This window comes from Halorubrum sp. ARQ200, assembly GCF_005435115.1.
In the GTDB taxonomy this organism is placed as follows: Archaea; Halobacteriota; Halobacteria; order Halobacteriales; family Haloferacaceae; genus Halorubrum; species Halorubrum tropicale.
In genome coordinates this window covers 1-57,235 of record NZ_SGTZ01000005.1, presented here as the reverse complement: position 1 = coordinate 57,235, position 57,235 = coordinate 1, and the positions used below count along the sequence as shown (strand labels likewise).

At 57.3% G+C, this 57,235-nt stretch carries 54 protein-coding genes and 3 pseudogenes (1 of these 57 cut by a window edge); 28 read left to right on the top strand and 29 right to left on the bottom strand.

Features of this window, described 5'->3' with window-relative positions; all coding sequences use genetic code 11:
* Positions 1 to 3,083: the 3' portion of a UvrD-helicase domain-containing protein gene (locus EXE50_RS08790; protein ID WP_137704832.1), read on the top strand. It extends 460 nt beyond the left edge of the window; 3,083 of the gene's 3,543 nt are visible here — the last part of the coding sequence; the start codon falls outside the window, past its left edge; it ends in the stop codon at positions 3,081 to 3,083.
* A 75-nt stretch (positions 3,084 to 3,158) separates the two neighbouring features.
* Positions 3,159 to 3,566 (top strand): hypothetical protein, encoded by a 408-nt coding sequence (locus tag EXE50_RS08785; protein ID WP_053770043.1) that lies wholly within the window; start codon positions 3,159 to 3,161, stop codon positions 3,564 to 3,566.
* An 859-nt stretch (positions 3,567 to 4,425) separates the two neighbouring features.
* Here the strand turns inward: EXE50_RS08785 and EXE50_RS08780 are convergent.
* Positions 4,426 to 5,680, bottom strand: a pseudogene (locus EXE50_RS08780) (RNA-guided endonuclease InsQ/TnpB family protein).
* Between the two features lie 578 nt (positions 5,681 to 6,258).
* Between EXE50_RS08780 and EXE50_RS08775 the strand changes: the two are divergent.
* A complete protein-coding gene (locus EXE50_RS08775) occupies positions 6,259 to 7,059 on the top strand; it encodes a UbiA family prenyltransferase (RefSeq protein WP_240471156.1) in 801 nt (266 codons plus the stop codon).
* Between the two features lie 83 nt (positions 7,060 to 7,142).
* Positions 7,143 to 8,804 (top strand): histidine kinase N-terminal 7TM domain-containing protein, encoded by a 1,662-nt coding sequence (locus EXE50_RS08770; protein ID WP_240471155.1) that lies wholly within the window; start codon positions 7,143 to 7,145, stop codon positions 8,802 to 8,804.
* A gap of 52 nt (positions 8,805 to 8,856) precedes the next feature.
* Here EXE50_RS08770 and EXE50_RS08765 read toward each other — a convergent pair whose 3' ends face one another.
* A complete protein-coding gene (locus tag EXE50_RS08765) occupies positions 8,857 to 10,176 on the bottom strand; it encodes a methyl-accepting chemotaxis protein (RefSeq protein ID WP_053771996.1) in 1,320 nt (439 codons plus the stop codon).
* 144 nt (positions 10,177 to 10,320) lie between these two features.
* Positions 10,321 to 10,518, bottom strand: a complete 198-nt coding sequence (locus tag EXE50_RS08760; RefSeq protein ID WP_077152297.1) for a hypothetical protein — start codon at positions 10,516 to 10,518, stop codon at positions 10,321 to 10,323.
* Between the two features lie 228 nt (positions 10,519 to 10,746).
* Between EXE50_RS08760 and EXE50_RS08755 the strand changes: the two genes are divergently transcribed.
* Positions 10,747 to 11,178 (top strand): TRAM domain-containing protein, encoded by a 432-nt coding sequence (locus EXE50_RS08755; RefSeq protein WP_077152296.1) that lies wholly within the window; start codon positions 10,747 to 10,749, stop codon positions 11,176 to 11,178.
* A 38-nt stretch (positions 11,179 to 11,216) separates the two neighbouring features.
* On the opposite strand, the gene EXE50_RS08750 is transcribed toward EXE50_RS08755, so the two are convergent.
* The 14 genes from EXE50_RS08750 to EXE50_RS08675 form a co-directional block, all read right to left on the bottom strand.
* Positions 11,217 to 11,591, bottom strand: coding sequence for a DUF6788 family protein (locus tag EXE50_RS08750; protein WP_077152295.1), 375 nt, complete (start codon positions 11,589 to 11,591; stop codon positions 11,217 to 11,219).
* Positions 11,592 to 12,053: 462 nt separating this feature from the next.
* Entirely contained in the window at positions 12,054 to 13,235 is a 1,182-nt protein-coding gene (locus EXE50_RS08745) for an ABC transporter ATP-binding protein (RefSeq protein WP_053771994.1), read from the bottom strand.
* 2 nt (positions 13,236 to 13,237) lie between these two features.
* Positions 13,238 to 14,122 (bottom strand): carbohydrate ABC transporter permease, encoded by an 885-nt coding sequence (locus tag EXE50_RS08740; RefSeq protein ID WP_053771993.1) that lies wholly within the window; start codon positions 14,120 to 14,122, stop codon positions 13,238 to 13,240.
* A 1-nt stretch (position 14,123) separates the two neighbouring features.
* Entirely contained in the window at positions 14,124 to 15,008 is an 885-nt protein-coding gene (locus tag EXE50_RS08735) for a carbohydrate ABC transporter permease (RefSeq protein WP_053771992.1), read from the bottom strand.
* Positions 15,009 to 15,082: 74 nt separating this feature from the next.
* On the bottom strand, positions 15,083 to 16,270 hold the full coding sequence (locus EXE50_RS08730) for an ABC transporter substrate-binding protein (RefSeq protein WP_053772358.1): 1,188 nt from the start codon (positions 16,268 to 16,270) through the stop codon (positions 15,083 to 15,085).
* A gap of 322 nt (positions 16,271 to 16,592) precedes the next feature.
* Complete coding sequence (locus tag EXE50_RS08725) at positions 16,593 to 17,435, bottom strand: glycerophosphodiester phosphodiesterase (protein ID WP_241982646.1); 843 nt, start codon at positions 17,433 to 17,435, stop codon at positions 16,593 to 16,595.
* Between the two features lie 823 nt (positions 17,436 to 18,258).
* Complete coding sequence (locus EXE50_RS08715) at positions 18,259 to 18,606, bottom strand: winged helix-turn-helix domain-containing protein (protein ID WP_077152292.1); 348 nt, start codon at positions 18,604 to 18,606, stop codon at positions 18,259 to 18,261.
* Positions 18,607 to 18,728: 122 nt separating this feature from the next.
* A complete protein-coding gene (locus EXE50_RS08710) occupies positions 18,729 to 19,124 on the bottom strand; it encodes a hypothetical protein (protein ID WP_077152291.1) in 396 nt (131 codons plus the stop codon).
* Between the two features lie 119 nt (positions 19,125 to 19,243).
* Positions 19,244 to 19,840 carry a rod-determining factor RdfA gene (gene rdfA / locus EXE50_RS08705; protein ID WP_137704831.1) on the bottom strand — a complete coding sequence of 199 codons (597 nt, stop codon included), beginning with the start codon at positions 19,838 to 19,840 and terminating at the stop codon, positions 19,244 to 19,246.
* A gap of 162 nt (positions 19,841 to 20,002) precedes the next feature.
* On the bottom strand, positions 20,003 to 22,942 hold the full coding sequence (locus tag EXE50_RS17690; RefSeq protein ID WP_240471152.1) for a plasmid replication protein RepH: 2,940 nt from the start codon (positions 22,940 to 22,942) through the stop codon (positions 20,003 to 20,005).
* Positions 22,942 to 23,121 (bottom strand): hypothetical protein, encoded by a 180-nt coding sequence (locus EXE50_RS08690; RefSeq protein WP_053771988.1) that lies wholly within the window; start codon positions 23,119 to 23,121, stop codon positions 22,942 to 22,944. The genes EXE50_RS17690 and EXE50_RS08690 overlap by 1 nt, the downstream gene beginning before the upstream one ends.
* A 161-nt stretch (positions 23,122 to 23,282) precedes the next feature.
* Complete coding sequence (locus tag EXE50_RS08685; protein WP_053771987.1) at positions 23,283 to 23,786, bottom strand: hypothetical protein; 504 nt, start codon at positions 23,784 to 23,786, stop codon at positions 23,283 to 23,285.
* A gap of 219 nt (positions 23,787 to 24,005) precedes the next feature.
* Positions 24,006 to 24,311: a helix-turn-helix transcriptional regulator gene (locus tag EXE50_RS08680; RefSeq protein ID WP_053771986.1), complete on the bottom strand. Its 306-nt coding sequence runs from the start codon at positions 24,309 to 24,311 to the stop codon at positions 24,006 to 24,008.
* Positions 24,308 to 24,649 carry a hypothetical protein gene (locus tag EXE50_RS08675; RefSeq protein ID WP_077152290.1) on the bottom strand — a complete coding sequence of 114 codons (342 nt, stop codon included), beginning with the start codon at positions 24,647 to 24,649 and terminating at the stop codon, positions 24,308 to 24,310. The genes EXE50_RS08680 and EXE50_RS08675 overlap by 4 nt, the downstream gene beginning before the upstream one ends.
* 234 nt (positions 24,650 to 24,883) lie before the next feature.
* Here EXE50_RS08675 and EXE50_RS08670 point away from each other — a divergent pair, with 234 nt between their 5' ends.
* The 4 genes from EXE50_RS08670 (at position 24,884) to EXE50_RS08655 (ending at position 29,493) form a co-directional block, all read left to right on the top strand.
* Positions 24,884 to 25,141: a winged helix-turn-helix domain-containing protein gene (locus EXE50_RS08670; protein ID WP_077152289.1), complete on the top strand. Its 258-nt coding sequence runs from the start codon at positions 24,884 to 24,886 to the stop codon at positions 25,139 to 25,141.
* A 642-nt stretch (positions 25,142 to 25,783) separates the two neighbouring features.
* Positions 25,784 to 26,827, top strand: coding sequence for a three-Cys-motif partner protein TcmP (gene tcmP / locus EXE50_RS08665; RefSeq protein ID WP_053771985.1), 1,044 nt, complete (start codon positions 25,784 to 25,786; stop codon positions 26,825 to 26,827).
* 83 nt (positions 26,828 to 26,910) lie between these two features.
* Complete coding sequence (locus EXE50_RS08660) at positions 26,911 to 28,122, top strand: radical SAM protein (protein ID WP_240471151.1); 1,212 nt, start codon at positions 26,911 to 26,913, stop codon at positions 28,120 to 28,122.
* Positions 28,123 to 28,203: 81 nt separating this feature from the next.
* Positions 28,204 to 29,493 carry a radical SAM protein gene (locus tag EXE50_RS08655; protein WP_053771984.1) on the top strand — a complete coding sequence of 430 codons (1,290 nt, stop codon included), beginning with the start codon at positions 28,204 to 28,206 and terminating at the stop codon, positions 29,491 to 29,493.
* A gap of 39 nt (positions 29,494 to 29,532) precedes the next feature.
* On the opposite strand, the gene EXE50_RS08650 is transcribed toward EXE50_RS08655, so the two are convergent.
* Complete coding sequence (locus EXE50_RS08650; protein ID WP_137704830.1) at positions 29,533 to 30,477, bottom strand: hypothetical protein; 945 nt, start codon at positions 30,475 to 30,477, stop codon at positions 29,533 to 29,535.
* A 160-nt stretch (positions 30,478 to 30,637) separates the two neighbouring features.
* On the opposite strand from EXE50_RS08650, the gene EXE50_RS08645 reads away from it, so the two are divergent.
* The 6 genes from EXE50_RS08645 (at position 30,638) to EXE50_RS08620 (ending at position 36,654) form a co-directional block, all read left to right on the top strand.
* Entirely contained in the window at positions 30,638 to 30,907 is a 270-nt protein-coding gene (locus EXE50_RS08645) for a hypothetical protein (RefSeq protein ID WP_240471150.1), read from the top strand.
* A 430-nt stretch (positions 30,908 to 31,337) separates the two neighbouring features.
* Positions 31,338 to 32,036 (top strand): hypothetical protein, encoded by a 699-nt coding sequence (locus tag EXE50_RS08640; RefSeq protein ID WP_053771983.1) that lies wholly within the window; start codon positions 31,338 to 31,340, stop codon positions 32,034 to 32,036.
* Positions 32,036 to 32,293 (top strand): hypothetical protein, encoded by a 258-nt coding sequence (locus EXE50_RS08635; protein ID WP_053771982.1) that lies wholly within the window; start codon positions 32,036 to 32,038, stop codon positions 32,291 to 32,293. Before EXE50_RS08640 ends, EXE50_RS08635 begins: the two co-directional genes overlap by 1 nt.
* Before the next feature lies 1 nt (position 32,294).
* Positions 32,295 to 34,481, top strand: a complete 2,187-nt coding sequence (locus tag EXE50_RS08630; RefSeq protein ID WP_053771981.1) for a type B DNA-directed DNA polymerase — start codon at positions 32,295 to 32,297, stop codon at positions 34,479 to 34,481.
* A gap of 381 nt (positions 34,482 to 34,862) precedes the next feature.
* Positions 34,863 to 35,861, top strand: a complete 999-nt coding sequence (locus EXE50_RS08625; protein WP_053773194.1) for an IS110 family transposase — start codon at positions 34,863 to 34,865, stop codon at positions 35,859 to 35,861.
* A 481-nt stretch (positions 35,862 to 36,342) separates the two neighbouring features.
* On the top strand, positions 36,343 to 36,654 hold the full coding sequence (locus EXE50_RS08620; protein ID WP_137704829.1) for a hypothetical protein: 312 nt from the start codon (positions 36,343 to 36,345) through the stop codon (positions 36,652 to 36,654).
* Between the two features lie 215 nt (positions 36,655 to 36,869).
* Here EXE50_RS08620 and EXE50_RS08615 read toward each other — a convergent pair whose 3' ends face one another.
* Positions 36,870 to 38,231 carry a hypothetical protein gene (locus EXE50_RS08615; protein ID WP_053773139.1) on the bottom strand — a complete coding sequence of 454 codons (1,362 nt, stop codon included), beginning with the start codon at positions 38,229 to 38,231 and terminating at the stop codon, positions 36,870 to 36,872.
* Entirely contained in the window at positions 38,228 to 41,404 is a 3,177-nt protein-coding gene (locus tag EXE50_RS08610) for an AAA family ATPase (protein ID WP_053773138.1), read from the bottom strand. Before EXE50_RS08610 ends, EXE50_RS08615 begins: the two co-directional genes overlap by 4 nt.
* A gap of 202 nt (positions 41,405 to 41,606) precedes the next feature.
* On the opposite strand from EXE50_RS08610, the gene EXE50_RS08605 reads away from it, so the two are divergent.
* The 3 genes from EXE50_RS08605 to EXE50_RS08595 all read left to right on the top strand — a co-directional run bounded on the left by EXE50_RS08605 (position 41,607) and on the right by EXE50_RS08595 (position 46,722).
* On the top strand, positions 41,607 to 42,476 hold the full coding sequence (locus EXE50_RS08605; RefSeq protein ID WP_053773137.1) for a DNA adenine methylase: 870 nt from the start codon (positions 41,607 to 41,609) through the stop codon (positions 42,474 to 42,476).
* Positions 42,477 to 42,547: 71 nt separating this feature from the next.
* Positions 42,548 to 44,176: a ribonuclease H-like domain-containing protein gene (locus tag EXE50_RS08600; RefSeq protein WP_082356918.1), complete on the top strand. Its 1,629-nt coding sequence runs from the start codon at positions 42,548 to 42,550 to the stop codon at positions 44,174 to 44,176.
* A 35-nt stretch (positions 44,177 to 44,211) separates the two neighbouring features.
* Entirely contained in the window at positions 44,212 to 46,722 is a 2,511-nt protein-coding gene (locus EXE50_RS08595; protein ID WP_240471233.1) for a DEAD/DEAH box helicase, read from the top strand.
* 86 nt (positions 46,723 to 46,808) lie between these two features.
* Here EXE50_RS08595 and EXE50_RS08590 read toward each other — a convergent pair whose 3' ends face one another.
* Entirely contained in the window at positions 46,809 to 48,056 is a 1,248-nt protein-coding gene (locus EXE50_RS08590; protein ID WP_053773134.1) for a hypothetical protein, read from the bottom strand.
* Positions 48,057 to 48,252: 196 nt separating this feature from the next.
* Between EXE50_RS08590 and EXE50_RS08585 the strand changes: the two genes are divergently transcribed.
* The 3 genes from EXE50_RS08585 (at position 48,253) to queC (ending at position 50,274) form a co-directional block, all read left to right on the top strand.
* Complete coding sequence (locus EXE50_RS08585) at positions 48,253 to 48,714, top strand: 6-pyruvoyl tetrahydropterin synthase family protein (protein ID WP_053773133.1); 462 nt, start codon at positions 48,253 to 48,255, stop codon at positions 48,712 to 48,714.
* Positions 48,714 to 49,490 carry a 7-carboxy-7-deazaguanine synthase QueE gene (locus EXE50_RS08580; protein WP_053773132.1) on the top strand — a complete coding sequence of 259 codons (777 nt, stop codon included), beginning with the start codon at positions 48,714 to 48,716 and terminating at the stop codon, positions 49,488 to 49,490. The genes EXE50_RS08585 and EXE50_RS08580 overlap by 1 nt, the downstream gene beginning before the upstream one ends.
* A gap of 94 nt (positions 49,491 to 49,584) precedes the next feature.
* Positions 49,585 to 50,274: a 7-cyano-7-deazaguanine synthase QueC gene (gene queC, locus EXE50_RS08575; RefSeq protein ID WP_053773131.1), complete on the top strand. Its 690-nt coding sequence runs from the start codon at positions 49,585 to 49,587 to the stop codon at positions 50,272 to 50,274.
* Positions 50,275 to 50,317: 43 nt separating this feature from the next.
* On the opposite strand, the gene EXE50_RS17980 is transcribed toward queC, so the two are convergent.
* On the bottom strand, positions 50,318 to 50,758 hold the full coding sequence (locus tag EXE50_RS17980) for a hypothetical protein (protein ID WP_077152448.1): 441 nt from the start codon (positions 50,756 to 50,758) through the stop codon (positions 50,318 to 50,320).
* Between the two features lies 1 nt (position 50,759).
* A complete protein-coding gene (locus EXE50_RS08565; RefSeq protein ID WP_053773130.1) occupies positions 50,760 to 51,287 on the bottom strand; it encodes a sugar-specific transcriptional regulator TrmB in 528 nt (175 codons plus the stop codon).
* 278 nt (positions 51,288 to 51,565) lie between these two features.
* Here EXE50_RS08565 and EXE50_RS08560 point away from each other — a divergent pair, with 278 nt between their 5' ends.
* The 5 genes and pseudogenes from EXE50_RS08560 to EXE50_RS08535 form a co-directional block, all read left to right on the top strand.
* Positions 51,566 to 51,952: a hypothetical protein gene (locus tag EXE50_RS08560; RefSeq protein ID WP_053773129.1), complete on the top strand. Its 387-nt coding sequence runs from the start codon at positions 51,566 to 51,568 to the stop codon at positions 51,950 to 51,952.
* Positions 51,949 to 52,116, top strand: a complete 168-nt coding sequence (locus tag EXE50_RS08555) for a hypothetical protein (RefSeq protein WP_199241418.1) — start codon at positions 51,949 to 51,951, stop codon at positions 52,114 to 52,116. The genes EXE50_RS08560 and EXE50_RS08555 overlap by 4 nt, the downstream gene beginning before the upstream one ends.
* Positions 52,117 to 52,370: 254 nt before the next feature.
* Positions 52,371 to 52,631, top strand: a complete 261-nt coding sequence (locus EXE50_RS08545) for a type II toxin-antitoxin system HicB family antitoxin (protein WP_053773128.1) — start codon at positions 52,371 to 52,373, stop codon at positions 52,629 to 52,631.
* Complete coding sequence (locus EXE50_RS08540) at positions 52,632 to 52,880, top strand: type II toxin-antitoxin system HicA family toxin (protein ID WP_053773127.1); 249 nt, start codon at positions 52,632 to 52,634, stop codon at positions 52,878 to 52,880.
* 122 nt (positions 52,881 to 53,002) lie between these two features.
* Positions 53,003 to 53,110, top strand: a pseudogene (locus EXE50_RS08535) (7-cyano-7-deazaguanine synthase); the annotation flags it as partial.
* Positions 53,111 to 53,269: 159 nt separating this feature from the next.
* Here EXE50_RS08535 and EXE50_RS08530 read toward each other — a convergent pair.
* The 5 genes from EXE50_RS08530 to EXE50_RS08510 form a co-directional block, all read right to left on the bottom strand.
* The gene (locus tag EXE50_RS08530) at positions 53,270 to 53,656 is read right to left on the bottom strand and encodes a PIN domain-containing protein (RefSeq protein WP_053773126.1); all 387 of its coding nucleotides are present in this window, start codon (positions 53,654 to 53,656) and stop codon (positions 53,270 to 53,272) included.
* Entirely contained in the window at positions 53,653 to 53,928 is a 276-nt protein-coding gene (locus EXE50_RS08525) for a hypothetical protein (RefSeq protein ID WP_077152446.1), read from the bottom strand. Before EXE50_RS08525 ends, EXE50_RS08530 begins: the two co-directional genes overlap by 4 nt.
* Before the next feature lie 175 nt (positions 53,929 to 54,103).
* Positions 54,104 to 54,406, bottom strand: coding sequence for an AbrB/MazE/SpoVT family DNA-binding domain-containing protein (locus tag EXE50_RS08520; RefSeq protein ID WP_053773125.1), 303 nt, complete (start codon positions 54,404 to 54,406; stop codon positions 54,104 to 54,106).
* 156 nt (positions 54,407 to 54,562) lie between these two features.
* Positions 54,563 to 54,844, bottom strand: coding sequence for a helix-turn-helix transcriptional regulator (locus tag EXE50_RS08515; RefSeq protein ID WP_053773124.1), 282 nt, complete (start codon positions 54,842 to 54,844; stop codon positions 54,563 to 54,565).
* 169 nt (positions 54,845 to 55,013) lie between these two features.
* Entirely contained in the window at positions 55,014 to 55,793 is a 780-nt protein-coding gene (locus tag EXE50_RS08510) for a DUF5821 family protein (protein ID WP_053773123.1), read from the bottom strand.
* 232 nt (positions 55,794 to 56,025) lie between these two features.
* Here EXE50_RS08510 and EXE50_RS08505 point away from each other — a divergent pair, with 232 nt between their 5' ends.
* Positions 56,026 to 56,577: a type II toxin-antitoxin system death-on-curing family toxin gene (locus EXE50_RS08505; RefSeq protein WP_053773122.1), complete on the top strand. Its 552-nt coding sequence runs from the start codon at positions 56,026 to 56,028 to the stop codon at positions 56,575 to 56,577.
* Positions 56,578 to 56,579: 2 nt separating this feature from the next.
* Positions 56,580 to 56,717 carry a hypothetical protein gene (locus EXE50_RS17415; RefSeq protein ID WP_004043292.1) on the top strand — a complete coding sequence of 46 codons (138 nt, stop codon included), beginning with the start codon at positions 56,580 to 56,582 and terminating at the stop codon, positions 56,715 to 56,717.
* A gap of 120 nt (positions 56,718 to 56,837) precedes the next feature.
* On the opposite strand, the pseudogene EXE50_RS08500 reads toward EXE50_RS17415, so the two are convergent.
* Positions 56,838 to 57,071: pseudogene (locus tag EXE50_RS08500) on the bottom strand (hypothetical protein); the annotation flags it as partial.
* Positions 57,072 to 57,235: the final 164 nt, after the last annotated feature.

Genomic DNA, 57,235 nt, shown 5'->3' with positions numbered 1-57,235 from the left:
CGGTTCACAACGCGTGTTATGATGCTGTCGCTGCCGATCCGGCCCACGAAGACGCGATAGCCGAACTGGAAGCAGCATACCCGGATGGCCGTTGGGCAGCCACTCCTGCAGAGATGCTCGCTAACGCCGTCAAGTACTGTCGCGATCAGCGACTCACCACGACCGCTTTCGAACGCAAACTCCGTACCACACAGGAGGCAGTGTATCCCGAGGGACGAACCAGCAGTCGTGCGGATATCGTGGCGACGATCGCAGACATCGTCGACGCCGACGCCGCAGCTGACACCGACGCGGCTCTCTCAGCAGCGGCGTGGGACGACCTTGTGGCTGCTGACCAGCGTCTCTATGACGCGTGGGACACGACGTTGACAGCGTTTGGTGACGTGCTTGAAGCCTACCGCGAGCAGTACCGAGCCCTGATCCGCGAGTATGGCGTGGTCTCTCACACCGATGTCGCCTTCTTCATCACCAGTGTGTTCAAGCGTGACTGGCCAGTCGATGGCGATGGGCCAACCACCGACCAGCACACAGCCCTGCGTCAGCGGTACCACGCGCGGCTCGATAGCGTGATCATCGATGAAGCACAGGATATCTCCATTATCCAGCACGCAGCACTGTCACAGCTCGTCACTCCCTCGATGCGCGTCCTCGCGTGTGGCGATACGCTCCAAAGCATCTACCGCTGGCGACATGCCGATCCGTCGCTGTTCACGACCGCCTGTCGCGAGGGCCAGTATCTGGGTTTCGACTGGGACACCCATGCGACGGTGACAGCCGCAACAACTTATCGTGGAACCCCCGATATCGCCGCCGGCATCAACACCATCATGCGGCCCGTCTTTGACGATCCAACTCGCGGGGGGCTCAATGATTTTGCGGCGACTTACCCCGGCCTCGACGCATCTCGGGATCCAACCGCCGACCCGAGCATCCACGTCGCCGCGTTCACCGGTGGGGCAGCGCCCGACACGGAACGGTGGGTCAACCCCGACGGCCGCGCTGGCGAGGCGAACATCCTTGCGACGTACATCGCACAAGGCCTCGCTGATGGGACATTGACTGACGAGACCGGGTCGCCACAGTCGATAACCGTCGTCTTCAGAAAGCGAACGCGGATGGACGCGTACAAAGACGCGTTCAAGGCCGAAGGACTGACCGTTCAAAACGCGAGTTCGAGACTCTTTGCGTGTCCCGTGGTCAAGGCGGTCCTCGCCGTGTGTGACTGGCTCACTGCGCCGACCGATCGGGCCCAGACACGCGCATTGTTGACTGACTCGCCGTTCGATTTCACAGGCGCCCACGACTGCTTCGAGCGGGCTGGGTACGACCTTGACATTATCTGTGCGGCCGACGACTTCGACGCCGAAACCCGAGACATCCTCTGTGGCCTGCGCGATCTTCGCGGTCAGCTGGGCCGGTTCCATCGCGTTCCAGCGTCGGTGTATCTGGAAGACATCATCGAGCAACTCGCGCTTCGAGCCGACCCGGGCGACCAGTTCACCGACCTGCCGGCAGCACAACGAGTAGCCGCGCTCGACGCGCTCACGAGCACCGTCGCCGACTGGGAAGCGGACACGCAGTACCCACCAGCCGCCCTCGGTGACCTACTCGCGCCGTTTCGGGCGGCCCCGAGCGAGGGGCCCGATATCCCGAGTGTGACCACTGATGCTGACGTCGTCTTCAGCACAGTTCATCGGCTCAAAGGCGATCAAGACGATGTGATTGTGCTCGCAACGCCGGGGTTCAAGCTCTGGGACACTGGCCCGTTCTCTCAGCGGTTCATGACGCAGGGTGGCGTTGCGGCGTTAGCGCCGCCGACGAACGTCGAGACAGCACCCGATATCGAACTGCCACCATTCGATGGGGGACTCTACACGCCAAGCAGTGACAGTCGCGATAAACAGGGTGCTGCATCACGCGATATCGGGTTGCGGTGGGCGACCGAGCACTGGCTCGACGGCGCCGACGGTGGGGGCCCGCACCTGCTTGGTCCCGACCAGCTCCAGGCAGTCGCAGCCAACGAGCGTGCGGAGGCGTGGCGACTCCTGTATGTGGCACTCTCTCGGGCACGTGACCATCTCGTCATCCCGCTTCCGAAGACGTTACCCGGCACGGCACAGCCGCGTGATCGCTGGCTCGATACCCTGTTTGAGACACTCGAGTTTTCGCCTGGACGAACACCCACGTATGCGATCGACGAGCCGTCCAGTGCCGGTGATTTGACGATCGGTGTGAATGACGTCGACGGCAGTGAGACACGCGAGATGTACGCCACGCCGCTATCGGTGACGGGTGCCGTCCCGCCTCGACGCGATCAGTTGGAGTCGTGGGTCCCACGTTTTCTCGACCCGAGTACGGCCTATCCGTTGACTGACGATGTCGACGCTACCGTGGGTGCCCACCTCCTCGACGAGCCGATACACACCGACACTGAGGCGGTGGCCGACGACCTCCCAATCACGTTCGAGACGCTTGGGCCAGAGGCCGTCGGAACCTGTCTCCACGAGGCCTTACTCACCCTCATCGAGATGGACGTGCCGGCCACCGAGATTGATGCGTGGAGCAAGCCCGTCCGAAGCGCGCTTCAGCACGCGATGGAACAGATAACGCCGCAGTCGATCGAGATGCTTCCAGATACTGAACGTGGTGGCCTCGTCAGCTTCTTCCACGTGTCAGTCGTGGCGGACTTCCTCAAGTCCGATCTGTGGGCCCAGATCCAAGCAGCAGAAGCTGTCTATGTCGACCACGATTTGAGTGGACTCGTGACTGCTGGAGCGGTTGAGGTAGAAGTTCATGGTGAGGCCGATATCCTCATAGATCTGGGCGGAGGCGAGTGGCAACTGGCCGATCTCAAAATTGCGCTGAATGAGTCACACGACGCAACGCAACCGCGGTATGAACTCCAGATCGCCGCCTACGAGCACATCCTCCGCCAAGAGCTTGGCCCGGCAGCGACAATTCACGCCAGTGTCGAAACGTTCGGGTGTGTCCGAAGGTCAGTGTGCGGACAGTTCCCGCCCACGGTCCTTGCGCGCCGTGTTCGCACTCTCGTTGGGTCGGATAAGTCGATCTCCGGCACTTGAAATTGGTTAAACAGCCGATTCCCACGATTCTATATAGCAATGTTCCTTTTTATATGTTCAGCCAGTATTGTGCGTATGGGTACAAACCATACAACAAGGTCAGACAGTATGTTTCAGTGGCCGTCAGAACCGATCGGGTATGTGGCGGTTCTTTTGGCCCTCATTACGGGACTCATCCATCTCGTGGCGACGACACGAGCGATTGAAATGAGCGTTGTGCTGGCAGTGCTCTTCGTGCTCAACGGACTGGGTTTCCTCGGCGGAGCAGCAGTATATTTCACCCGGTTCTGGCGACGCTCATTTTTCCTTGTGGCTGCAGTATACTCGTTGGTGACGATTCTTGCGTTATTCCCGTTCCGAGGGTGGGGGATTGAAGCGTTCTACATGAATGGGGAGATTAACCCAATTGTCACCATTACGAAAATTGCGGAGGCCTTCCTCGCGATCGTGTCGGTTTATTTGTACAGCCGCACGAGCAATTGACACCTTCATTGCCCTGAAGGCGAGGATTCTCGACCGCACTGAGAAATTCTTTCTCGCGGTATCGAGCAAGTAGGAGCGGGACGCTCCGAATTAACGCCTGTGGAGACTGCGCTCCCTAGGGATATACTTGTATCTGGCTTTGTTAAAATATTCTCATTCAAATATATTCTAACTTGAAATAGTTCTATGATAGACGTGAATATAAGTCACTGTTCCGAATTAAAGGGTTTAGCTTAGTGATTGAGAGTCTGCTATTAGGCTCCGACTGATGCGCTACAAAAAAACATATTGGCGGGGGCACATACATTTAAGTATGCCCTCTAAGCGTGATCTTCTCGAAGAAGAAAATCCATCTAATGGGCCAGACCGGTCAGAGTTTCAGTGGATTCGTATTTTTGCTTTTATAATCGGGGTAAGTATTACTGTCCTCTATCTTTGGATAAATCTATTTCAGTATATCCCAGACTGGACTGCTGCGGCTATCGGAGCGGTTCCTGTTGTATTCCTCCTCTATAGCTTCAGTTCGCAGTCTTGGCAAACCTGTACGAAAATCGCCGTCGGTGTTGCAATCGGAAGTAGTCTTGGAACCTTTTTTTGAGTCGCTTGACACAATCTGTGCAGGTGAAGTACCTCGGGGACGAGCCCCGAGGCTTCACCGTTGTGTCTGTATCGTCCAGAAACGGACGGACAAACACAGGCGAATTCACTTGTGCGTTCTCCGCTTTGCGGAGCGGGTAATTGCCCAACCTGTTCATAGCGGAAACAGCACGGAAACCCACCTCTTCAGGGCTATCTTTTATATTGATCTCTCCAGGGGGCTACGAACCCCAACCACAATATATCAGTGAACTACCCTACCCTACTCACTCGCCGCCGACGCGGCTCGTTCCTTGAGGGTAGGGCTTCCTGCTTCCACGACGCGCTTTGCAGAAACCGTGGTGGTTCCCGTAGGGAGCGCAGTCTCCACAGGCGTTAATTCGGAGCGTCCCGCTCCTACTTGCTCGATACCGCGACAAAGAATGTTCCACGCCGCGTTCGCATCTCTATCCGTCTCGAAACCGGCAGGCAGGACAGGAATGTTCGCGGACCCACAACGGCTTCTCCGTCGAGACGCCGCACGCCGCGCACTCTCTTGTCGTCCCTCTCGGGTTGACCGCCACGAACTGCGTCCCCTCTCGCTTGCACTTATACTCGAGCATCCGAAAGAACGTTCGCCACGCGGCAGACGCCGTATTGCGGCTGTTCGACGGCGACTCCATCATCCTCTTCACGTTCAGGTCTTCGACCGCCACGAGGTCGTACTCCCGAGCGTAGTAGTTCGAGAGTTTATGGAGAAAATCACGGCGCTTCCGTCGGAGATCGGCGTGACACTCCGCGACGCGACGCCGTTGCTTCTCGTAGTTGTTCGACCCGTGTTGCTTCCGCGAGAGTTTCCGTTGCTCACGCTCCAAGCGTTCACGCTCGTCGGAGAGATCGAGCGACTCGATCGCCGTGCCGTCGGTGTCGTGGGCGTACTTGAGAATCCCTACATCAATTCCGACGCACTTCTCGGGATTTTCGGTGGGTTCGGGCGGTTCACGGTCGATTTGGACGCCGAACGTGGCGAACCACTCGCCCGTCGGTTTCTTCTTGACCGTGACCTGCTTGAGGCTGGCGTCGTCGGGGATGTTGCGGTGGAGTCGTATCGGAATGTCCGCGATTTTCGAGAGTGACAGCACAGTCTGACCGCCCTTCTTGTCGAGCTTGAAGCCAGACTGACTGTACGTGAAACTGCGGAACTCTCGTGGTGATTTCCAGTTGAGTTTCCCGACGCCGTAGCCGTTCTCCTTGAGTTTGGAGAGGCTGTTGAGGTTATCGAACAGCCGTTCTACGACGGTTTGGAGAACCTTTGAGTATACGTCTGAGAGACCGTCCCACCATTTCTTGAGGTCGGGGAGTTCCGACCGAAGCGTGGTCATGGACGGCAGTTCGCCGTGGGCGTCTTGGTACTCGTTGAGGCGGTAGCGCGTGTGGTTGTACAGTTGCTACAGTTGCCTACAAATATCGCGGTGGCGGTCCAACTCCTTGCGGTGGGCGTCGGACGGCTTGAGACGATACTTGTAGGCGTAGTACATGGCGCTACTTGCGCTCCTCGATGAGTTCGTCCAACTGCTCTCGGACGAATGATGAGAGGTTGAGGTGTTGGTCCTCAATCCACTCGTCTTGGTCCTCCCGAATCGTGATTGTCTTTCGTTTCACCGTAATGCACACTATACACGCTACACGCATAACAGCTTCGGTAGACGTGGGCCTGTGGGCCTGCAACAGAACAGTGTACGAACAGATGATGACGGCGCTGTATCCCCGCCCTACTGCGCTACTCGGGCTACGCCCTGCGTTGCTCGTTGAGGACGGGGGCTTAGCGCCTACATTCAGCTAATGGTATCATTTGAGAAACCCACAGACAGCCTGTTCATATGCCGAACGGTCTCTGTCTATCTTTATTGTCAGTTGGGAGTAATTTACAGCTGGCACCCAGGGAAACAACAGCGGGTTTTCTTGTGGTGTCCCTAACAGAATGTCAAACAAAAAACCAGAACAGATGGATTCCGGTAGACAACCTACCGGAACCAGTAGCGGTTTTCGTCCATCAGTGAAACTGTGGCATCGAATACGAAGAGTCTGTATTTTTCTCCAACTTGATATCGTAGGCATGGGGATCGCTGGAACGCTTGTCACGATGGTGATCCTGTCGCTCGAGCCATCCTTAGCACCCGTCGTCGTTGGATTGGTCGCTTACGGTGTCTACGTCGGCGATAGAATCAGCGATGTGCGATACGACCCACAAGCGACGTCCGAGCGAAGTGCGTTTATCGGGCGACACAGGCGTCTGCTTTCGATCACGTCTGCTGGAGCATACGGACTTGCAATTACTCTCTCGGCGCTTGGTGGCCCACTCGCGCTTGCGGTCACTCTCGTGCCAGGCGTAACGTGGATCTTGTATGTAGTAGATTTGTCTGAACGATCGCTTGTGCCGCTCAAGCGCCTGAAGACCATCTTTGTGCTTAATTCTACGCTTGTGGCACTGGCGTGGGCGACAGCAATGGTAATCCTGCCAATTGTGTTTGCCGACGCCGCAATCACGCCACTTGCCATTGTGTTGGCGGTTTACTTTTTTGCCGATATTTTCGTCAACACTGAAATTCCGAACGTCCGCGACATCGAAGATGATGTCAAAAATAATGTCTCAACGTTCCCGACTGTCGTCGGCGTCAAGCGGACACGGCATCTATTGTACATCATCAACATGCTCTCAATTCTCGTCGTCATTGGCGCGTTTCTTAGCGGATTCCTCCCAGCACTTTTTGCGTTGGTCCTTCTTGCTGGACGAGTGCTGGCGGTTTTCCTTAATAGTCGAATTGGGCGTAGTAACGACTACCGTCGCCTGGAGTTGCTCGGTGAGATGAACTACGTGTTCGTGGCGTGCGGACTGTTCATCGCTATCATCGGGTAATCCACGCCACTCTTTTTTATCAAGCGGGGATGGTTTGATTTCTCTGACATAAAGTTAGTATACATAGATGTCCTTGTGAGACTATGTCGACTACTACCTTTCTGCTGTCTGTGCTACACATCTCCGTCGTTCTTGGCTCAGCTTCGGCTATTTTAGCGTGGAGGGAGGGGCAATCTCCGGGGGCGAGACCTCTCGTACTGTTGCTGGCCGGGCAGGTGTTCTGGTCGCTTATGCTTATTTTTCGACTCCGAGCACCTGGCGTGGAGGCAAAGCTATTCTGGATGTACCTGATGTGGATAGGCGTCGTTGCAATCCCACTCGGCTGGATGCTGTTTGCGTTATCATACACCGGTCACGATCGCTTTTTGAAGTGGAGATATGTATCGGCACTTACGGTCGTTCCGGTGGTGACCGTGATTTTAGCCATTCTCGGGCCGGCTCAGGGACTGCTACAGATCAGTATCGCACAAACACCAGATCTCAGCGTTGTCCAGAACGACAGCGGAGGCGTCTGGTATTGGATTGTCGCCGGTTATACGTATCTACTGGGTGGCGTGGGTAGTGCTCTGTTAGTCCGGTTGGCCCTGAGCCAGATGGCTGCGTTTCGGAAGCAGGCGTATACGCTGATTGGAGCGTTGATCATTCCCTGGGGTATAAACCTATGCTACCTCACAGACGTGCTTAGCACGCCTATTGACCCGACACCAGTCGCATTTTCAGTTTCTGGCGTCATCTACCTGACCGCCATTCGACGGTACAGTTTACTGCGAACGAATCCGGCCCCGAACACTACCGCTCGAAGACTCGTATTTGATAGTACCCAAGAAGGGATACTTGTTCTTGATTTGAATGACAACGTGATTAACGTCAATGGTCCAGCACTGGAGATGCTTAATGTACAAAAAGACGAACTGCTCGGATCATCTGCGCCAGAGACGATTCCTAAGTACGAGGTATTTCCAGATTCTGGAGTATTTGAGGACTTCCTCACGATACAAACCCACTCAGGTAAGCGGGACTTCAAGATCAAAACTGTCGAGATTACTACCCAGCGAGGGCAGGTCATCGGGAGCATGGTGACGTTACAGGACGTGACTGAGTTCTTGCGCCAAGAACAGCGTCTACAGGTTCTCAATCGCGTGCTTCGCCACAACATCAAGACAGAAACTAACCTGATACTTGGGTATAGCGAGGACCTACCGACGAAAGCAGCCGAGCGCGTAAAACAAAGCGCCCTTCAAATTGATGAGCTAGGACAGAAAGGTCGCGAGGCAATCCGGCTTTTCAGTCGCGCTCGAGAAGAATCCGACGTCAGATCGATAGAGATGATACTTGAAGAGCGGCTGAGAGAGGTTAGCTCACGCTTTTCCGACGTTACATTCGAACTTCAGTGTCCTGACCAGGAGGTACCCGTCGATGTGCTTGTTCGTCCAGTGCTTTCGAACGCTATCGAAAACGCTGCTGAACACAATACCAGTGACAGTCCACATGTTGAGATTGTCGCCAGCGTAGGCGAGCAGGTACAGATCGAAATCCGCGATAACGGGCCGGGGATACCCGAGCACGAACTATCCGTACTTTCTGAAGGAACCGAATCTGTGCTTCACCATGGAAGTGGGCTCGGGCTCTGGATCATCAAGTGGGGAACCGATCTCCTCGGCGGTCGTGTCCAGTTTGGCGAAAATGAGGTGACCGGAACTGTCGTCAGCATCTCACTCCCACGGAAGGAACCGTCAACGAACTAGAGCGGAAACGTGGGATGAGACTGTTCGTCTGTCCCATCACGGGATGTCTACCTTAGACAGACGTGTTCATGACCTCAGCGAGTTCGCGGTCAATTTGTTCGACCTGCCGGGTTAGCCCCGCGACCATCTCTGTCTGATTGTCGTTTTCGTCCGCAATCTGTGTAATTTCTTCACTCACGAGGGTAGCCCGTTCAGAGACGTCGTCAACAGCACTCGATATCCCTTCAGCCACGCTCGCCTGCTCATCTGTTGCGTCTGCGATCTCGGTGATCCCGCTTTCGGTCTGCTCAACCGCAGTAAGGATTTGTTTCTGGTTTTCAAGGAGGCCTTGGATGTCGTCTCTCGCGGACTGGATCTCGGCGTTTCCTGCTCTTACCTCGGTAGTTGCCGTAGCAGCCTTCTCTTTGATCCTTGCGACGATTTCTTCGATCTCGTCAGCTTGATCTTGTGAACGATTAGCGAGATTCTTCACCTCGTCGGCGACGACCGCGAACCCATCACTGTCGCTGCGTGCCGCTTCGATGTTGGCGTTCAACGCGAGCATGTTTGTCTGTTCGGCAATATCGTTGATCACGCCAACAAGCTCCTCAACTTGCTCGATCTCGTCTTTCAACTCAGCGACATCGTCTGCGACGGTGTCCGACTTCTCGGCCGTATCGTCTACTTGATCGATAACGTCGGCTGCGGTCTCAACGGACTCCTCAGCGAGTTCCCTCGATTCCGCACTTTGATTGCTGACTTCTTCAGCGCTGGACGCAATCTCTTCGATAGTGGCGCTGAATCCGGAGATCTCACCTTGGGTACTCTTGAGCTCGGCTGCTTGCTCGTCGACGAGCGTGCTGATCTCATTCGATCGGTTCGCGACTTCGGTTGTCGACTCGCTTAGCTGCTCCATCGATGTCTCGACATTGTCCGAGAGCTCTTCTTGGAGGTCGGCGAGCGTCTCCCGCTGTTCGACGACGGTGGTGACATCGAAGAGCAACTCGACAGCACCAACGACCTCGCCGGTTGGTGTCTGAATTGGGGTTCCAATCGCGCGCGCATGTGCTTTCGTTCCATCTGGTCGTTCGGCGGATCGGAACTCGTTTTCACGTATGGGTGTTCCAGTGCGGACGACTTCTTCGGCGAGGGTCTCGTTTTTGCCCTCGGTGCCAAACACGTCGTATGCGTTCATCCCGACAGCTTTGCGCGCTGGGAGGCCAAGCAGATCGGCTGTAGCGGTGTTCCACTGCGTGATGTCTCCATCGGCGTCGACGACGAATGCTGGTTCAGGGAGGTCTGCGATGAACTGCTCGAACGAGTGCCGCCAGAAATCTCCGCCAGATCCGGAACCACTCTGTTGAAGCTGGTCGTTGTCTGTGGCCGTGGCCATATCGGGAGACACTTGGAAGGGGTGATTTGATTTTCGGTGAAATTATCGCCACTGATAGAGTCGTAAGCTGAAGGCTCTGTTAGAGCCCTCTTCTTCAGATATATTCTCACCTGAAACAGCCGGACGATGAGAGCTGCGTGTATATCACTCGTCGGACTGCGCGGAGCGGTCGTACAGCCACCACGGAATATCAAGCACCATTGCCAGTACGACTGCCGCTCCAAGTCCCATCAGGAACCCGTCAGTAACTCGAATTGCGAGGAAAACCGCAGCACCGCTCACGGCAGCTCTCGTCACTCGGTTCAGGTTCCAGTTGAGAAGGACAGACCGAAGTGTTGACATATCCGTTACTCATACAACTGTGAATGTATATCTATGGGAGGGCTGAGGATGCGACGAGAGCCAACTGACAGACCCACGCTCTGTTCTGACCAATCTGGCCTGCTAGCTTTTCGAGGAGTTTTTGTTCGGGATCTGCATGTTCTCTTCAGCATACACTAGATTACCATCTCCGCGTAGCGCAAAACGTGAGAGTTAGATACGTTGACTAGCTACAATCCGCGATAGCTGATGGTCGAAATTTCTGATTCGCTTCGCTCTGTGTTTAGTGCTCAAATCGAAGAACGTGACGGGTCATATATTGTGGATGTCCCCGCGAGTGAGGTTGAACACGACGCGCTTGCCGCCGACGAAACGTATCGCGTCGCGATCTTGAAATCAGAATCCTCGGCAAGCCAGAGGACTCAGGAAGAGCAACCTCAATCGGCTGGGCAAGAACCAACTCCGACGTCGGACGGTCCTCCCGTAGACGAAGGTGAAGTCCGCGACGTGACGATCGAGACGACTGGTGATCAAGGTGACGGCATTGCGAAGGTTGAACGCGGCTACGTCGTGATCGTTCCCGGCGGACAACCAGGTGATGAGCCAACAGTCGAGATCGAGCAAGTCAAAGAGAATGTCGCGTTTGCCAGCATCATCGAACCCGACTCACGGGCGCTGTAACGTCGTTTTACTGGAACCTATCAATTTGACTGGGATCGTTAGAACCCTGACTGTCCTGATCCACCCTCCTCGCTTCCTGGCTTCCCGATGTACTCCGATTTCATCGTCCCGTTTTCACGATAGTAACGATAGAGATACGGGCCGTGCATATCCGCGGGGTCTCCGCTGGCGCACTTACAGCTATCGTCGCCACAGGTGACTTTCTCTTTGACGACGGTCCCGCTTCCTGCGCCATCGGGATCGTCGATGGGCTCGGCAGCCTCGGGAAGCTCGTCAGTGTCGACCGACTGGTCGCGATACTCAATGAGCGCCTCAATATAGTTCTGTACCTCCTGGAGTGTCTCTGTATCCTGTTTGGGGAGCCCCTCAGCGAGATACTTTGGGAGCGGGGTGGGTGGTGACGGCTGCTCCATGCCTTATGTAACAATTGGTACTATGTTAGCGTTCAGGTGCTACATAAGGAAGTGAATTTTCTCTGCCGACCGTGAGCACCTCAGTAATTACTCAAGATCGTAGGCCGCAATCTCGTGAGAGCCACACTGTGGACATTCATCGACATCTTTCTCCACGCTGTACCCACAGTGACGGCACTCATAGTGTGTTGTCGATGGCAGCTTGAACCTCACCATCTGCTGGATGAACTGTTTACTGAGCATTATTGGGGTCAAGATTTCGCCACAGTTGGGGCATTCAGCCCACACGCCTGTGCCGCCGCCAGCGGTCTCATAGTGGGTGATTGCATGCCGACCCGTGACTGTTTCGCCGCAAAACGAGCAGTCGCCACGGACTGTCTCTGGGCCATTAGCACGGTTTCGATCATCATGCGGTCCTCACATCGAGGTGAGAGCTTGAGGTCGCCTGCCGCGACAAGTCGTCTACCGGGACTGCCATCCGTGATCCGCCGCTACAGCCGCGCCCTCGCTCGAAGTGTGCGACTCGGAGTGATAGAACGCGTCACCCGACTCCGGATCGAACAGGTGTAGTCGAGCCGGGTCGTACGCGATCGAAACCGTGTCGTCGGGGCGAATCTCGGACCGCGCCTTCGCTTGGATCTTACAGGGCGTCTCCCCAATCGAGCAGTGCAACAGCAGGCTATCGCCGAGCGGCTCGGTCACGTTCACGGTCGCGTTGAGCGTCTCGTCGCCCGCGTTGGGACGTTCACTCGCCAAGTACAAGTCCTCCGGACGCACGCCGAGCACGGCCCGCTGTCCGTCGCGAGTTGACGCGTCACCGCCCCCCTTCACTCCGTTCCGAACACCCCCGTCGGCGTTCGGAAGCTGGATTGTGAACGCGTCGTGGACGGCGGTCCCATTTTCGACGTCAATGGGGAGCATGTTCATCGCCGGGTCGCCAATAAACTCCGCGACGAACCGGTTTGCTGGGAAGTCGTACAGCGTCTGAGGCTCGTCGACCTGCATGATACGCCCGTCGTTCATCACGACGACACGCTCACCGAGCGTCATCGCCTCCGTCTGGTCGTGGGTCACGTACACGGTCGTCGTCCCGAGCGAGGTATGTAGCTGTGCGAGCTCTGCGCGCATCTGGATGCGAAGCTTCGCGTCGAGGTTCGAGAGCGGCTCGTCCATCAGGAACGCGTCGGGATCGCGAACGATGGCCCGCCCGAGGGCCACTCGCTGGCGTTCCCCGCCAGACATCGCCTGTGGCTTCCGGTCGAGCAGGTCGGCAATATCGAGCGTCTCCGCGGCCTCCTCGACGCGCCGGTCGATCTCCTCGTCAGTGAAGTCGCCGCTCGATTTCATGCCGAAGGTGATGTTTCGCCGCCCGGTCATGTGCGGGTACAGCGCGTAGTTTTGGAATACCATCGCGACGTTCCGGTCCTTCGGTTCGACAGCGGTGACGTCTCGACCGTCCATGACGATCTCGCCGTCGGTCGCGTCTTCGAGGCCGGCGAGCAGCCGGAGCGTCGTGCTCTTGCCGCAGCCGCTCGGGCCAACGATGACGAGGAACTCCCCGTCGACGATTTCGAGGTCGATCCCGTTGACTGCGACGACGTCGTCGAACTCCTTCCGGAGGTTGTGTAGTGTTATGGTTGTCATTGTCACTTCTGTTGGATACTGAACGTCTCTAACAGCGGCTTTCGGAACACAATCATCAGGAGCAGCGGGGGTAAAAGCGTCAGCGTGGAGCCGGCCATCACGAGCGACCACGAGAGCTGTCCGCCCTGTACGTCGCCCTGTAACAGCTGGAGGCCGACCTGCGCGACCTGGTTCGCCTCGGAGTCGATGATGATCAGCGGCCAGAGATACTGGTTCCACGCGTAGACGAACATGATGATCGAGACGCCAACGAGGACCCCCTTCGACATCGGTAGCAACACGAACAGCATGAACTTCAGCGGGCCGACACCGTCCAGCTTCGCCGTCTCGACGATAGACGTCGGGATCGACAGGAAGTGCTGGCGGAGAATGAAGACCGTCGTCGCGCTTGCGAGGTATGGGACCGTGATTGCGAGGATCGTGTTGCTCCACCCGAGGTCGTTCATCAGCTGGAACAGTGGGATGAACCGGACGGGAACCGGCAGAAGCAGTGTGAACAAGATAAACAGGAACACGAGGTCTTTGTACGGGACCCGGTAGTAGACGATCGCCATCGCTGCGAACACCGAGATGATGAGTTTCCCGACGACAATCACGACCGACATCGCCAATGAGTTCCACATGAAGCGGCCGAATTGATATTCCACGAGCACTTCGCGGTAGTTCTCAACGGCGTAACCTCCGGGAAGGAGGTCGACAACGCTGGTGACGACCCCGGACTGTTTCGTGCTGACGGCCAGCGCGACGGCAATTGGGAACACCACCGCCACGACGAGGAGCAGGAGCTGGAAGTGGGTACCGAGATCGTCTTCGTTGATCCGCTGTGTCTCGTAGTTGCCTCTCAGCGCGTCGACCCGCCGTTTCGCGTATTGGAGTACTCCGACCATCTTAGCCACCGTAATATGAGTATTTGTCCGTGATCTGGAACTGGACGAACATCAGCACGCCAACAATGACGAACAACACGACCGACTTCGCGGAGGCGATGCCGAAGTTGAAAAAGGAAAATCCTTCTTGGTACAGGTTGAATATCAGGATGTTAGTCGCGTTCGATGGTCCGCCGCTCGTGAGGAGGTCGACAAACGCGAACGTGCCGAAGAAGGCGTAGATAGTGTTGATGATGACGAGGAAGAATATCGTCGGCGTCATGATTGGGATGTACACAGACACGAGCCGGCGCAGCCCGCCGACTCCGTCCAGTTTGGCGGTCTCCGTGAGCGTGTCCGGCACGTTGTTCATCGCGGCAATCATGAAGATCACATTGTAGCCGATCTGTTTCCAAATGGCCGCCAACGCCACCACGATGAACGCCTGCGACCCGTTGTTGAACCAGTCGACCTCAACGCCGAGCGATTCGATGGGTCCCGTCAGCACGCCGAGCGTCGGGTGAGTGATAAAGAGGAACACGAGCGCGCCGACCGCCGGCGGAAGCGCGTATGGCCAGATCACGGAAATCAGGTAGAGCCCCTGGCCCGTGTCAACCTCATGGATGAGGAAGGTCAGATACAGCGACACGCCGACGACGCCGACGACGACGACGGCCGCGAAGACGACCGAGATGATAATGCTCTGATGGTACCCCGAACTGGTCAATAGCCCGGCGTAGTTTTCGAGCCCAACGAACACCTCGGCCCGTCCAAAGCTCGAGTCGAAAAAGCTGGTCCGAAACGCCATCGCCGTCGGGTAATAGAGGAATACCACTGTGACGAGGAGCGTCGGCAGCAACAGCAACCCCGACTCGATCCGACTGTCGAATATTTCGCGTGTGGACATTCGTGTGAGATAACGTTGTGTGAGTTGGATAGGGCGTGGGTTCGAATTGTTTACAGCTGGCGTCGTCGGCCTCGTCAGTTGTAGTAGCTGTCCAGCACGTCTTCGACCTCTGTTTTGAGCGCCTGAACCTCGGCGTCCATGTCGTCGGCGTTCAGGATGTCGACGGACTTGTCCTGGATCACCGTCTGAACGTTCCGCGCCGGCCCGAGGAGCGCGCGCTTCGTTGCCGGGTCGCTCGCATCCCCGCTCTGGAGCTGATCGAGGGCGACGCCGTACATCGGGTTCTCTTCGAACCAGCCCTCCTCACGAAGCGAGTCGACCGACGGTTGCGTGATCGGATAGTACCCCGACCCCTTGTGCCACTGCGTCTGGACCTCCGGTTCGGACATGTACTGTAAGAGCTGGCCGATGTCCTCGTACCGCGATTCGGGGAGCCCGTCAGGTACGTAAAACGAGGCACCACCAATCACGGGACCGACGCGCGTGTCGCTGATGCTCGGATACGGGGCAGCGCCGACCTCGAAACCGTCCGAGTTGGCGATGAGGCCGGCGACCGATGCAGTACTCGTCAGCAGCATTGCCGACTCCTGTTCAGTGAAGAGCGACGTGGCCTCACCCCACGCCTCAATCCCCGGATTCGTGTAAAGATCGTCTTCGGCCATCCCCCTCCACCACTCGAACATGTCGTAGGCCGCGTCCGGCGTTCGGAACTCGGAGGGCTCGCCGGCGTGGCCGTTCTCGGCGTCCGTCATCAGTTCGCCTTCGAACCCGTACCACGTCTCAACGAACCACACGTGGTTCGGCCAGGTGATCCCGAACTGCGTCACGCCTTCATCGACGAGCTGCTCCGATGCGCTCCTGACCTCAGCCAGTGTCTGCGGTGGGTCGTCGGGGTTGAGCCCGGCCTCTTCGAAGGCATCCCGGTTGATGTACATGATAGCGTTGGAGTTGTTGAACGGGAGCGAGGCGAGTTCGCCGTCAACGGTGAAGAAATCCGCGACGTTGTCGAGAAAAACGCCCGAATCGAAGTCGTCGGGGAGAATCTCCTCGACGGGACGGACTTGGTCCGTGTCCAGCACCTGCTGTGCGAACAGACTGTCGACTTGAAGCATGTCCGAAACGTTCCCAGAGTCGAACGCGGACAATGTGTTCGTCAAGACGTTCTCGTAGCTGTCCTGGAACTCCATGTTAACCGGTTTCCCTGTCTCGTCTTCGAAGTCAGCCCCGATCTGGTCAAGCGTCTCCCCGTTCGTCCCGCCCATAGCGTGCCAGACGGTGAGTTCCTCGGCGATCGGAGAGAACTCCGCTTCGCCGCTGCCGCTGCTGCCTCCGAGGCAACCGGCAAGGCCTGTCGCCGCGGCGAGCGCGACACCGGTGGTCGCGAGGGTGTTTCTCCGTGAGATGCTATGTGAACGCCCGTGAGTTGGTGCCATACGCCTCACTGATCCTGAACGAAGTGTATAACTGTTGATAATAGATCTCCTGTGGGGTACGGTTCAAGATATGTTAACATGTATTAATCAATAGGAATACATACTACCTCGTATTGTTCCAGCACACAGCCGATGGGTCGGCGGCCGACGCTCACGCCGACAGCAGCGTCGAATAGTCGGCGATGAGCCCGTCGACGCCGGCCTCGATGAGGCGTTCCGCCTGATACCACGTCTCGACCGTCCAAACGTTGACCGCGCGGCCGTCCGACCGAGCGGCTTCGACGATGTCGGTGCCGCTGAACCGCGAGTCGTCGAAGAAGGGAGTCCGTTGGACCATCTCCGCAGGCGGGTGAACCGCCGCAGTGTCGTACCGCTCGGCGATGGAAATCCCGTCCTCAACCGAGTCCCATAGGATCGGCGCGACCGGATATGTTGACCGCTCGGCCGCGACCGCGACCGCCGCCTCGTAGAATGACGAGAGCAAGACCTCGTGATCGGTCGCGTCCAACGCCGCGAGAACGCGGTCGACGAAGGGGCTCCAGATCGATTTCTGCGCTTCAAGATCTCCCTCGGAGAGCTTCTCCCCGAACCGGAGCGACCCGTTACCCGGGTTCTTCAACTCGACGTTGACGCCGACGTCCGTCGGGATCGCAGCGAGCATCTCGTTGAGCCGGGGCACTGTCTCTTCAGTCCCGAGCACCGCCGCGCTCGTGACCGTCTCCGTGTCCGTCTCCCACACGACGCCGTCGACATCCGTGACCCCCGACCCGTCCCCGTCGCGACCCGCGAGCTCGTCGTCGTGGAACACCACGACATCGCCCTCACTGGTGGCGACGACATCGAACTCGACAAAATCGGCGCGGCCGCCGGGTCCCTTCTCACGCGTTGCCGCCCGCGCGGCTGTGAGCGTGTTTTCAGGGTTTTCCCCCGCGAACCCCCGATGCGCGATGAGCGTCGGGTTGTCCGTTGGCTTGGGAGGTGGGTCGTCGGTCACCGCCTGAGTGTCCCCATCAGTCCCGCCATCAGTCAGTCGACGTGTGCCACGCGCGACGGCGAGGCCGCCGATCCCTGTCGCGCCTGCCGTCCCGACTAATACTGCTCGACGACGGTGAGAATTGGCATCCGCGCAGGCGTCTCCGCCGACGCTTTTCACGTCAGCCCCGGCGGCGACGCCTTCCTCTATCTCCTCGAAGCGAGACCGAGACGAGACCTCACACGCTGGACACGCAAAATGATCCATAAGTTGGTGACGAGATTACGGTAATTAACGGCTGCTATGAGTGGTATTGACCGATACGTAATCGGCGAGCGAACTTCCCGTCGACTCCCGGCCGGCCCACACTTCTCCCAGAACGGCCCCGTTTCCGCCTCTATCTTCACGGACCTCTCCCCGGCATGGCTCGGTTGAAATCCTCTTCTTCAGACATATCGCCTCTCGAAACAGCTGTTCGGTGATGGCTGCGTACTGAACACTCACTGAGATTTGCTAGGCGTGATAAGCAAGGAGTAGAGCAGAGTACAAATCCCAGTTATTTCGCTCACTCGTATCACTAATGGAAGATAAAATGTATACACGCGAGGAGCAAGCTCAATCATCTGCCCAAGTGAGTTAACCCCGATTGAGAGCGTCATAGGGACGGCAGTGATGAGACCGAGGCCACAGGCTAGGTACAGCATCCGGATGCTGCTGTTCCGCTGATATCCCCTATAGGCGTGGAACACAATGAACAGCGCTAATCCGAGGGCGATAAGCGATACAGATAGCAGTAAAAAATAATCTGACGGCAGTTGTGTATCGGCCGCTTGGACCACGGACATCATAACCCCTCCCACATATCAGTAAAGCGGTCAGCGAGATCACCAGTCGCCTTCTCTGAGACCGTTATCTCAAATCCATCGTCAGTGAGACGGACGGTAAGTTCATCTAACCGTGCTTCGTACAGACTATAGTGAGTTCCATCGGGTTGTGCGACGCGTCGTTCAGCGAGAAGTCCGCATTCGATCAGTCGTTCTGTCCGCCGGTAGACCGTTGAAATTGAGATATCACATGTCTCGCTAATCTCTTTGGCTGACATCACATTGTTCCGTGTCTGTTGGAGGATTACCTGCGCGTACTGATCGTCAAGGAGATCGAGTATTTCATCTACGTCCGCTTCATCGGTCACGCCTGTACTCTCCTTGGCTGTGATAACGCAAGTTTCCTTGTGTTGAGACGGCCAATTGGCTGCTGTGTGAAAAATCATTCTGTTCCTCTGACGCAATTCATCCATTAGTTACTATCTTTCACTTACGTATGCTGTCGGACTCGCATGAACAACGCTGCGATCCCATACTGAATTAGCACGGTTAGGACAAACGCAATTCCACCGGTGTACTCGCCGGGAACCACACTGAAAGCGAGTTGATATGTGCCGATGAACAAACCTGTCGTGATCAGCGCAGCTGAGATAGTCCACACAGCTGCTGCGCTTCTTGAATATGCGACAGGCCAGTAACGCTCGTATGCGTAAGGAATGAACACCCCGATATTGAGTGCAAGAAGTAATCCTCCCGTAGTTGGATCGCCTATCTGAGCGAACACAAACAAGGCTACGACAGCAAGGATCACGGAAACAACACTGACCGAGAGATTGCTTGTCAGATCCTCTTTGAGACGCGCCCTAAGCGACTGGTTGTCAGACATGTATCCACGTAGATGGCTGGATAATAAGGCGTTTACCCGCATTCGCTGACTCAGCGAATCAGCACTCTTCCGTGGATCCTGTTACAACCCATCTGCCGCCGAAACAGCCGGTCGACAGCTTATGTTGACCGGCTACAGGCAGGACAGCCGCCGTTTCGCAGATACACCGACATCTCGGTGTTGCTCCCGCATGTGTTACAGATACAATCCATCGTGACCTCTACTTCAGGCTCCACTCCGTGTACCTGATCGTGTGTCACAGAGTGTGAGATAATCCCAGTAGCAATCGTTTCTGCCTTTGTCTCGATCTGTTGTAAACTCGCAACTCGTGAGCGGATATCATCGACCTCACGCTCATACGTAATATCACGATACTCTGTCAGATACGTATATATCGATTGATACGACACCATGTCCCCACCGACTTCGTCGGTGTCTACTCCCCTGCGATCGAGATCATATCCTGTCATCGATTTAGTATCGTCTTTGATGATCGCGGCACACTCCTCCACAAGTGATCTCTCCCAGATGATACCCGCTTCGCGGAGTGCTGCATCGAGCACACGGATGTTGAAGAATTCCGCGAGTTCACGACAAGAGCGGCGGGTACTCTCGGGCTTTGTCCATTCGGTAACCATTTCGTCGCCAATGTCGTCGAGGTCGTACTTGTCGATTACTCGAACAACCTTCGGTCGCGTACTTGTGGCGTTACGCATCGTTAGTGGACACAGTGAGATACAGGCGCTGATTCTGCTGTTCGACGCTACACGTGAGTTGGGATGCGGCCTCTTCACAGCGGGCGACGCGGATGTGTGTCCCCTCTTCGGTGAACTGGCGCTCGCAGATGGCGTCGGTTGGACGATCGCTTCCTGAGTGTTTCATCGGGACACACCCCGTGGTAAGAGGAGACGTCGGTGGTCGAGAAGCGATGCGGTCGGTGCGTAGTATTGTGGTGTCATGCGTGGTTCATCGGTGATGGTTTCGAGCGCTGCGGCTGGTCGGTGGCTGTGATGAGTTGGTGCGTCGGTGATTGCGGTACAGTCCTCCCGGCGCGGTCCCCACTGGTTCACCGGAAGGGCGGTGTCAACGGCAGTGCCAGTCAGGGCGTGTTGATCCCACATGTGGATGCGATGTGGGTGTCGCCAGTCGACTCCGAGTGGAATCCACAGAGTGGGGGCGAGACGGACTGAATGTGTTCGTGAGCGATGCGTCAACAGCGGGAGCCAGGAATGAGGCTGATCAAGGTACGGCGACGGCTGCGGTGACGGGTGACTGGGTTCGTCGGTGGTGACCCAGCGTCGGTGGCCATCTATCTGGACGGCCTGTACTCGGTCAAGCGCTTGGACAGTGCCAATCCGGCGATCATAGCTACTAGCCGCAATGTCGGCCCGCTCGAGTAACGCTGAGCGGCCGAGCGGCTCGTCGGCTCGAAGCAGGGTCGCATACAGCGCCGTCGCCGTTGGCACGAGATCGGGGCGGAACCGCGCGACAGAGAGCGTCGCCGCCGCGCGTTCAACCGCAGCCACGGTCGGAGCGTGAGACTCGTTCAGCGCACGCAGCAGGCTCACCACGACGTCGTACGGACACGCACGGCGAGTGGTGTCCGCCGGGCCGAACGAGCGCAGACAGCGCCGCACGAGCCGCTGTCGCTCGCGGGGTGTCCACTGGGCGTCGTGGGTCATCGCAATCTCGTCGATCACCCGCCGGATGGCGGGGTAGGTCGTCCCGTCGACGACCGGGATCGAGAGCGTGGGGGCAGTTTCGGTGCCCTCCGCGATCGCCTCTCGGACGGCGGTGAGCTCTGTGGTGAGCGCCTCTTCGATCGCATCGCGGAGATCGGTGATCGTCGGGCCCGCAAGCACCCACGACATCGTCAGATCCATCGTCGCGTCGGGCTCGACGTCGTAGGGGAGCCGCCGTCGCAGTTTGGGCGGGCGCTCTTCGAACAACATGCGGTAGCCCGAGTGAACACCGTAGACGGATTGTTTGGGTACCGTCTTCGCGAGGAACGTACAGAGCTGCCGGCGTTGCGTCGAGTTTCGCGCGAGCGCCTCGGTGTCCGGAAACCTCATTGTGGTCGTCAGATCGACGCCGATTGCGTGATACAGGTGAGTGGCCGAAGCGACCAACCCGTGGAGGGCTTCGAAGAGTTCGCTCCGGGCGGCACTATTGGTACTGCTCGTGTGTTCGCCGATCTTAGCGAGCAGTATATCGCGGACGGTCGTGATGCGTTCACGCCACGCCGCATACGTGTGCTCGTCCTCACTGTACCAGCCAACTTGGTGGCCCCGACACAGCACTCGTGGGGCGTCTTGTTCGAGATCACCGCGATGGATTGCCTCGAATGTGCGGCCGAACCGCGACGGCGTCAAGATCTTCGAGAGCGCCTTATCGCTGAGTAAGACAGCCGCGAGACGTCCCAGAGTGGCTAAGGGCCCACCCCACTGGAGGACGACCTGCGCCTCGCCAGAGGTGTGGCTCAGATACCCAACTCGGCCGTCATCGAACGGCGTTGGGGTGTCATCAACGAGTGTGACGCTATCGTCTTGGGCAGGGGTCCGAAATCGCTGGTGGAGGTGGGTTTCATCGACGGTGTCGGGCCCCCTGAGCCACTGGATGAACTCCCCGTCGGCGTCGGGGTCACCCGTCGCCGCCAGCCACTCCTCGAGTGAGGGTGGGGTGTCACCTGTGGAGCCCTCCGGGCGGGGCGACACTGTACTTGTGACATCGTGAGTGGTCGCAGTAAGATCGTCAGTCAGTCGGCGTTGTTCGGGGTGGACGAGGTCGCCGGCAGCGTCGAGATACCCAGCCACGGCCGTCTGACCGCGTTCAGAGAGGGTGACGCTGTGGTGGGTGCCCCGACGGTCGACGTCGACGAGCCCACGCGTCTCGAGATCAAGGACGTACCGGCTGACCGTCCCTGCCTCAATGTCGATCGCATGATCATGTTCGAGATCTTGGTAGGTTCGCCCGGTGGTGGCGTCGAGATTGGTGAGGAGACGTCGTTTCCCCGGTGTGCGTTCGAGCCCATCGAGCGCTTCCCAAGCGGGGTGGCACTCGTCGGTGGTCGGCTCGTGAGACTGAACGCGGTGGGGATGCGGGTGGGACCGATCCCGACTTTGCGTAAGATCGAGGTGGATTTCACACCACTGTGGGTACCGCCGGGTGAGGTGGCGTTTGAGCGCCGGAGAGACGACAACGCGAACGTCGAACCCGGCTGCGAGCACGGCGATGGCCGCGAGTGCGCGGACGCCAGTTCGGCGGTCGGTGAGATCGGTCCACGCCGACCCATCGAGTGCGAGGGTGATCGCTCGGGGGGTATGGTCGAACTCGCGGTGGAGCGCGACCGGTCCCTTAGCGAGCGCGCCAAGCCCGGCGTTGACTGCACCGCGCCCGGTGCCGACTGTATGAACGGTGTCGCGTAATTCGTTGTGGCGTTGTGTGTGATATGACGACTCGGTGTCGCCGTCGACGAGCGCCAACTCGGTAATCGACTGCGTGTAGGCGACGGCCTCGGCGGTCGCATCGTCCCACGTGTTCTCGAGGGAGTTCCACTCCGGGAGCGTGGTATCGAGGAGTGAGGTACTCGCCCGCCACGGGTCGGTGTGGGGTGTCTGGGTTCGGACTGTTTCTGTGGTCGCCTCACGAAGTTGGTCGAGGAGCTCGGGTATCCACTCGGTCAGCCGCGGCGAGACGCTTCCACAGTGGATGCCGGCGGCGCCATGCTGTGTAGTTGGACCCACAAGATGGACGCCACGCTCGTGGCCCTGGCCGACGGGCTGTGCGGGCCCGCGGCTGGCCTGCTTGTTTGCTGGCATCACTTGGGTGGCTCCCAGCAGTTGACCATCGCGACGAGCCGGCGGAGCAGCTCTCGGATATACTGGCGGACCGTTCGCGAGACAGGATCGACACTGCGGGCGATCCGGATCGCGGCCGCGATGTCTGGATGGTGTGTCTCGTCGACAGTCCGGGTCGCTCGGAAGAGCGCCGCCTTCACGCCGGCCACATCACTGGCAGTACTCGCGGTAAGCGCCCGCCGAAGGTGGGCGATCGTCGCGCGGGTGATGTCCGGATCGGCTGCTGGCTGTGTGGATGGGCGCGTTGGTTGGTGACCGGACCTCTTCGGTTGCGGAGGTTCGGTGCGGGGCGACGACCACATCAGTCATCACCCTCCGTCATCAGTGGGTCACCGACCGTCACCTGCGCCCGAGCGTCGCGCCGTCGCTGCCGGTGGGTCGCGTTCGGGACGACCTGCTCGGCGAGTGGCGTCTCCGGTGGCAACCAGCGGATCGTCGTCGTCGCTGGTTCGCTCACACCGAGTGGGACCGGGTCGACGAGAATCGGCCAGGTGGATTGGGTCGCAGCGTCTGAGGCGATTCCGATGCGCCCGACGACCAGCAGTTCGTGGACGCCGAGCGTGAACACCTCCTGCTGGCGGTGTTCGTTGTGCGCGCAGACGCAATGGCCAACTTCGTGGGTTTGCTGGTCTGCCGGTTTGAAGACGTACGCGACGACGTCGTCGCCCTCGGTAAACGAGCGCCCACAATGTTGACACGCACCCGACGTGGACGCAAGCGACAGCTGATCGAGACGCGTGGTGAGCTCGCTCGCGGGATGGACTGGCGGCGTCGAGCCGGTGGTGGAGTGTTGCTCCCGACTCATGGTCCCTTGTTCACGTGTGCGAGAGACCGGCCACAGTACCAGCCACACTGAGGGCAGATCCAGCCGTTGACAAACCGATTAACGAGCCGGTCACACTGACGGCAGCGCCACAGCTTCGTCATTGTGTGTAGGCCTCCACTGCCTGCTGGACGGTGATGTCGTCGTAGTCGCCGGTAAGGCGTTCGCGGGCGTCAAACCGGATGTGTGGACGGGTAAAGTTCACGCGGTCTCACCCCGGATCCACGCGTCGCGCTTTGCGAGTGCTGTCTGTGCCGCGTCAGTCAGGCTGTAGCTGTTGGTGCGGCCGTCGCGCTGGCGTTTGTTGATGAGTCCGTGTCTGACGAGTTCGTCAAGGTTCTGGTACAGCCGACTGTGGTTAATCGCTTCACCGTAGTAGGTGGTAAGATCCGTTTTCAGTGAGAGCCCACTCTGCTCGTCGGTTTTCGCGAGTGTGCGGAGGAGGTCCCGCTGGAAGGCGGTGAGGGTGGCTAGTGTCTGGCAGTCCGTAGCGCACTCTGGACTCATGAGCTGACCTCCAAGAAGGTGAAGTAGGTTGGTATGCCGTTCCGAGTGTTCGTGCCTTCGGTCAGTAGTGGCTGAAAAGCGCGTCCGCCAGCACCACCCTTGTGAGAGTCAACTATTGCCTTGTAGTTGGCCTCCTCACTATTGCTGATGGCGCCTCGAACTGCTTGTTTCAGCAACTCGTCTTCTCCACGGAACTCGCGGAGCGTGGTCTGGGCGACGTCGTGGCTCGCGCGGTCGGCGCGGACGAGCGTCGCGAGCGCTGCCGGGTACTCGTCAGTCAGAGTCGATGCCGCGTCTCGGACGGGAGTTTCAAGCCCCCGCGTGGTTTCGGCGTACATGGGTTTCGTGGCTGGTTCACGGAACCCCACACGGGCCGGCTGTTGGCGCAGCGCGGCCCGCGTCCTCCTCAGGCACGGCGTGTTACCGAAGATAGCCGTGTGGGTCCGTGATCGTAAAGTGTGGGTTCGAGGGTATTAAAATCTTCTACTAATAAGTTACATTAATGCTACGTATAAGTGCCTGGAGAATGTCGTACCAACACGACTATGAGACTGTTCTGAGGAACGTGGGCCATGCGAAAGCCGGCGGACTGGATGCAAATGCCAACTGACGATCGCATCCTCGAAGCTCTCGAAGGTGGACTTAGGCTCACGCCGGCAGTGATCGCCGAAAACATCGAGAAATCGCGGACTCACGTCAGTAGACGACTTTCTGATCTTACTGACTATGGATTCGTAAAAAAGCCTAAACGCGGCTACTACGAGATTACGGAACTTGGCCGGGGATATCTTGCGGGCAATGTTGATGCCACAAATTTGGAAAATGAATAAGTCTTGGTCCAACGTTTGAGACGGGAATACGATGATGTGAGTGTACGATTTAATTGAATAGAAGAGAGAGTCAAGACTGAAATCTCAGATGGCTTACTCCTTAGCAGAATCAGTTCTAATCCCACCTATATCAGCGGTTATCGGGCTTTGTGTCCACGAAATAACCCACTATTTTGTCGCAAGAAGGTGGACGGATGATGTGGCTATTGAATTCTCAATTATTTTCCCGACTATGGTGAAACTAGGTGACCCCCGAGATCTTTCGCCCACCCAGACGCGGGTATTCTGTGTCGCACCCACAGCTACGTGGGGTAGTGTCCTTACAACAGTCTTAGCCGTTCGAAGCCCTGGATTCTCCGTTTATTTGGTCGGATTTGTGTTTATACTTCTAGCTGCGGCACTTCCAAGCCCTGCTGATATATTTGGGTCCCTCTATCCACGTTCATTCACCAATGAGGCTCTAAAGAATGATTTCAGCAATATAGAGGCGCTAAGGTTCGTGCTTACAGAGACATATAATCGATTACGGGCCTCTCTTAAATAGCACTAGACAAACTTCCTGAGCAAGATCAGACTCAATTAATTTTGAATATGTGGCATTTTACTGAAGGTTTATGAGTCTCTACTAACATCTTGAATTCAATGGGAGTTGACGTTCGCGATTATATCCAGACCCGGATTGAGGGCCTGACTGAGGACTCCCAAGAGTTCTATTCACGGGTGCCGAGACAGACAAACGATTTTGACACGTGGTCTGCGCTGAAACTGATTCTACACTCTGCTACGGTCAACATGTACACGACCGTTCTTGCTCAAAACGACTATTTCAATGATCTCTACTATATCGATGCTCTGGCCGGATCTGGTGTTTCACAGTATGATGAAGAAAATCGGTGCTTCCTCGGATCTCCTCTTATCGCTGCGAAGGACGCTACGGTACCGTTCAAGAAAATGTTCTTCGTGGAGAAAGATCCTGATCACGCTGAAGCTCTTGAGCGTCGGTTGGAATACGCGTTCAATGAGAAGGGGGACAAGTACACCGAACCAGAGCAGTGGGAGGTGATGTGTCGTGACGCGAATAAGGCGATTCCAGACATTATCACTGGTATGTGGAGAAGTTTCCAAGACGATAATGGGCTGAATTACCTCTGTTTCATAGATAATCAGGGGATGGATGTCAAGTGGCCCGCAATTGAGAAATTAACGCCCACCCCGTATGGTGACCTTCTCATTAATCTACCAACTTCACAGGCAATCGGGCGGAACGTAGATACCTATCCAGAGACCGTTGGTGAGTTCTATGGATGTGATCTAGACACAGTTGAGATTCCGGATGTGGGAATGCGTGAGTTCATGCGAGACTTATACCTAGACCGATTGGCGGACCGAGAACGACCCGTTCAGGTCAACACGAGGGTGGAGGCCGATGTGGGGAGCTATTACTACGATATGATCTACGCCACTCGTGACATCGAGCACGGTAACGGTTACGAGGAGACGATCAAGTACGTCCGTGACTTCATTGAACAGGTTCACTCTGGAGATGTCGATAGAATTCTGGATGTCTTAGACGGCTCACAGTCTTCTCTCACCTCCTATTTGCCTGAAGATGACGAGGGAATCTCGGAGGAGCTATCCGAGGAGTCGGATGATGATCCGGGCCAGACTGCCCTAGGTGAGTTCTAATGATGAAAAAACAACCGTCATCAGATGAACTAGCGATACAAAAGGATCACAGAGGGTTTTGGGTCCGGCATCAAGGTAGATATGTGGACCTACTAAGCGACGATCCGACCCTGGACGAATTGAGGGAAGCGAGCCGACAGAACGGCAGCCCTCTTGATCGGATCAACATCCTCTCCGCGAACATTCAGTGTTCCCTCTGCGACTCTGATATCGAGGATAGGTACGGGTCTACCTCTTCTGGCGACATCATCTGTTGGGACTGTGTTGAGCAACAACAGATGGAAAGTGACTCACGAGGCGTTTCACATACCACAGATCCGACGAAGGCTGTAATTTCGTCTTCTGCGCTCCATCACAAGAATCTCTGTAACTACGTAATCAACGTTGCTACCGGGTGTACACACGGGTGTAAGTTCTGTTACGTTCCCAGCACACCGAACATCAAGGCCAGGGGAGACATGCTCAAAGAGCAAGTAGGTGTCAATAGCGGCCAGCAGGAGTGGGGGAGTTACCTGCTTTACCGAGACGATCTCCCAGACCGCCTCACACAGAAACTCGATCGAAAGCGAACGTGGGACTCCACTCCAGACGGGCGCGGCGTCGTCATGATTTCCAGCGGCACGGACTGCTACCAAGACCGCCGCGCCGCACAGATCACTCGTGGCTGCGTCATCGAGCTCGTGAAACACGAAAAGCCGGTCCGAATCCTCACCCGCAGTCCCGCCGTCGTCCGTGACATCGACGTGTTCAAAGCCGCAAACGGACTCGTCACCGTTGGCTCCTCGATTCCCTGCCTCGACGACGAGAAGGTTCGTTCCATTGAACCCGGCGCACCGGCTCCCTCCGCCCGACTCGACGCCCTCGAAGAGATCAGCAACGCCGGTGTCCCAGTCTACGTCTCCATGTCACCCACATATCCGACGCAGGACCGCGAGGACCTCCGCGAACTCCTCACCAAGTTCAAGGAACGCCTAGACCCTGACGTCGTCTTCCACGAGCCTATCAACCCTCGTGGCGGCAACTTCCAGATGACGGTCGAGGCCGCACGCGAGGCCGGACAGGAGGAACTTGCCGACGAGCTCGACAAGCTCCGCGACCGCGACCACTGGGTCGAGTACTCGAAGAAGCAACTGACCGCGGTGCGCGACATCGGTGACGACCTCGATCTCCCGATTCACCTCTGGCCCGACAAGGAATTCGTCAAACACGCTGGCGACGATGCGGAGTTCTTCCGCCAGGAACGCGAGAAGATGGAGTCGCCCGAAGACTATCCGAAGCTGCCCTCATCCGCGTAATCTCTTTTACTTCCACTTTCGCCGTGGTATCACCTCGATTTTATACTATTTGTAAAACGAGGTTACACTAGAGAGTCACCTATGCACCTTGACACCGAACGCGATCCGGACGGTGGGTGGTACGATAGATTCGTCCACCTCGTCGACGAGGACGGTCGCGTCGTCGAGGAGCTGGGCAAACATCCGACGCTCGACGAACTGCGCGAAGCCGAGCGTCAATACGGCGATCGGCTCAACCTCTGGCAGCAAGGACTCGTCTGTAAGGAGTGCGGCAACCAGATTACCGACCGATTCAGCGCGCGTCCTGACGGACACCTCCTCTGTTGGGACTGCGCGTCGTCGGAGGATGGCGAGGAGAAGGGTGGACTGACGGTCAATGTTGACCCGACGAAGACGGTCCTCAGCGAGTCGAAGCTCAATGAGAAGAGCCTCTGCGATTACGTGATCAACGTCGCCACGGGCTGCCGACACGGCTGTAAGTTCTGCTACGTCCCGTCGACGCCGGCGATCGACAGTCGCGACGAGATGCTCGGAGAGAAGGCTGGGGTAGAGGACCCTCAACGCGACTGGGGCGACTACCTGCTCTACCGTGATGACCTCCCTGAGCGTGTTCACGAGGGACTTCAGAATACGGACTTCGAGAAGGAGTGGAAGGTTACGCGGCGGGGGCGCGGCGTCGTGATGCTTTCGAGCGGGACTGACTGCTACCAAGATCGACGAGCGGCGCAAATCACTCGGGGATGCGTTCGTGAGCTCGTCGAGGCAGATATTCCCGTCCGAATCCTCTCGCGAAGTCCGAACCTGACTCGTGATATCGATTTGTTCCAGGAGGCTGACGGGCTCGTGGCTGTTGGAACTTCGATACCGTCGTTTGATGCTTCACTCGTCGACGCACTCGAACCGAATGCGCCGCCTCCGATGGCGAGGTGGGAAGCGCTTGATGAGCTATTCCGGGCGGGAGTTCCGCGGTTCGTTTCGTTCTCGCCGACCTATCCGACGATGGATCGAGACGAGATTCGGGAGGCGCTCTCGTGGTTCGCCGCGGTCGATCCGGACGTGGTGTTTCACGAACCGATGAACCCTCGTGGTGCGAACTTCGACATGTGTCTTAAAGCGACTCGTGAGGCCGGTTACAACGATGTCGCGGAGGAGCTAGAACGCATCCACGACCATGGTGAGTGGACAAGGTACGCGATCGAGCATATCGAACTTGTGCGAGAGATTGCTAAAGAACAGTTTAGTGGTCTCCATATTCACTCATGGCCCGATCGAAAGCTGATCGATGCGGCGTCCAGAAACAAAGAGCAGCGTCTCAATCGACTAAGACAGGAGGCCTCACCGGAGCCGTTTACTCAGGCAGGACAGTTTTAGACCAGTCCACATGGATTGATCAGCATCCGAATCGTCCAACTAATATCCGGACATACTGACTTGCCCCGGCAAAACGTTCCATAATATCTCTATCTGATCGTCATAATCCTCTTTGATCGAAATATGGTACAGAGCTAGTGTGACTCCCGTAATAATGGCAAATATCAACGACATATGACGACTGATATACGAAATTATGCTTTCTACTCGCTTAGTTAGCTTTGTGCCGTCTATCTCGACATCTATATTTTTCTCGTTAATATTGAGTGCGTCATCAAAGTTGAGATTATAATTGGCATGAGCGAAACCATTCCGAATATCGGAGGCCATCGGTGTCTCGTCAAAATCACTATCATTAAGTGACTCCTCAAAGCTCTTGCCTAACCCATTTTGCGTAGCATATGAACTATGTTGATCGATTAGAATTAGCGCTTTTGTGAGGAAATCTAGTCCCCTGTTCAATTCCTCATACTCTGATATACCATGGATTGATTGGGATGATTGTATACAGGTATTCAGTACATTTCCGAAATATTGACGCTCTCCGCCATCATATAACCGATTCCTCCAGTCACCATCAGATCCGGAAAACTCATCGAGTAGATCATTCAGTACTGCTGCGTGGTATCTCATTGGTCCTTCCAGCTCCTGAGCATAGATTGGCGCAAAGATGTGGACCCCCGCTCGCTTTGTGGTATATGGTTTATTTTGGTCCTCACTGGCCCAATCTAACCAGTCATTGAGAAAAGAGTGGTACACTCTTGAACGCTCATAGAATGTCGCAATGTAGTTAACTAATTCTTCAGAATTGAACGAATTGCTTCCGCTGCTATCCAAATTCTTTCCTAAATATAGCGGTACGAGGGCTGAATTAATATAGAGTTCTCTCTCCCATTCGTTGTCATAGTCAATATCAAAGATTGGCTGTAATGGCTTCTTGTCAATAATAGGCTCAACAAACTCATAATCCTCTGGCTCAACCATACCATTCACCTCATTTGGATATTAATAAATCCTTATCCAAAATCGACTTTTTCCATCTGTGGTTCTCAAGAAATCCTGATATGGCCTAATCTGGCGCCATGGTTAGATAAATAATTGATAATCCAACCGTTTCAAGAGACCACTCTCACAAGATTTGTTTATGAGCGAAGTGGTCTACGCGATTCGGATTTCTCACCTCGAATACTCCGGGCTCAAAGTCATGGACGTCAAGATCGGCAAGTCCGCCGACACCGAGAACACCCTCCGCCAGTACAGCCGGGGCAACCGCGATATCGAACTACTCGACATGTGGACGTCGAACCCCGACAAGACCCTCTCTACCGCCGAGCGCGGCGCCCAAGCGGTCGTCAAGCAGTACGCTTGCGACAAACAGAGCGAGAAGTTCGTCTTCCTCCAAGGCGCGTGCTAGAAGTTCGTGAGGAGCGTCGAAGGCTGCTTCAGCCTCGTCGTCGGGTCCCCGGTCGGCAATGCGCCCGTCGAGGCAGTAGCCGGAGAAGAGGATTTAATTCCGGCAGGGACCGCTTGCGATCGTCGCTCACCTCGTCGCATATCAAGCTTACACGTCAGCGCGATTAAACAGGTGATAGAGAAACTCACAGATTTCGAAGGATTGCGAGCCGAGTCCGAACTTCTCAGGTAGCGACTAGCACTGGCTTTTGTTTCGCGCCGCCATCGGCACCGGGCGCAGCGCTGAACGCCGGGACAGTGTTCTGATTTCAACGCTCTCAACGGATCGGTGCCCGAGAATTTGGCGCGACGGCTTCGATGCCGTCGGCACTTCCACTTTCACTGCACATCCATGGCTCACTCCTTTTAGTTAACTCCCCATCCACGCTACCATGCAAACCCATTCCCGACGACCGACCGCCGATCTCCCGGAGCTCGCGCCGGGCGTCACGCTCGTCGACGTCGACGACGAACTCGGAGTCACGCCCGTCCAAGCACTCCTGCTCGACCGAGTACTCAGTAGGGACGCCCCCGCGTTCTGGGTCGACGGCGCGAACAAGGCCAACACGACCCGCCTCCGCGAACTCGCGCCCGCCGATCGCGTCCTCGACCGGATCGAGGTGGCTCGCGGGTTCACGGCCCACCAACACACCGCGCTGCTCGACCGATTGGCTGGCCGGCTCGCCGCCCGCGAGTCGCCCTCAGTCGTCGTCGCAACCGGACTCGACGGCATGTACCGCGCCACCGACGTTGACAGCGAACTCGCCGAGCAGCTGTTCGTCCACGCGATCGCGTCGGTCGCTCGCGTCGCCCGCGTCCACGACACACCGGTCCTCGTGACGCGGTGCCGCGACGATGAGTTCTCGACGCCGCTCCGCCGGGCCGCGACGACGCACCTCCAGTGTGAAAAGACCCCCTTCGGGCCGCGCTTCGAGGACGCCGCCGGCGACACGGAGACGCTCGTCTACCACACCGACGACGGCTGGTTCCAAACGACGCTCGCGTACTGGCAGGAGGTGCTCGAACACCGCGCCCGGCTGTACGAGGGAGCGACCGTCGACCGCGCCGCAGCCGCACCAAGCATCCAGTAATGGGCCGGACGAACCCGACGTACCGGGACCAGTTGAGCGCGATCGAAGACGACTGGCGCGCGTTTCGACGCGTCCTCCGCCGGCAAGACAAGCCCCGATTCGACCGGCTTTTCGTGTACGCTCGCGACCACGCCGACGCCGCGGGGAACCTCAACCCCGCCGACCCACTGGCGCCGGTGTGGATGGCGATCGCGCTCGAACAGGAACGCCGGATCGCCGAACTGGAAGACGAAGTCGAGTCGCTCACCGACACATAACGTGACGCTCACGCTGGAGTACCTCGGTGACGGCCGCGTCGCCCGATGGACGCTCACCCCGGACGGCGCCGCTCGCGAGGTTCACGAGGCCCATCACCCGACGCTCTTCGTCGGTGACTCGGTGGACGATCTCTACGGGCGATCGGGTGGTCCGGATCCGGCGCCGCCGTCTCGGGACGGACTCTCGGACGCGCTCCGCGAACTCTGGTCGTTCCTCGATGGACAGGAGGCTATCGAGCGGCTCAGCGTCGAATCACACCGGCAGACGTTCCGGACTGCCGCCCGCCCCTTGCTCCGCGTCGACGCTGCCTCGATCGAGGCGGTCCGGATGGTCGCAAACCGTGTCCGACAGTTTGGACAGCCCGACACCTACACGTGTTACAACGTCGATTTTACCCGGCAACTGCGGTTTTGCCTCGAAACAGACACCCGAGCCGCGCCGGACCGATCGGCTCGTGACCTGCGGACGCTCCATCTCAACTTCCCACGCCACGAATCGGACATCGAGTCGCTACCGCAACTCGCTGTCGAGGGTGATTGCGTCGGGTCCTCGCCGGGCGAAACGATCAGTGGCGTTCAAGCGGCGCTCGACGACCACGATCCCGATGTCCTGGTCGTCTCGACGGCAGCGCTCGTGCCGCTCCTGTTCGAAGCAGCCGACGTCTACGGCGTCGACCTCAAACTCGGTCGACGTGACGGCTACACAACACTCGCCGGCGAGTCGACGTACACGTCGTACGGCACCGTCGGACACTCGCCGGCCCGATACACGGTCCCCGGCCGGGTCATCGTCGACGAGGCCAACTCGTTCTTCTACCACGAGTCCGGGCTGGAGGGCTGTCTTGATCTCGTTGAGCGCTCCGGGCTTCCCCTACAGGAACTCGGGTGGGCCTCAATCGGGCGAGTGCTAACAGCAATGCAGATCCGAGAAGCCAGGGATTGCGATGTACTCGTGCCGTGGCGCGCGTGGCGCCCGGAGCTGTTCAAGCGGGCGTCGACGCTTGACGACGCCGATCGGGGCGGCACGACGTTCGCCCCCGATGTCGGTCTCCACGAGGATGTCCACGAACTCGACTTCGCCTCACTGTATCCCAACATCATCCGAACTCGGAACATCTCCCCGGAGACCGTCCGCTGTGGGTGTTGTGACACCGACGACGTGCCGGGGTTGGACTACTCCGTCTGCGATCGGGACGGCTACCTACCGGAGGTCCTCGGACCATTGATTGACGCCCGGAGTGAGATCAAAGAAGAGATACCCGACGTCGCCGGCGACGAACGCGAGCGACTGGAAGCGGCCTCTTCAGCGATCAAGTGGATCCTCGTGTCTTGCTTCGGGTATCAGGGCTTCTCAAACGCCAAGTTTGGGCGGATCGAGTGCCATGAGGCGATCAACGCCTACGCTCGTGAGCTCCTCCTTGACGCCAAAAGCACGTTGGAGGAAGCGGGCTGGCGGGTGGTGCATGGCATCGTCGACTCCATCTGGGTAACACCCGCCGACGATCGCGAGCAGCGCCCCTTAGAGGTGGTCGCCGCCGAAATCAGCGCGGAAGCGGGTATCGAGTTAGAGTACGAATGCGCGTTCGAGTGGGTCGCGTTCTGCCCAACGCGAAACGGTGAGTCGGGAGCGCTCACTCGGTACTTCGGGAAGCGCCGTGGTGAGGCGTATCCTGAGGCGGGACTCGGCGATGCACTCAAGACGCGAGGCATTGAGGGGCGGCAGCGATCCACGCCAGCGTGGGTCGAAGAGGTCCAAAGCGAGGCGTTGCGCGTGTTCGACGAGACGCGCTCGCCAGAGGCGGTGTGTGATGTCCTCCGGCGGCACCTCCGCGAACTTCGGGAGGGAGGAGTGGATCCCAGTGCGCTCGTCGTCGACAATCGCGTCTCGAAGGATGTGGATCAGTACTCAATGGAGACGCTTACCGTCGCTGCCCTCAAGCGGGCACAAATCGAAGGGTCGGGATTGGCTCCTGGACAAACTGTCCGGTATGTCGTTGTTGATGCGGACGCACGAGGTGCATCGCGGGTCAGGTTGGAGTTCGAAGCCGTGCCACGGTACGACACCGGGTGGTACGAGGACATCGCTGTACGCGCCGTTGAGAGCGTGCTGGCGCCGGTCGGCTGGCGGGAAAAAGAGATCAGACAGTACCTCAGTGAGACGAAAGACGAGACGCTAGCGAGTTTCTGAGAACAGCAGGCTGCGCTTTGTGCCGTTCCTTCTAATGCCAGTCAGAATTGGTCGCGCGCCGCCTCCGTTGCGAGCCAGTGTGCGCCGATCAGTCTGGTCTTCACCTACGTCGCCCTCTGGTTCAGTCGGGTAGTATATCCGAAAATTCTGCTGTGTTGACTCGATGGAAACGCTGCTACCCTAGGAGAGCGTGAAACAAGATATGGGGCGCAAGAGACCGACCGCTATTCCGTGCCTCAGAGCACGTCGTGTTGACTGGTCCGTGTGCGAAAGGAGCCGAGTCATGGGCGCTACAGCCCGGATGCCGCGCCCCGCGGCATCCGGGAAAGCCCGAATAGGTGAATCTCTGCTTCACGCACTGGCGTCCCGGGTGAACAAGCTATGTACCTCGGAATCGACGTCCACAAACGGTACGCACAGGTGGCAGTGATGGATGAGGCTGGGAAGATCGTCGAAGAGGTTCGCGTTGAGAACGCGAACCTCGACGAGCTCGCCCAGCGGTACGCCGGCGCACAAGCCGTGCTTGAGGCGACTTCCAACTACTACCACATCCACGACACGCTGTCGGAGCACTTGGATGTGACCGTTGCTCATCCCAAAAAGATCAACCAGATCGCAGACACCGACAAGAAAACAGACCGCGTGGACGCAAAAGAACTCGCGCGGATGCTCCGGTTAAACTCGGTGCCTGAAAGCTACGTTCCAACCGAGGAGGTCAGGGAAGCCCGCGCACTCGTGCGCGGGCGACAGACCTTGGTCGAAAACCGTACCAAGTACGCCAATAAGGTCCATGGACTCCTCTCCGATCACGGCATCACCGAGGACGTGAAACCACTAACCGTGGAGGGACGAGAGTCCCTGCGGGGACTCTCGATCCCGATGCCGTTCGACACGTTGCTTGAGTCATACCTCGACCTGATCGAGTCGCTCACCGAGGAGATTCAGAAGCTTGATGAGACGATTGAAGAGTGCGCTGGGTCTCTGAAGGAGACCCAGCTGCTGATGACAATCCCTGGGGTGAGCTACTACACGGCGCTGACGATCTACGCGGAATTAGGTGGGATCGACCGGTTTGACGGTGACAAGGAGGTTGTCAGTTACGTGGGATTGAACCCGGTGATCCGCGAGTCAGGCGACTCGCGGATCGAAGGGGGCATTTCGAAACGTGGATCAGGGCGTGTACGATGGCTGCTCGTCCAAGCAGCAAACACCGCAGTTCATACGAGTAACGACGAGTATCTGAGTCGGTTTTACGACCGGTTAGCAAGCCGGAAAAACTCACAGAAAGCGATCGTGGCAGCAGCTCGGAAGATGCTGGTATCGATCTATCACATGCTTGATCGGGGAGAAGCGTACGATCCACCGGGTGTAACCGCATAGACGAGGGATCTGAGGGCCGCCGGTCCGGCGGCCCTCAGTGGCCGGCCGAGGCCCTCCGTGAGCGTCAGCTATCGCCAGACAGCGACCGCACCGCAGACACGTTCTGACCGCCTACCGGCTGTGAAAACAGCAGATCCCCAGACGGCGTAATCATTTTGTCGCTAGACGTGGTTTGCCCGGGTAGCAGCGTTTCCATAGGTGAATAGCGATCTTTGAGCCATGGTGAGACGATACCGATCTTGAGATCACTAGCGTCAACCGCTAACAAGCCAACTCAAATTTTGACCACCTCGGTCAACACCGGTATTCAACAGAGCAGTTTAGACCGTAGTGAGATATGCGGCCTCGGCTCTGTTGAAATCCTATTATTCAAATATATTCTTTACCGAAAAGCTCGGTCGCTACCGATGGTAGCCCGAGCAGGGGCTATGGCGCCACCGTTGTGCCCAACATTCTTTTCAATTTGTCTCAAGAATAACGTATGCGAACAAAAGAATTCGCCCAAGATACCGACGTGGTGTTTGACGCTTGTAGGGAAGTGGTCGGATACGCTGGATGGAAGACAGCCGATGTTGACAGTGATAAATTGACTCTGAAGGCGCTCACACCGCTTTCTTGGAAGTCTTTCGGCGATGAAATTGAAATACAGGTGTCCACCGAGGGTGGTAGCACCGTCGTGACCGTGTCATCGAAACCAAGATTCTCGGTCATGAATTGGGGGAATGACCTCGCAAATGAGGGCGTTTTCTTAGAGAAATTGGCACAAGAGATACACAGGTACAGTTCCCGCTAACGAGCAGTCACACCTCGTGCTGTACTGAGTGATCGAGGCCGAGAAAATATCAACTTCTGAGGATTTCAACAAGCCAAGAAAGTGTAATCATAATCTCCCAGCCGATTCATATGCCATCACTGTCAATATCTGTGGCGAAATAGCTACCGACAGCTGCCTCAAAATTGGCAGACAGCGACGAGGTAAATGGCTAGACTGCTGTTACAGTCTTCGAGTTATTGATTGAGAACCGATCGGAGTATCGTTGGGAGCTCCTCATCAAGTTCTCCTGCCTGAATAATGGTTATCGGCTCGTCTTCTTGTGCGTCTACAGACGGTGTCTCTTGGTCGAGGTCCTGTACGACGAGGAGGCCGTTCCACCCGGTGCCGAAGATGTCCTCCTCGTCACTCGTGTCTCGCTCGAATACGTAGTCTTCGTTGATGCGGAGGAAGGCGAGGTATTCGAGTGTCTCTTTGATCCCAGTTCGGATTGTTTCTTCGCGGGTGCTGTGCTTCACTTCGGCGATGAGGTACTCGTACGTGATCGGGTCGTCGGATTTGACTTCGAGAACAATGACATCGGGACGACCGGTGTGGTTCTGGAAGTTCTTCTCGAAGTACGTGCTGGCGACGTCGCGTGCGGTTTGTTGGACGCGCTCAGCACGAGTTGGTTCACGGTCGTCCGGAGTGGCTTCTGTGCGGAAGGAGAGGCCGCGGTCGCTGGCGGACGTGTCGTGATACAACACGATTTCTTGCTCACCGTCGATCTTAGCGACTTCTTGCCGTCCGCTTTTGATTGTTTGAAAGACAGGCCGTGTGTCTTGTATATCTTCGAGCGTGGTGATGAATCGGAAGAGGACGTAGAGTTCGAAGAGTCGGGCTTGGTCGTCTGGGGTGATGGCGGTTTGACTCAACAGTGTACGTAGCGCGTCGGGGTTGCCGTCGAACAAGTCTTGACGGGCGCGGAGAAGCGTGGCGGCGTCGCGGTAGATTTCTTGTCGGGAGTTGGCGGCGGTGGTGAGCATGCGTTCGGTTGGTTCGTACGTGTCTGGGTCGCGGATGCGGCGGACGTGGACGTTGCGTTCGACGGTCCGCTGAACTTCATCGATGAGGTCGGTGTTGGCTTGCCACCGGTCGGTGACCCAGTCGTAGTTGCCTTTCAGGTACTCGTCGGCGTCACGCAGCGTTGTGTAAATGATTGAGAGAAGGCGTTTTAGGACGATGTTTTCGGGGATATCGTAGTCCTCGGAGCGGTTTTCGGTGACGAATAACGAGCGGTCGTTCGGGTTGGTTGAGTACCGGGCTTTGACCGTTGCGCCCCAGTTGATATGCCCATCAATCCCACCGCGTTGCGTGCGGGCAACGGTTTTCGTTTCGGTGCGGACGTTCCGCAGCCGTTGTGAGAGCTGCTCGACGAACTCGACGACATCGGGCTTGAGGATGAAGTGTAGGTCGAGCAGGAGCTCGTAATCTTCAAACCGTTGGTCGAGTGCCTCGGGCTTGATCGAGGTGGCGAGTTCCTGTTTGGGGAACCCGCCACTCATGACGTACGCGAGGATGTCTTGGGTGAGCCCGTCGATTAGCTCCTCGCGGTTCATGAATCACTCTCAGTGTCGATCGTGACTTGGAGCATGTCACTCGCAGCGGTTCGAAGCACGTCAGAGTCAGTCGCGTCCACCGTTGCGATGTGCGTGATAATTTGCTTGCGTTCAGGGACGCCCTCAAGCTGCGGGAAGATATAGCTGATAACGGCCTCGGTGACACGTTCAGAGAGGTCGTCTCCTGTGCCGGTGTGGCGGTTCGTGACGTACGCGAGCATATCGCGGACGATCGCTGGGCCGATCGACCGGTCCTCAACAGCCTGGTTCGTCTGCTTCCACACTTGCCCGATCGCGTCGCGTTCCTCATCGCTCGGGTCGAGCCCGTCCCAAGCCCCAATGTACGCATCCATCTCGCTCGTCAGCTCGTCCCGCGCGGTGTCGTCGTCCCCAGTAGAGAACTCGGGAGCAGGTACGCGGATGAACGCAAAGCGACGCATGAACGCATAGCTCATTTCGTACAGCGACGTTTTGTCATACGTGTTCATCGTGGCGAAGATCCGCCACGAATCGGGGACCACGTATTGGTGTTCAGCAGGCAAGCCGTCGAGGTGATCAGTCGTGAGGAGCTCAATCTCACGGTCATTCCGGGTGAAGGGGAGCTGAACGGATTGGCCAGAAAACAGCGTGAACAGTTGGCCGAACGCCTTGTCGATATCAGCCCGATTCAATTCGTCGATGATCACGGGCTCATTCGATTGAACGTCGGTTTGCGTATCTTTGAGCCGATTGAGGATAATGCCGGGCGTGAATGCGAGGTCACCGTCCGAGTTGTCGCCGCTGGTTTCGGTCGGCATGTACCCGCCGACGGTGTCGAACGTGGACCAATCAGCTGTTGCCGTAGTGAGTTCCGATCCTGAGTACAGGTGCGGGTACGCGTCGGCGAGGTGCGTGGCGACGCGTTCTACGATCTCGGTTTTCCCGGTGCCGGGCGGGCCGGTCAGGATGACGTGGTCGCCGGCGAGGAGTGCGGCTTCGATTTGCTCGATAATCGTCTCACCAAGGTCACCCGGGAAGTACAACCCGTCAAGGAGCTCATCGGCCGGGAGCGTCCCGGTAAACGCTTTCTCGTAATTGACTGGTGACAGTTCTGTGAGGTCAGGTGCGAGCGCGGTGATGATGGCGCGTGGACGGGAGCGGTCTTGCGTGCCGTCTTCGCTGCGGAACGTGACAAACGTGTTCTGTGTCGGGAACTCTGTGCCGCTTGCCTCTCGACAGAGTTCTTGAACGCGGTCAATGGTGAGTCCGTTCTGCGTTAACGCGGTGAGTTCGTCGTTGAGTTCCGCGTGGCTTTTCGCTCGCGTGCTAGTTGTGAAATCGAGTTGGTTGATGTCGCTCGTGATGAACACCCGGTCAAGCCCGATGACACGCTCTATGAGTTGGTCTGTTTCGTGTTCGTCGTGTAGCCAGTACTCGGTTTTCTGGTACGGGTGGCCGAAGATCCCGACGCCGAACACGACTCCGTCTTGGGTTTCCAGCTCGGTGTTTGACGGTGTTTGCTGAGCGTGGAAGATGGCTATGTCACCGGGTGAGGCGTCGCGCCAGTGGTCGGCGTGTGTCTCTTCTACGGGGATGCCGCGGTATTCGATGGCGGTCAGCCAGTAGTCGGGTGGCGCGGTGAGCTTGTAGACAGTGGTGTCGCTCTGCTCGTCGAGATGTGTGAGAACGGGATGGCCGATATCGGGTTCCTCCTCGTCGTCAGTCTCAGTATCGTCTGCTGGTTGCTGTGTTCCCTGTTTGAGGAGGTACTCGCCAGCTGCCTCGCTGAGGTTGTAGAAGTATTGCTGATTGATCCCGCCAGCGTTCACGGGATAGTACTGGTCGAGGCGGTGCTCCCACAGTGTTTTGAACACGTCGGCGAATGCGAGTGGGTCTGGAAACCGCGTGAATTCGGTTTCAACACGATAGTGTTCCTCTTCATCGACATCATCATCTCCGTCACCGGTTGTGATGATGTGGGCTGGTTCGACGACTTCGTGATACCCGACGATTTCGCCGTTGTTGTAGCTGAAGACGATGTCACCGACGGTGAGTTTCGGCAGGTCGTACTGGAATAAGTCGTCGGTCGGGGCTTGGAGGTATTCGCCGTCAATTTCTTGTTCACCTTGATTTACCCAGTAGTACGGTGCCGGCTCTGTGATTGGCTCGATGGTGCGGGTTCGTTCTTCGTGCGTAAGGATCGCTAGGAGATCGTGCCAATTGTTGGAGCGTCCGGTGAACGGGTCGTCGTAGGTCCCGTCATCAGCGACTCCAATCTCGATATTTTGGGAAGCAGAGGCAGCTTCGCTGAGGAGGTCTTCTGTGAAATAGAGGAAGTCATCGAGGACTGGGTCGTACAAATCAGCGGTGTCTGTGTTGAGGACGATCCCGACGATCGTCTCAGCCGCATCGCGTTCTAATGCGTTGTGTTCGCTGTCAACGCTGATTTGTAGGAACTCCGGATCGGTGTGTGTGCCTGTGTGTGAATCGTCTATGAATGGGTGATGAACACGGATGTGGGTTGGCTGGTCGCCCGGAATCTCTACTTGGAATCCTTCGAGTGTGCTGTCTTCGATACGTATTCCGTGTTTGTCGCAGTGCTGTCTCAGGACATCGATCCAGTCGGTCGTTGCGTCTCCAGTTGCTGGCGGGATTACGATACGATCGCTGAGCAAATTGAGCGTTTCAACAGCATCTCGCCCAGCCTTCGTCAGTGAGTTCGTGTCTCCCTCATGGGTGAGGTACCCGAGCGCTTGAAGCCATTCTCGGTGCCGTTTAATTGCTGTGCCTGTGGACGCAGCATCGAATTCGGCGACGATCAGGTCCTGTATTTCCTCATCTGTTTGAGGCGAGTCAGCGAGTGCGGTGAGAATCGTATCGAAGCCTTTGATCCCGCTGCGAAGCGCCTGAAGCACCACGAACGGGTCATGGGTTAGATTGTATCGTTCACCGTACACCCCTAGGCGGCACGTCTCCCCTTCGAACCGCACGAGGTGTAACGACTCGAAGAACCCCATGTTCCGATCGACAAACGGCTCACCTCCACCGCCTGTATTGTGGTCGAACCACTCGTAGAGCGCTTTGCGAGACGGGTGTTCATCACCGACGAACGCGAGAAATTCTTGGAGGATTGAGATGCGGTTATCGACACCGCCGTAGAATCGGTCCGTGCTCATGCGGCGATCGTCGTCCATACCCGCACTGTACACGGGAGTGATGTAACTCTAATTACTGAACGCCGCCACGATCGCTGGCAGGCATCCGGGGCGAACCAGTAAACCTGATCATAGAGTGCCCTGTGGCAATTCGTGTCTCTACATACCGGGTCAAAGCGATAGCAGGTTACTGCTGAATACGAGGCAGGTTTTTTTATTCACCATCGAAACGTGGGTGTGAATGGTTGAACCGATTTTGAAGTGGGCGGGTGGGAAACGCCAGCTTCTCTCTGAAATCACGGGGCTCTTCCCGACGTCGTATGAGGCGTATCATGAGCCGTTCGTGGGCGGTGGAGCCGTGTTCTTTCACCTGGATCCTGATGCGGGAACGATTAACGATCTCAACGAGCGGTTAACAACGTTCTACGAGGTTGTCCGCGATCACCCGGATAGGCTTATTGAGGAGAATAAGACGCACGAGCACTCGGAGGAGTATTTCTACGAGGCACGCTCGGAGTTCAACGAGTTCCTCTCGGACTCTACCCTGAAACATGAGAACCGTGTTCGGGAAGCGAGTCTGCTGTTGTATCTAAATCGGACGTGTTTCAACGGGTTATATCGAGAGAACAGCGACGGGGAATTCAACGTCTCGTTCGGCCGGTACACGAATCCGGACTGGGTACAGGAACAACGGATTCGGAAGGCCTCCCGCTCATTACAGGGTACCCGAGTGTTCAACACCGATTTTGAATACGTGGTTGAGGAGGCGACGGACGGCGATCTCGTGTATTTTGACCCGCCGTACGAGCCGGTGTCGAAAACAGCGGATTTCAATTCGTATCACGCCGATGGGTTTGATCGAGACCATCAGCGTCGGTTGCGAGACGCGGCTGTTGAGCTCACAGAACAGAACGTCTCAGTTCTCATTTCGAATTCACCACCGGTCACAGAGTTGTATGAGGAGCATGACGCGTTCTCAGTGACGTACGTCGATGCGACGCGAGCGATTAACAGCGACGCAAGTAATCGTGGCGAGGTTGCTGAAATCCTGATAACGAACGTCCAACCTGAGAACCGGCGGCGGAAGACGCTCGCAGATTTCACTGAGTGACGACCCCTTCTAATCACTTTCACGCCGCTCTTCGAAGATTAATATGCTCCCGGGTCAACGTATCAGTTGAGATGACAGACGAGCCGGATTCTACTCGGCACTCCGACTCCACCCGTCCACCACCGTTGAGTACTGACGGTGGGGGGACGGGGCCGCAACTGCCGGCGTTGCCGCCTCCGGATGAGTCGCCGACTCGAATCCTTGCGCTTTCTGGGGCCGCTGTGAGCAGTTCTCACCGCGATACCATCACCGCGGTAGTCGATAGCTTGGATCCTGATGTGCTTGTTGCGACGGAGCCGCAGGCGAGCATCGTTGGCCCGGCTCTCAATCGGGGGTTCGATTTCGATATTCTTGAAGTTGGCACCGGGATGCGGCCGGACGTGGCGGTTACAGACGAGGATCGGTGTGTTGTCATAGCGTTGCCGATGGGTGAGGAGCCGCTCGACCCAGAGCGGATTGCGAGCAGAGTCGGGATGTCTTCAGTGGGAGAAGATCCGGCTGATGTAGCGACGGCTTCTCAGATCTGTCTGATTGACCAGTCTGTTTCGTTATCTGTGGATCCGTATGCCCGGTCAGCAACGCTTGAAGGGCTCCGTACCTATCGTGGCCGGGTTCCGGATCAGTGGTGGACGCCGCGTACAGTTCATCTTTCGACGGCGCTACGGGCTGGGTTCACGACGACACGGAGTCACGGAGACGATGGTGACGCGCAGTTTGTTGGTGTCGGGATGTCGAACGCCGATCTCGGTGTTGGTACGACGGCGGATACGACACAGGCAACGCTCGTTGCGCTCTACTCGAACGGAGCGATCGACGTGTCCGAGATTGATCCGCAGAAATTCGGCTTGCGCGGTGTTCCGGAGATCGGTCCGACACGGTTTGAGACGCTGCGTGATGCTGGCATCACTACCGTTGAGGCGCTCGCTGACACTCCGCTCCGGCAACTCACCGAATTATCTGGGTTGGGGCGAACGTCTGCGAGCACGATCCAGACCGCTGCTGAGGCACAGTCCACGAATACCGTCCTCCCGACGGGTGATGATTCGTTACCGAATCAGGATCCGGTGTTCATCGACATTGAGACGGACGGGCTGAATCCATCGACGGCGTGGCTGATCGGAGTTCTCGACGGCGGCCCTGAGGATGGGCACTACATGAGTTTCCGGGAACAGGCGGTCGGTGACGGGTCACACTTGGAGGCGTTTATGACGTGGCTCACCGGTGCTGCGTCGGGCCGGCCGGTTGTCGCATGGAACGGGTACCGATTCGACTTTCCGGTCATCACCGAACAACTCCAGCAGCACCACCCAGATCTCGTGGAGGCTTGGACCGATCGTTATCAGTTCGATGCGTTGTGGTGGGCTACAAGCAAAAATGGCGGCAACGCAGCGCTTCCTGGGCGAACGAACAAGCTGGAGCATGTCGCTGACGCGCTTGGCTGGGAGCCGTCGACGAATGGGATTGACGGTGAGACCGTTGCCAAGCTGTACACAGCGTATCGAAGCCAAGTTGCCGGAGACACGCATGCCGGAACCGTTGTTGAACCCGACTGGGACCGGTTGGAACGGTACTGCGAAGACGACGTGCGAGCGCTCGCGACGATTTACGAGCATCTCGAAGCAGCTGCGCGACGGGACTCGGAAACGAAGACGCCGACCGGTGAAAACAGCTCACAAGGCTCGCTCGCCGATTTCTCCTGACCATGACTGATAACCATTCACCTCGATCCGAACACGTGAGTTCAACCGACACGCGGATGCTGCGGCCCGATGGAGGGACTGCTCGTCACCGCGAGGTACTCTCTGAGTCGGAGCTGAAAGAGTCGTTCCCGGACTGGCGTGAACAGATCCGGCATAGTGAGCGGCTCGACGCGCAGTCTGCTGAGACTGTCGCTCCCGAGGACGTACTTCAGGATCGGCTTGCGTCACCGCTCGGCCATGATCTGTACTCACATCAGGCCGAGGCACTGGATCTGCTTGCGGCCGATGAGAACGTGGTTGTTACGACGTCGACCTCATCGGGAAAGACGCTGATCTACCAGCTTCAGATCGCACGGAATCACCTCGCTAACGATGATGCGACCGCACTCTGTCTGTTCCCGACGAAAGCGCTCACAAACGACCAAGAACAAGCGCTGAACGATCGGTTGCGCGGTGAGTTGGATCTTGATACTCACATCGGGACGTATGATGGTGACACCAAAGATGAGCGGAAACGGACTGTTCGTGAGAATGCGAACGTTATCCTCACGAACCCAGCCGGGTTGAACGTCTACTTACCGCGCCACAACAAGGATCGCGGCTGGCATCGCTTCTACAGTAATCTTGAGCTCGTGGTGATTGACGAGGGCCACGAGTACGGCGGTGTCATGGGGACTCACGTTGCGTGGATCTTGCGCCGGCTTCGGCGCGTACTCGCCCACTACGGTGCGGACCCGCAGTTCGTGATCACGACTGCGACGATCGGTAATCCGGCTGCTCACGCCTCCACATTGACTGGAGCCGAGTTCAGCGTCGTCAGCGAGGATGGGTCGCCGCGTGGGAATCGTGATATCGTGTTGTGGGAGCCGCCGCTCGATGACGAGGCGCTCGAAGGGTATGATGATGGCAGCGGCGACCTCATGGAGGGGTTCGAACAGGCGCGTCGGTCCAGTGCGCGTGAAGCGTCCTCTGTGACGGCGCACTTGGCGGTTAACGGGATTCAGACGCTACAGTTCACGACAGCCCGTCAAGGGACCGAGATCGGTGCAAAACAAACGGTACAGGCCGTCCGTGGCCACCCGCGTGATGGGTACATCGACGTTGAACCTTACCACGCGGGCCTTGGGAAGCGGAAGCGCCGAGCTGTCGAAAACCAGTTAAAAAGCGCTGACCTCGATGCGGTCATCTCGACGAACGCGTTGGAGTTAGGGATTGACATCGGGTCGGTGGACGCAACGGTGACGGACTCGTATCCGGGGACCAAACAGTCCTTCTGGCAGCAGATCGGGCGGGCGGGCCGCGGGACGAGTGACGCGCTCTCAGTGCTTGTTGGGGGGACAGACGCGATGGATGCCTATATTCTCGATAATCCAGGGTATCTATTCGATGACGACACCGTGGAGGACGCAGTGGTCTCTATCGACAACGACCGCGTCTTCGCAGACCACCTGCTCGCGGCAGCCGCCGAACGTCCGTTGACGGCTGAGGATGCGCCGTATCTCGGTGGCGAGGACCGGTTCCGAGAGATGACAGCCATGTGGCAAGACGCCGGGCTGCTCGAACAAGCGGGGAATCTCGACGCTGGCGGTGTCACCTACGCCGGCGACCGACGCCCGCAGAGCCGGATCTCGCTGTACGGGACGACGGGCATCGATTACGAGGTGGTCTGTACCAACGGCGAGATTGAGCACGACCCGGTCGCTACGGAACGAGCTTACCGTGACTACCATGAGGGGGCGTTGTTCCTCCATGCGGGCCAACAGTACGAAGTGACAGAGGTGGACCACAGCCAGCCCCACCCGCGAATTCACGTCGAAGAGGTAGCTACCACGCACTACACGCAGACGCTGTCAACCAAGCAGGTTCAGGATCTCGAAGTCAAAGACCACACGTCGCTGGCAGGTGACTATGAGATCTACTTCGGGACAGGGACGGTGCGGATCACCTACGGGAACTACATGGTCCGTGACTATCAGACGGGTGAGCTAATTGAGGGGCCGCTTCCGACCGAGACACCGCCGCTTGATTTACAGACCGAACTCCTGTGGGTCTCGCTGCCCGAAGACCATCTACAGGCGACGATCAACTCGCTTGACGAGCCGCTCTTAGAGCCAACAGAACGGGCGGGCGATGATCCGCGAGTCCCGATGGAGCAAGCGCGGTACACGTACGCCGGCGGGCTCCACGCCGCTGAACACGGGATAATCCAACTCGCGCCGCTGGAGCTGATGATCGATAACCACGATATTGGCGGACTCTCAACGCCGTCGCACCCACACGAGACGATCCCAGGACCAACATGGTTTGTTCATGACGGAATCGACGGTGGGATCGGCTTCTCAAAAGCGATATACGAGCACATCGAGACACTAGCGGATCGGACACGCGAACACATTGCTGACTGTGAGTGTGGCCGTCGCCGGGGCTGCCCGCTCTGTGTCATGAGCGAAGACTGTGGGAACAACAACGACCCACTCGATACTGCGACTGGGACGATGATTCTTGATGACTTGTTGGCAGCGTTCGATACACAGTCAGAGAGGTAGCGAGGTATTCGACGCGGAACAATCCATTCACAGACGGACCTAAGCCGGTGAGTGCGTACAGTTCTCCGTTGAAACTCTCTCCTGGGTCACCGTGGTCCGGATGCGCTACCAACTGCTTGCTCTAACCGCCATGTGTTGCTCAACACGGTCTTCTTGTCGTCGGTGCCGCCGGTGGTGAGGATTCCGACGTGGTAGAGCTGGTATTTGAATTGGAAGTGAATGCCAGACTTGTACACTGTCGGATCAGTCAGCACGGCTTCATTGATGTCGCCGTCTGCGGTGAGGACGTCGTCGCGTCGATTCTGTGTGAAGAACACTTCGACGGCGAGTGGTTGGTTGATGCGTGTGGCTTCGAGTGCGACGTCGGCGAGCGTCGCGTCCCGTGTCCCGTTCTGATGAAGCCGTTCGAGCGCGGTGATGATGAGTCGAGTCGGCTCGTATTGGATGGCGACGGAGCGTGCGAGCTGTGCCCATCGTGGGGCGAGCTCGGTGAACCTCGTTGATCTGCCTGTCCACGTGTCGAACTCGGCGAGCGCCGCTGTAATACTGCCGTGTTGGTCGTGGGCGAAGCGCACGACTTCTGCGCCGAGGTGCGTGAGCGAGTCGCCGTTGGGCTGGTCGTTGACGAGGTTCAACAGAATCGCGCCGCGCCGCCCTCCAGAAATAGCGTTGATGACGTTGTCGGCGTACACGGTCTCGGTGTCACCGTCGGCAGCAAGCGCAAGCGCGTATCCGAGGTAGTTTTTCGGGTGATTTACTGGGAAACTCCCGTCGGTGAGTCGGTGCGTGGTTGCTTGGAGTCGCACCGCGTCGATCGTCGTGGAGAACTCACCGGCCCCCGTGACACGGGCGGGCTCGACGACACGTGCCGAATCCGAATCGTCGACGGCGATGACACCGACGTTGAGATTCCGCGCCTGGGCACGTGCTGTGTCGGTGATACTGGGCGCCGGCGCAGCGACGTAGCCAAGGTTGACTTCAGGGAGATGGTTGTGCGCTTGGGTGATACCGCGAGCGACGTCCGCAGCGGCCGGGTCCGAGTTGTGGCCTTTCGCCTCGATCACTGTGACTGGTGTCGTGGCCGCATCACCGTTGAGCACCTCAGTGGCCGGCATCCCAACGCCGAGAAGATCTGGTTCCCCAGCAGCGAGTCGAATCGTGTTGTACGGCGCAAGCCGCTCTCGTAGCGCCTGCGGAATAGTCCACCCGCCCCACGTGGATTGCGTGAACTGCGTTTCTGTGACCGCGTACTGATCGGGGCTCGTCTCAATATCAGGATACAGCGTATCTTTCGCAGCAGCAAGCACCGTAGGTTCAGCGAGCGAGGCTGCCATTACACTGGCTATCACTCGTGGGGAACATAATTGGGGGGTTCAGAGAACCAGAATCAGAGGAGTAGTGTATCTATTTGCCATGAGTTCTAGATTTACCGTTGACACTCTTTGATGGCTTCCGTCGATCGTACAGCCTGAGGCATCGGCAGGATGACCAAATCTCAACGCTTATCCCTCACACAAGTATTCTTCAAGTATGTCCCAGAGCATATCGAGAGATGACTCTAAGCCGATCGATCTCGCTGAGGCCGGCCAACGAACACTCCAAATCGGAGCCGGCAACCCCATCCGAATCAGCTCGGGCCACCGCATCCTTCACCACGACGGGAAGTGCTCGCGGCCACATGGCCACAACTACGAGATTACCGTCGAAGTGACCGGGGAACTCACCGAAGAAGGCTGGGTCGTCGACAAAGGCGACATCACGGACGTCATCGACGCGTGGGACCACCGGTTCCTCGTTGAGGAGGGCGACCCACTTGTCGACGCGTTCGAAGCGTCGGGCGACGGCGACGCCCTCGTCGTCTTGGAGCACCCGCCGACGGCGGAGGTGATGAGTGTCCTCCTCGAACAACGCATGCTCGATGCGTTCCCGGACACTGTCTCGGACGTGTCGGTGTCGGTGAGCGAAACCGGCGAACTCTGTGCGTCGTACTGATGCCGGTCGCACACGATATCGAGGAACCCGCAACGGACGCTGACGCGACTGGTGAGGGCCTCCCGATCAACGAGGTGTTCTACTCGTTACAGGGAGAGGGAACGCTCGCAGGCGTCCCCTCCGTCTTCGTGCGGACGTCTGGGTGTAACCTCCGGTGTTGGTTCTGTGATTCGTACCATACGTCGTGGGAGCCGACCGGGGCGTGGCGCGACGTCGATTCGATCATCGAGAAGGTGCAGTCCCACGAACAGGCTGACCACGTCGTGCTCACAGGTGGGGAGCCACTCATCCACGAGGAGTCAGTCGAACTCCTCAAGCGACTCGACGCAGAGGGGTATCACACGACGGTGGAGACGAACGGGACGATCCATCGGGACGCGCCGATCGATCTGGCGAGTATCAGCCCGAAGCTGGCGAACAGCACGCCGACACCGGAGCGTGACCCGAAGGGGGAGGGAGAGTGGGAACAGAAACACGAACAGAATCGGATCGATATGGATGCGTTGTCCCAGATGGTCGATGCGTACGAGACCCAACTCAAGTTCGTCGTGACCGACGTGTCGGACCTCCCAGAGATCACAGACCTGGTTGACCGAGTGCGAGAAGCGACGGCGACGACCGTCGCCGATGATGACGTCCTGTTGATGCCGGAGGGCATGACGCGCGAGCAACTCAACGGGACGCGAAGCGAGGTCGCCGAGTTAGCGATGGAGTACGGGTACCGGTACACGCCGCGACTCCACGTCGATCTGTGGAACGACGCACCGGGGACATGAACGTCGTTCAGGGACAGTCTGGTCGACATCGTGTGGTACCGCGAGTGCGGTGTGGTGAACAGAGTGACAATCGATTCAATACAACTGGGCAGACATGAGCAACAAAAGCGCGGTGATTCTGGTGTCCGGCGGGATGGATAGTGCGACGGCTGTCTACGAGGCGATCGAGCAGGGGTACGAGCCGTACTTCCTCCACACGTCGTACGGGCAGCGCACCGAAGACAAGGAGTACGAGTGTGCGAAAGCGCTTGCTGAGGAGGTCGACGCGGCCGACTTCCTCCATATCGAAACGGGGCACCTCTCGCAGATCGGTACATCGAGTTTGATGGACGAAGAGATGGACGTGGCTGACGCCGACATGGAGAGTGACGAGATCCCGATGTCGTATGTTCCCTTCCGAAACGCGAATCTGTTGTCGATGGCGACGTCGTACGCAGAAGCAACAGATTCAGAAGCGCTGTTTATCGGCGCGCATTCGGAAGATTTCTCCGGGTATCCTGACTGTCGCCCGGCGTTCTTCGATGCGTTTCAGAATGTGATCGACGTCGGGACGAAACCGGAGACGGACATCGAGTTGCAAGCACCGTTCGTCGAGTGGTCGAAAACGGAGATCGCGGAGCGCGGGTTGGAGCTTGGCGTGCCGTATGAGATGACGTGGTCGTGTTACCGGGACGAGGAGCCGGCGTGCGGAACGTGTGATGCCTGTGCGTTCCGGTTAGAAGCGTTCCGGAACGCTGGGTCACGCGACCCGATTACGTACGCTGAGCGGCCGGAGTTCTCGTAATTCATTGCTAGTTGGTGGTGGTCAGTTCGGTTGGAAAGACCACTCACCAGAGCGACTCAATACGTTGCTCGATTGCTTCGAACACCGTTGAGTACACATCGAGTGGATGATTCGAAGGAAGGTCGAGATCTGAGATGTCCGTTCCGGCTGGCGGTTCGTGGAAATGGAGTCGAGTGTTGTGTGTATTTGGATGCCGATCCCAGCGGCACTCCCAGTGGGTGTTATCTCCCCGAGTCTCGACGTAGTGAATGGAAAAATCACCAGTCGTGAACCACCGGATATCGACTCTGGCGGTAGCCACCGCGTCGGGATACTGTTCAGTGTCTAGGGTTGTAGTGAGCAATCGCGGTTCGTACGCATCAGGGTCGAACTGGGTGTCAGCAACAAGTGGGTCCGTCGTCAACTGTTGTTCGAGCAGGCGTAACGTTTGTCGATCGGGTGGACCCGTAGAGCCAGCCGCTGAATCCTCCGGAGGCGGACTCATCTCAGGCGGGGATCAGATGCCCGTCGTTCTGTGAGAGTTGGCGAGCGAGTTCGTAGAGTCGAATATCTCGAATGACACCTTGCCAGTCGCTTACTGCGGTCATGCGGTCGTGGATCGTCTCATGGTCCTCAGCGTCGAACACTGCAACGGTTGCTGGGTCGGTGGTGCCGAATTCGTCTTCGTACTCTGTCCGTCGTTGTTCGAGCGCTTCGACGCGGTCAAGAATCGCATCGACAGAGAGGTCCGTAGCGATCCGACTCGCCTCTTGCCACTCGAGATATCCGTCGTGTCGCTGATACCTGGCCGGGCGGCTGTCAGTATCGGCGCGGGCAATACCCATCTCTGCGAGGCGATCGAGGTGCTTTTTTGCTGCGTTTGGAGAGCAGTCTGCGAGATCTGCGACATTCGTGTACGTCGTCGGTGACGTGAGACCGAGAACGACATCGTAGACACGGCTGAATGTATCCGTTCTGTCCTGCCAGCGTGGCGTCTCTACCGCTGAGTCAGGAGCCGGGTCGAACTCGCTCATGGACGCCTCTACGGAACGAGTCTCAATATATCTTTGTATCAAGCATATATCTGCGAGCTGGTGTACGGTGCGTTTCATCCAGTCGATAGTGCGCTCGCGTGTGCTCCAGCTCTCGACCCCTCCTCGCGGTGGCCGGTAGAGAATTGACCAAGATGTTGCTCAGCCGAGTGAACAGAGTTGTTGAGCGCAAAAGGCAGGTTGTCAACCAATTTGGCAGATCGGGACCGTCGATCGGCGGCGACATATAGCTCGAAACTAGTGAGGAATACAGACAGCCGATGGGTGACAACAGCGTCGAGTATCGTGACTGGGTCGAGTATCCCCACGCCCGACTCCGTGTTGAGATCGTGAAGGAGGCGGGGGTCCCCAAGCGGTTTGTCGTCCAATTGGAGCGGCGCGTCGACGACGGTTGGCATGAAGTCGTCCGGTTCGACCACGATCCAGAGAACCCGATGGGGCACGATATCACCGAGGAGGGACTTCACATGGATGTCTACAAATTCGGTGAGAAGGCCCGCGTCAAAGACGATTTCCCACCCGTGAATTTAACACGAGCGCCGCGCTACTGTATCGCGTACATCGAGCAGCACGCCGACACGCTGCTCCGGAGATTCGAGAAATGGCACGATCTGAATCAGGATCCGACTGGCAGGAGGAGTCCATGAGTGATGCCGAGCTTGAGGCGTTCAAGGACGCCATCGGGGACCTCGGCGATCGCGTGAGTGAATTCCTCGCTGAAGGGTCGGACCTCTCTGCGGAGGAGATCGATGCCGACGTTGAGGACCTCCCCATGCCCGATCCCCTTGAGGACCGCGCTGCCGACGAGTAGGTTGAGAAAGAGTACGAACTGGCTGTAGGGACCGTACGACTAATCTCGCAACCGTCTCTTCACGACCTCCCCAAGTTCTTTCGCAGGAATTTCTTGGAGTCGCTCGTCTTCGCTCAATGTATCTAAAACAGCCCCAACGGGCTCGGTGAACTTGAAAACCAAGTGAACACCCGATTTGAATCCACCACTGACCCGTTCGCTTTCCAGAACACGGTACGTTCCGGGCTTATTCGAGCGGTCCACGAAGAAAGAGTATGACGAGTGCGACACGCGACGCATCCAACGGGGAAGGCATCGAGCTCATTCACGAGGATGACGGCTCGATCACTGCGAGAGATATCGAGACCGGTGTCGCCTCCTTCGGCGAGACGAAAGCGGAAGCGCTCCGGATGCTTGCGGAGGCGATCGAACTTCACGAAGGCGGTGGTGAACCCCTCACCGATGAGGATCTCGAAGAGTGGGGTCTCGAAGAGACGGAACCCGGTGACAAGGAGCTTCCCGAATTCATGCAGTGAATGGTCCGGGCGAACTTCTCCGGGCGCGAGATTGCGTCTGTTCCAGACTTCGGGTACAAGCGTGTCGGTCGTGTCGGTAGCCACCTGAAAATGCGGTATGAATCACCGGATACGGACGAAGTCCGGATCGTGACTGTTCCGATGGCATCAGAAGACGAGATCCCGACCGGAACATTACAGTCGATCGCAGACCAGTGCGGAGCCGACGACTTCCACGCGTGGTGTGAGTGGATCGACGAGCACCGGTGACGATCGGCTCGGCGCCGACTCGTCGGCCGTTAATTCGTGCACACTCGGCTCGTTTCCAAAGATATCCTATTGCCGTCTGGCGTTTTCCGCGCGTTTCAGCAGATAATTAAGATTGGGGCACGGAGCCGGCGTGCGGAACGTGTGATGCGTGTGCGTTCCGGCTCGAAGCGTTCCGGAATGCTGGGTCACGCGATCCGATCGGGTATGCTGAGCGGCCGGAGTTCTCCTGACATCCTCCCCGCGCTGAAGCGCGAGGCTTTCTCCTCGATTCCCGGTAACGGCTGATTGGCACAGCCAGGAGCCGTCACCGGGACAGCGACAAACCGTAAACACCCCAACCCAGCGGTGCGGGGCCGCGGGAATCTTCGCCCTTCAGGGCGGAGAGGATGTCAATTCTCCTCAGTCGGTTCCAACGGAAGACGCTCAGAATCGACATTCTCGTATGCTTTGTCAGAATTTAAGATGGGATGGCCACGAGTTTCGGCAGTAGCGGCATGGAACGAATCGAACGCGGTCATTCCGTCATCGAAATAGTTCACAGCCTTGAGCACGATCTGGCGTTCTTCATCGGTCTCAACGGGAACAACCTCAAGCATATTTGAGAACAGCTTGATGTAGTCGAACTCGTGGCGCTCTTCGATGAGCAGAATCTCCAAATACGAATACGTCGATGTGACAACGTCGTATTCTTCCAATTCTTCTTCTGCTCGGTCTTTTAGCCAGTCAGAGTCCTTAGCGAGGGCGAGAAGATAGTCTGTCTCAACGTACGTAGTCATGTGTCGCTATCCTCAGCCGACCGTTTTCCTCGGGCAAACCCCGCTTTAGCATCCTTTTTTGCCTGTTCTCTCGCACCCTCACGGAGTTCGTCTGTCGACTTATGTTCAAATGCGTCGCCAGCAGCGTCACGAATAGCCTCAAGCGGGTTCTCGTCGATGGGGATTAGTTCGAGACGGTCTTCATATTCGACCACGTGGAACTTCTTCCCATACTTCTGTCTCAGTTCTGAGGACAGATACAGCCGTCCGTGCGAATCTGTTTCCACTGACATAGATGTACTTTTGCGTGGCATGAATAAAGATTTTATCCCAAATATTCGTTGGTTGTCCCATACCAATCATCAGCGGGCGATCCTTCGGCGACGAGGTCGCCTTCGTGGAACCTGGGCCGCCCACGAAACCATCCAGTCGGTTGGACGTACCGAGACGGGGCGCTATGACCACTTCTTACTCCTCAGTTGAGAACTGCGAGTCGCGTTCCTTCCGGTCCTGGTCGCGTTTCTCTGTGAGGATCTCAGACGCAGGCTTGTCCGTACTCGCTTCGCTACGGGCGGCAAAACCGCGCATCTCGCTCGGTGAGCGGACTTGTTCAACGATCACCTCTCCATCTTCGGTTTCCCGGAACAACACCTTCCCAGGCGCTTCGATCCCGAGCTTTTCGCGGAACCGTTTTGGGATAGTCGCCTGGCCGTGCTTAGTGACGGCGACAATCTCTTTTTCAGAGTTATTTGACCGTTCTGTCTTGCTCATAGTTCATAATTAGATCTCGATCATGATCAAATTTTCTTCTTATTGACAAACAGTTGTTGCTCCTCTGTTGGGTGTTTGGTCGAGTTCGAAGTGTGGTTCGGCTTTTGAGGGACGCGGAATGCTAGAATCAAACAGTCCTCGAACGCAGCGGTTCGATCACCCGTCGTGGTCAATATACCCGGCTTCCCATTCGGCCCGCGCTTCAATCTCTCTGGTGCCCCGACGAGTAGTGGTGTACTCGTTGGTCCGTCGGTCGCGCTGGCTCTTCTCGATGAGTCCCTTCTCAACGAGCGTGTCGAGGTTGGGATAGAGCCGCCCATGATGGATTTCCTTTTCGTAGTAGTCCTCGAGCTCGTCTTTGATCGCGAGTCCGTGGGGGTCATCAAGTCCGGCAACTACGTACAGCAGATCGCGCTGAAAGCCAGTCAGATCGTACATGTCGCAATTTTCGTATTCGAGTTTTGAAATACTATTGATCTGGTAACTGCGTGTTATAAAATATATTTCACACCCTCTACGCAGTGCTTTTGACTGCTTCATCTCATACTTGAGTCGAAGAAGTACCGTATACCCGTCTCGATCGTCAGTGGCTGTCGTGGGGCGGATGCTACAGCGGAGACCGGATCTCGGTGGAGAGTGTTTTCAGATCTGCTGTCGCGAGCTCGTCAGTTGCGATAAGGCGAAGTCGGGGGCGACCGATGTCTAGTGGGACTTTTTCAGTCTCGATGAGGCCAGCATCTTCGAGTGCTGATTTGGCCCGTGAGAAGGTTGCTTTCGAAGCGATACCCGTATCTTCTCCCCACTTCGAGATGTCGTAGAGGAGGACCTCGTTGCGGGCTGCGAGGATGAGCATAATCTCGACGATACTGAGGTATTCGCTGCTGTTGGAAATTTCTTCAGCGTGTGCGAGGACTTCGTCGAGGTCGGCTGCGATATCGTCGCCAATCTCCTCCCGGAGCGTCTGTTTCACGACTGAGAGGGCAGGTGTCCGGAGGTGATACTGCTCTGCGGCTTCGAATCTGGAGTCGAACTCACCGTAGACTGATGAGACCAGCTCGGGATCTGAACTCGAAATACTGTGCGTGTCCATCACAGGGACTACAGTCTCAGATTCGGTTGTGAAGATAGTATTCTGAACTGGCCCCGTGAGTGTTCGGAGGCTGAGTTGCTCTCGGTGGATGAGTTCGGCGATCTTTGAGGCCGTGAGGAAGCTGTAGAGGGCGTCTTTGATTTCATCTGAGTCTGCGAGCAGTCGGACCTTGGGCTGGTCTTCAACTGTTACTGCTTCCTCTGCGAAGGCCGCGATTTGTTCAGAGCGAGGATTGATATACAATGCTGGCTCGTCTCGTTCGGGAATCATCTGAGTGAAAATGTATTCTTTAGTCATGTTCTGTAATTTTATCGATATGGACTTAACAGATGCGATATTTGAAGATTAGACTAGTTTGTCAGTTACGGAATAGAGCTGACTATCCGTTTCGAGTACGCTCATAGGAAGCAGATTGGTGGTCGCAGTAGTGGTCCTCGATATGGGGTAGTAGAATCCTCGATTCTCCATAAATCGAAGGGCACCGGCGAAAGCAGAGGTTAGATAAGCGTCCTCACAGAGGGTATCGATAATGGGCGAAGAATCGGAGTCGATCAGCTATTTGTCGGCTGCTGATATCCGTGACATTCACGAGTTGATCGTGGAGTCAAATGCGGACACGACAGCGGGTATCTCTTCACCAGGTGATATCGAATACACCGTCGAACATATCCAGGAAGGCCATTTCGGCCAGGTTCCCGAATCGCCCCACGAGAAGGCATTCCAGCTGCTGCGACTCATCGCGGCGAATCATCCGTTCGTCGATGGCAATAAGCGAACGGCGCTTATGTCGGCCCGGATTTTCTACGCGCTGAATGGCCACCGCTTCGATTACGATCGAGAGATCAAAGAGACCCTGAAGACGCTCGCGACCGATGAGGGCGCTGTCGATGGGGATGACGTGATCGAGTATCTCAGAGCACACACAGAGCCGCTCGCTCCGGAGTACGAGGCAATCATCAACCTGTGGCTGTCACGCATCGAAGGCACAGATCAGCTATCCAGAGATCCCAAGCTCGATACAGGCGATAATGAACAACACGAACCGAACGATTATGACGATGACCGCCATAGTGATGAATAAGGATGGCCGCTGAAAGTGAGCAGCCCGAGATTCCCGATGAGCTGTCCCCCGAAGAGGCACGGCAGTATCTCATTCGGTTCCTCGGACGCCAAGACCTCGACGAGCACGAGGAGATCTACGACGAACTCGCGACCGAGTAGGACTCTCTCCAGGCTGTTCTCCGTAGTACTGCAACGGTACCGTGGTTTCTCGCAGAGCGAGACCGTTCCAATCCGGAGCGAAAGCGAGATTGACGCACCGGTTTTCCCGTTCGCACTGGGACATCGGCCACGCATATGGAGTAACGGGCCTTCCAAGTGCCCCAGTTCGACCCGGAACCGGGTCAGTGCTGCGAGCGTGTCGACGACCAGCCTACAGCCGTCACAGGCGGCGTGATCGCGCTCGTCGGGATCCGGCTCCGTCTGAATCGCACAGTCGACACAGATCGGGGGGGTGACCCGCTCATCTTGCCCCCAGGTGTTGGCCTCCCCAGTCTCGGTACCGGTAGGGGCATCACCCGCCGTGGTTCGGTTGTGATTTAGCCTTCGGTGTCGCTCTTATGTAGAAACGTGGAAAGCGCGTATAATTACACTCAGACGGCTCTAATCTGGAGATATGTCTTCCACTCAGCCAGCGTTTGGCGGGATGTTTCGGCAGTTGATCGAGCTCGGAGTCATCG

Coding starts and splice junctions, on each gene's coding strand:
- EXE50_RS08785 (WP_053770043.1), top strand. CDS start 3,159: ATGGGTACAAACCATACAACAAGGTCAGACAGTATGTTTCAGTGGCCG.
- EXE50_RS08615 (WP_053773139.1), bottom strand. CDS start 38,231: ATGAACCGCGAGGAGCTAATCGACGGGCTCACCCAAGACATCCTCGCG.
- queC (WP_053773131.1), top strand. CDS start 49,585: ATGAGCAACAAAAGCGCGGTGATTCTGGTGTCCGGCGGGATGGATAGT.
- EXE50_RS17980 (WP_077152448.1), bottom strand. CDS start 50,758: ATGAGTCCGCCTCCGGAGGATTCAGCGGCTGGCTCTACGGGTCCACCC.
- EXE50_RS08520 (WP_053773125.1), bottom strand. CDS start 54,406: ATGAGCAAGACAGAACGGTCAAATAACTCTGAAAAAGAGATTGTCGCC.
- EXE50_RS08745 (WP_053771994.1), bottom strand. CDS start 13,235: ATGACAACCATAACACTACACAACCTCCGGAAGGAGTTCGACGACGTC.
- EXE50_RS08740 (WP_053771993.1), bottom strand. CDS start 14,122: ATGGTCGGAGTACTCCAATACGCGAAACGGCGGGTCGACGCGCTGAGA.
- EXE50_RS08505 (WP_053773122.1), top strand. CDS start 56,026: ATGGGCGAAGAATCGGAGTCGATCAGCTATTTGTCGGCTGCTGATATC.
- EXE50_RS08600 (WP_082356918.1), top strand. CDS start 42,548: ATGACAGACGAGCCGGATTCTACTCGGCACTCCGACTCCACCCGTCCA.
- EXE50_RS08685 (WP_053771987.1), bottom strand. CDS start 23,786: ATGAGTCGGGAGCAACACTCCACCACCGGCTCGACGCCGCCAGTCCAT.
- EXE50_RS08655 (WP_053771984.1), top strand. CDS start 28,204: ATGCACCTTGACACCGAACGCGATCCGGACGGTGGGTGGTACGATAGA.
- EXE50_RS08620 (WP_137704829.1), top strand. CDS start 36,343: ATGCGAACAAAAGAATTCGCCCAAGATACCGACGTGGTGTTTGACGCT.
- EXE50_RS08755 (WP_077152296.1), top strand. CDS start 10,747: ATGGTCGAAATTTCTGATTCGCTTCGCTCTGTGTTTAGTGCTCAAATC.
- EXE50_RS08750 (WP_077152295.1), bottom strand. CDS start 11,591: ATGGAGCAGCCGTCACCACCCACCCCGCTCCCAAAGTATCTCGCTGAG.
- rdfA (WP_137704831.1), bottom strand. CDS start 19,840: ATGCGTAACGCCACAAGTACGCGACCGAAGGTTGTTCGAGTAATCGAC.
- tcmP (WP_053771985.1), top strand. CDS start 25,784: ATGGGAGTTGACGTTCGCGATTATATCCAGACCCGGATTGAGGGCCTG.
- EXE50_RS08770 (WP_240471155.1), top strand. CDS start 7,143: ATGTCGACTACTACCTTTCTGCTGTCTGTGCTACACATCTCCGTCGTT.
- EXE50_RS08735 (WP_053771992.1), bottom strand. CDS start 15,008: ATGTCCACACGCGAAATATTCGACAGTCGGATCGAGTCGGGGTTGCTG.
- EXE50_RS08565 (WP_053773130.1), bottom strand. CDS start 51,287: ATGAGCGAGTTCGACCCGGCTCCTGACTCAGCGGTAGAGACGCCACGC.
- EXE50_RS08710 (WP_077152291.1), bottom strand. CDS start 19,124: ATGTCTGACAACCAGTCGCTTAGGGCGCGTCTCAAAGAGGATCTGACA.
- EXE50_RS08545 (WP_053773128.1), top strand. CDS start 52,371: ATGACGAGTGCGACACGCGACGCATCCAACGGGGAAGGCATCGAGCTC.
- EXE50_RS08555 (WP_199241418.1), top strand. CDS start 51,949: ATGAGTGATGCCGAGCTTGAGGCGTTCAAGGACGCCATCGGGGACCTC.
- EXE50_RS08625 (WP_053773194.1), top strand. CDS start 34,863: ATGTACCTCGGAATCGACGTCCACAAACGGTACGCACAGGTGGCAGTG.
- EXE50_RS08525 (WP_077152446.1), bottom strand. CDS start 53,928: ATGTCAGTGGAAACAGATTCGCACGGACGGCTGTATCTGTCCTCAGAA.
- EXE50_RS08560 (WP_053773129.1), top strand. CDS start 51,566: ATGGGTGACAACAGCGTCGAGTATCGTGACTGGGTCGAGTATCCCCAC.
- EXE50_RS08640 (WP_053771983.1), top strand. CDS start 31,338: ATGCAAACCCATTCCCGACGACCGACCGCCGATCTCCCGGAGCTCGCG.
- EXE50_RS08530 (WP_053773126.1), bottom strand. CDS start 53,656: ATGACTACGTACGTTGAGACAGACTATCTTCTCGCCCTCGCTAAGGAC.
- EXE50_RS08670 (WP_077152289.1), top strand. CDS start 24,884: ATGCGAAAGCCGGCGGACTGGATGCAAATGCCAACTGACGATCGCATC.
- EXE50_RS08540 (WP_053773127.1), top strand. CDS start 52,632: ATGGTCCGGGCGAACTTCTCCGGGCGCGAGATTGCGTCTGTTCCAGAC.
- EXE50_RS08650 (WP_137704830.1), bottom strand. CDS start 30,477: ATGGTTGAGCCAGAGGATTATGAGTTTGTTGAGCCTATTATTGACAAG.
- EXE50_RS08605 (WP_053773137.1), top strand. CDS start 41,607: ATGGTTGAACCGATTTTGAAGTGGGCGGGTGGGAAACGCCAGCTTCTC.
- EXE50_RS08590 (WP_053773134.1), bottom strand. CDS start 48,056: ATGGCAGCCTCGCTCGCTGAACCTACGGTGCTTGCTGCTGCGAAAGAT.
- EXE50_RS08730 (WP_053772358.1), bottom strand. CDS start 16,270: ATGGGCGGGACGAACGGGGAGACGCTTGACCAGATCGGGGCTGACTTC.
- EXE50_RS17690 (WP_240471152.1), bottom strand. CDS start 22,942: ATGCCAGCAAACAAGCAGGCCAGCCGCGGGCCCGCACAGCCCGTCGGC.
- EXE50_RS17415 (WP_004043292.1), top strand. CDS start 56,580: ATGGCCGCTGAAAGTGAGCAGCCCGAGATTCCCGATGAGCTGTCCCCC.
- EXE50_RS08510 (WP_053773123.1), bottom strand. CDS start 55,793: ATGACTAAAGAATACATTTTCACTCAGATGATTCCCGAACGAGACGAG.
- EXE50_RS08765 (WP_053771996.1), bottom strand. CDS start 10,176: ATGGCCACGGCCACAGACAACGACCAGCTTCAACAGAGTGGTTCCGGA.
- EXE50_RS08645 (WP_240471150.1), top strand. CDS start 30,638: ATGAGCGAAGTGGTCTACGCGATTCGGATTTCTCACCTCGAATACTCC.
- EXE50_RS08760 (WP_077152297.1), bottom strand. CDS start 10,518: ATGTCAACACTTCGGTCTGTCCTTCTCAACTGGAACCTGAACCGAGTG.
- EXE50_RS08675 (WP_077152290.1), bottom strand. CDS start 24,649: ATGTACGCCGAAACCACGCGGGGGCTTGAAACTCCCGTCCGAGACGCG.
- EXE50_RS08610 (WP_053773138.1), bottom strand. CDS start 41,404: ATGGACGACGATCGCCGCATGAGCACGGACCGATTCTACGGCGGTGTC.
- EXE50_RS08680 (WP_053771986.1), bottom strand. CDS start 24,311: ATGAGTCCAGAGTGCGCTACGGACTGCCAGACACTAGCCACCCTCACC.
- EXE50_RS08775 (WP_240471156.1), top strand. CDS start 6,259: ATGGGGATCGCTGGAACGCTTGTCACGATGGTGATCCTGTCGCTCGAG.
- EXE50_RS08515 (WP_053773124.1), bottom strand. CDS start 54,844: ATGTACGATCTGACTGGCTTTCAGCGCGATCTGCTGTACGTAGTTGCC.
- EXE50_RS08585 (WP_053773133.1), top strand. CDS start 48,253: ATGTCCCAGAGCATATCGAGAGATGACTCTAAGCCGATCGATCTCGCT.
- EXE50_RS08635 (WP_053771982.1), top strand. CDS start 32,036: ATGGGCCGGACGAACCCGACGTACCGGGACCAGTTGAGCGCGATCGAA.
- EXE50_RS08580 (WP_053773132.1), top strand. CDS start 48,714: ATGCCGGTCGCACACGATATCGAGGAACCCGCAACGGACGCTGACGCG.